At 70.5% G+C, this 56,330-nt stretch carries 57 protein-coding genes and 3 pseudogenes (1 of these 60 running past the window's edge); 31 read left to right on the top strand and 29 right to left on the bottom strand.

The window, feature by feature from the left end; genetic code table 11:
* Positions 1-114 (top strand): annotated as a pseudogene (locus ABZ809_RS08540) (YdeI/OmpD-associated family protein); the annotation flags it as partial.
* A 29-nt stretch (positions 115-143) separates the two neighbouring features.
* Here the strand turns inward: ABZ809_RS08540 and ABZ809_RS08545 are convergent.
* The 3 genes from ABZ809_RS08545 to ABZ809_RS08555 form a co-directional block, all read right to left on the bottom strand.
* On the bottom strand, positions 144-1,049 hold the full coding sequence (locus tag ABZ809_RS08545) for a DUF1152 domain-containing protein (RefSeq protein ID WP_357561830.1): 906 nt from the start codon (positions 1,047-1,049) through the stop codon (positions 144-146).
* Between the two features lie 307 nt (positions 1,050-1,356).
* The gene (locus ABZ809_RS08550) at positions 1,357-1,803 is read right to left on the bottom strand and encodes a hypothetical protein (RefSeq protein WP_357561831.1); all 447 of its coding nucleotides are present in this window, start codon (positions 1,801-1,803) and stop codon (positions 1,357-1,359) included.
* A gap of 293 nt (positions 1,804-2,096) precedes the next feature.
* A complete protein-coding gene (locus ABZ809_RS08555; RefSeq protein WP_121686689.1) occupies positions 2,097-3,074 on the bottom strand; it encodes a YafY family protein in 978 nt (325 codons plus the stop codon).
* Between the two features lie 63 nt (positions 3,075-3,137).
* Between ABZ809_RS08555 and ABZ809_RS08560 the strand changes: the two genes are divergently transcribed.
* From ABZ809_RS08560 to ABZ809_RS08570, 3 genes are all read left to right on the top strand, one after another.
* On the top strand, positions 3,138-4,340 hold the full coding sequence (locus ABZ809_RS08560) for an epoxide hydrolase family protein (protein WP_357561832.1): 1,203 nt from the start codon (positions 3,138-3,140) through the stop codon (positions 4,338-4,340).
* Between the two features lie 63 nt (positions 4,341-4,403).
* Entirely contained in the window at positions 4,404-5,246 is an 843-nt protein-coding gene (locus tag ABZ809_RS08565) for an NAD(P)H-binding protein (RefSeq protein WP_357561833.1), read from the top strand.
* A gap of 57 nt (positions 5,247-5,303) precedes the next feature.
* The gene (locus tag ABZ809_RS08570; RefSeq protein WP_357561834.1) at positions 5,304-6,449 is read left to right on the top strand and encodes a winged helix DNA-binding domain-containing protein; all 1,146 of its coding nucleotides are present in this window, start codon (positions 5,304-5,306) and stop codon (positions 6,447-6,449) included.
* Positions 6,450-6,758: 309 nt separating this feature from the next.
* Here the strand turns inward: ABZ809_RS08570 and ABZ809_RS08575 are convergent, their stop codons facing one another.
* A complete protein-coding gene (locus tag ABZ809_RS08575; protein ID WP_357561835.1) occupies positions 6,759-7,265 on the bottom strand; it encodes a hypothetical protein in 507 nt (168 codons plus the stop codon).
* 76 nt (positions 7,266-7,341) lie between these two features.
* On the opposite strand from ABZ809_RS08575, the gene ABZ809_RS08580 reads away from it, so the two are divergent.
* The 4 genes from ABZ809_RS08580 (at position 7,342) to ABZ809_RS08595 (ending at position 9,758) form a co-directional block, all read left to right on the top strand.
* Positions 7,342-7,872 (top strand): hypothetical protein, encoded by a 531-nt coding sequence (locus ABZ809_RS08580; protein WP_357561836.1) that lies wholly within the window; start codon positions 7,342-7,344, stop codon positions 7,870-7,872.
* 77 nt (positions 7,873-7,949) lie between these two features.
* Positions 7,950-8,537, top strand: a complete 588-nt coding sequence (locus ABZ809_RS08585) for a hypothetical protein (protein WP_357561837.1) — start codon at positions 7,950-7,952, stop codon at positions 8,535-8,537.
* 145 nt (positions 8,538-8,682) lie between these two features.
* Positions 8,683-9,177 (top strand): hypothetical protein, encoded by a 495-nt coding sequence (locus ABZ809_RS08590; RefSeq protein WP_357561838.1) that lies wholly within the window; start codon positions 8,683-8,685, stop codon positions 9,175-9,177.
* Positions 9,150-9,758, top strand: a complete 609-nt coding sequence (locus tag ABZ809_RS08595; protein WP_357561839.1) for a polymorphic toxin-type HINT domain-containing protein — start codon at positions 9,150-9,152, stop codon at positions 9,756-9,758. Before ABZ809_RS08590 ends, ABZ809_RS08595 begins: the two co-directional genes overlap by 28 nt.
* A gap of 279 nt (positions 9,759-10,037) precedes the next feature.
* Here ABZ809_RS08595 and ABZ809_RS08600 read toward each other — a convergent pair whose 3' ends face one another.
* The 8 genes from ABZ809_RS08600 to ABZ809_RS08635 form a co-directional block, all read right to left on the bottom strand.
* Positions 10,038-10,244: a hypothetical protein gene (locus ABZ809_RS08600; RefSeq protein WP_357561840.1), complete on the bottom strand. Its 207-nt coding sequence runs from the start codon at positions 10,242-10,244 to the stop codon at positions 10,038-10,040.
* Positions 10,245-10,690: 446 nt separating this feature from the next.
* Entirely contained in the window at positions 10,691-11,428 is a 738-nt protein-coding gene (locus tag ABZ809_RS08605) for a hypothetical protein (RefSeq protein WP_357561841.1), read from the bottom strand.
* Between the two features lie 270 nt (positions 11,429-11,698).
* Positions 11,699-12,079 (bottom strand): Mth938-like domain-containing protein, encoded by a 381-nt coding sequence (locus ABZ809_RS08610; RefSeq protein ID WP_357561842.1) that lies wholly within the window; start codon positions 12,077-12,079, stop codon positions 11,699-11,701.
* Positions 12,080-12,648: 569 nt separating this feature from the next.
* Complete coding sequence (locus ABZ809_RS08615; RefSeq protein WP_357561843.1) at positions 12,649-13,452, bottom strand: metallophosphoesterase; 804 nt, start codon at positions 13,450-13,452, stop codon at positions 12,649-12,651.
* Positions 13,410-13,748 (bottom strand): hypothetical protein, encoded by a 339-nt coding sequence (locus tag ABZ809_RS08620; protein ID WP_357561844.1) that lies wholly within the window; start codon positions 13,746-13,748, stop codon positions 13,410-13,412. The genes ABZ809_RS08615 and ABZ809_RS08620 overlap by 43 nt, the downstream gene beginning before the upstream one ends.
* A 171-nt stretch (positions 13,749-13,919) precedes the next feature.
* Complete coding sequence (locus tag ABZ809_RS08625; protein WP_357561845.1) at positions 13,920-15,368, bottom strand: hypothetical protein; 1,449 nt, start codon at positions 15,366-15,368, stop codon at positions 13,920-13,922.
* Positions 15,369-15,654: 286 nt separating this feature from the next.
* Complete coding sequence (locus ABZ809_RS08630) at positions 15,655-16,182, bottom strand: hypothetical protein (protein ID WP_357561846.1); 528 nt, start codon at positions 16,180-16,182, stop codon at positions 15,655-15,657.
* 105 nt (positions 16,183-16,287) lie between these two features.
* Complete coding sequence (locus tag ABZ809_RS08635; RefSeq protein ID WP_357561847.1) at positions 16,288-16,716, bottom strand: GyrI-like domain-containing protein; 429 nt, start codon at positions 16,714-16,716, stop codon at positions 16,288-16,290.
* A gap of 110 nt (positions 16,717-16,826) precedes the next feature.
* On the opposite strand from ABZ809_RS08635, the gene ABZ809_RS08640 reads away from it, so the two are divergent.
* Entirely contained in the window at positions 16,827-17,660 is an 834-nt protein-coding gene (locus ABZ809_RS08640; RefSeq protein WP_357561848.1) for a phytanoyl-CoA dioxygenase family protein, read from the top strand.
* A gap of 339 nt (positions 17,661-17,999) precedes the next feature.
* On the opposite strand, the gene ABZ809_RS08645 is transcribed toward ABZ809_RS08640, so the two are convergent.
* Positions 18,000-18,314 (bottom strand): hypothetical protein, encoded by a 315-nt coding sequence (locus tag ABZ809_RS08645; protein WP_357561849.1) that lies wholly within the window; start codon positions 18,312-18,314, stop codon positions 18,000-18,002.
* A gap of 186 nt (positions 18,315-18,500) precedes the next feature.
* Here ABZ809_RS08645 and ABZ809_RS08650 point away from each other — a divergent pair, with 186 nt between their 5' ends.
* Together ABZ809_RS08650 and ABZ809_RS08655 are read left to right on the top strand one after the other, a co-directional pair.
* A complete protein-coding gene (locus ABZ809_RS08650; protein WP_357561850.1) occupies positions 18,501-19,481 on the top strand; it encodes a DUF817 domain-containing protein in 981 nt (326 codons plus the stop codon).
* 374 nt (positions 19,482-19,855) lie between these two features.
* Entirely contained in the window at positions 19,856-20,209 is a 354-nt protein-coding gene (locus tag ABZ809_RS08655) for a nuclear transport factor 2 family protein (RefSeq protein WP_357561851.1), read from the top strand.
* A 34-nt stretch (positions 20,210-20,243) separates the two neighbouring features.
* Here the strand turns inward: ABZ809_RS08655 and ABZ809_RS08660 are convergent.
* Both ABZ809_RS08660 and ABZ809_RS08665 read right to left on the bottom strand, forming a co-directional pair.
* A pseudogene (locus tag ABZ809_RS08660) lies at positions 20,244-20,645 on the bottom strand (transposase family protein); the annotation flags it as partial.
* 69 nt (positions 20,646-20,714) lie between these two features.
* A complete protein-coding gene (locus tag ABZ809_RS08665; RefSeq protein ID WP_357561852.1) occupies positions 20,715-21,143 on the bottom strand; it encodes a hypothetical protein in 429 nt (142 codons plus the stop codon).
* Positions 21,144-21,698: 555 nt separating this feature from the next.
* Here ABZ809_RS08665 and ABZ809_RS08670 point away from each other — a divergent pair.
* Positions 21,699-23,189, top strand: coding sequence for a PQQ-dependent sugar dehydrogenase (locus ABZ809_RS08670; protein ID WP_357561853.1), 1,491 nt, complete (start codon positions 21,699-21,701; stop codon positions 23,187-23,189).
* Between the two features lie 399 nt (positions 23,190-23,588).
* On the opposite strand, the gene ABZ809_RS08675 is transcribed toward ABZ809_RS08670, so the two are convergent.
* From ABZ809_RS08675 to ABZ809_RS08690, 4 genes are all read right to left on the bottom strand, one after another.
* Positions 23,589-24,248 carry a response regulator transcription factor gene (locus ABZ809_RS08675; protein WP_357561854.1) on the bottom strand — a complete coding sequence of 220 codons (660 nt, stop codon included), beginning with the start codon at positions 24,246-24,248 and terminating at the stop codon, positions 23,589-23,591.
* A complete protein-coding gene (locus ABZ809_RS08680) occupies positions 24,245-25,399 on the bottom strand; it encodes a histidine kinase (RefSeq protein ID WP_357561855.1) in 1,155 nt (384 codons plus the stop codon). The genes ABZ809_RS08675 and ABZ809_RS08680 overlap by 4 nt, the downstream gene beginning before the upstream one ends.
* The gene (locus ABZ809_RS08685) at positions 25,399-26,232 is read right to left on the bottom strand and encodes a CPBP family intramembrane glutamic endopeptidase (protein ID WP_357561856.1); all 834 of its coding nucleotides are present in this window, start codon (positions 26,230-26,232) and stop codon (positions 25,399-25,401) included. The genes ABZ809_RS08680 and ABZ809_RS08685 overlap by 1 nt, the downstream gene beginning before the upstream one ends.
* A gap of 405 nt (positions 26,233-26,637) precedes the next feature.
* On the bottom strand, positions 26,638-26,982 hold the full coding sequence (locus tag ABZ809_RS08690) for a helix-turn-helix domain-containing protein (RefSeq protein ID WP_357561857.1): 345 nt from the start codon (positions 26,980-26,982) through the stop codon (positions 26,638-26,640).
* Positions 26,983-27,040: 58 nt separating this feature from the next.
* Here ABZ809_RS08690 and ABZ809_RS08695 point away from each other — a divergent pair, with 58 nt between their 5' ends.
* A complete protein-coding gene (locus ABZ809_RS08695; protein ID WP_357561858.1) occupies positions 27,041-27,709 on the top strand; it encodes a class I SAM-dependent methyltransferase in 669 nt (222 codons plus the stop codon).
* A 178-nt stretch (positions 27,710-27,887) separates the two neighbouring features.
* On the opposite strand, the gene ABZ809_RS08700 is transcribed toward ABZ809_RS08695, so the two are convergent.
* Positions 27,888-28,151, bottom strand: coding sequence for a hypothetical protein (locus tag ABZ809_RS08700; RefSeq protein WP_357561859.1), 264 nt, complete (start codon positions 28,149-28,151; stop codon positions 27,888-27,890).
* Between the two features lie 454 nt (positions 28,152-28,605).
* Between ABZ809_RS08700 and ABZ809_RS08705 the strand changes: the two genes are divergently transcribed.
* Positions 28,606-29,691 carry a serine hydrolase domain-containing protein gene (locus tag ABZ809_RS08705; protein WP_357562086.1) on the top strand — a complete coding sequence of 362 codons (1,086 nt, stop codon included), beginning with the start codon at positions 28,606-28,608 and terminating at the stop codon, positions 29,689-29,691.
* 230 nt (positions 29,692-29,921) lie between these two features.
* Here the strand turns inward: ABZ809_RS08705 and ABZ809_RS08710 are convergent, their stop codons facing one another.
* The gene (locus tag ABZ809_RS08710) at positions 29,922-31,046 is read right to left on the bottom strand and encodes a hypothetical protein (protein ID WP_357561860.1); all 1,125 of its coding nucleotides are present in this window, start codon (positions 31,044-31,046) and stop codon (positions 29,922-29,924) included.
* A 149-nt stretch (positions 31,047-31,195) separates the two neighbouring features.
* Here ABZ809_RS08710 and ABZ809_RS08715 point away from each other — a divergent pair, with 149 nt between their 5' ends.
* The 12 genes from ABZ809_RS08715 (at position 31,196) to ABZ809_RS08770 (ending at position 44,890) form a co-directional block, all read left to right on the top strand.
* A complete protein-coding gene (locus ABZ809_RS08715) occupies positions 31,196-31,765 on the top strand; it encodes a hypothetical protein (RefSeq protein WP_357561861.1) in 570 nt (189 codons plus the stop codon).
* 99 nt (positions 31,766-31,864) lie between these two features.
* Positions 31,865-32,620, top strand: a complete 756-nt coding sequence (locus tag ABZ809_RS08720) for a class I SAM-dependent methyltransferase (protein ID WP_357561862.1) — start codon at positions 31,865-31,867, stop codon at positions 32,618-32,620.
* 742 nt (positions 32,621-33,362) lie between these two features.
* The gene (locus ABZ809_RS08725; RefSeq protein WP_357561863.1) at positions 33,363-34,661 is read left to right on the top strand and encodes an ATP-grasp domain-containing protein; all 1,299 of its coding nucleotides are present in this window, start codon (positions 33,363-33,365) and stop codon (positions 34,659-34,661) included.
* Positions 34,658-35,545, top strand: coding sequence for a DUF364 domain-containing protein (locus ABZ809_RS08730; protein ID WP_357561864.1), 888 nt, complete (start codon positions 34,658-34,660; stop codon positions 35,543-35,545). The genes ABZ809_RS08725 and ABZ809_RS08730 overlap by 4 nt, the downstream gene beginning before the upstream one ends.
* Positions 35,542-36,639, top strand: a complete 1,098-nt coding sequence (locus ABZ809_RS08735; protein WP_357561865.1) for a cysteine synthase family protein — start codon at positions 35,542-35,544, stop codon at positions 36,637-36,639. Before ABZ809_RS08730 ends, ABZ809_RS08735 begins: the two co-directional genes overlap by 4 nt.
* Entirely contained in the window at positions 36,636-37,733 is a 1,098-nt protein-coding gene (locus ABZ809_RS08740; RefSeq protein ID WP_357561866.1) for a dipeptide epimerase, read from the top strand. Before ABZ809_RS08735 ends, ABZ809_RS08740 begins: the two co-directional genes overlap by 4 nt.
* Positions 37,730-38,995, top strand: coding sequence for an MFS transporter (locus ABZ809_RS08745; RefSeq protein WP_357561867.1), 1,266 nt, complete (start codon positions 37,730-37,732; stop codon positions 38,993-38,995). Before ABZ809_RS08740 ends, ABZ809_RS08745 begins: the two co-directional genes overlap by 4 nt.
* Complete coding sequence (locus ABZ809_RS08750; RefSeq protein WP_357561868.1) at positions 38,992-39,825, top strand: class I SAM-dependent methyltransferase; 834 nt, start codon at positions 38,992-38,994, stop codon at positions 39,823-39,825. Before ABZ809_RS08745 ends, ABZ809_RS08750 begins: the two co-directional genes overlap by 4 nt.
* A 40-nt stretch (positions 39,826-39,865) precedes the next feature.
* Positions 39,866-41,425 carry an ABC transporter substrate-binding protein gene (locus ABZ809_RS08755; RefSeq protein WP_357561869.1) on the top strand — a complete coding sequence of 520 codons (1,560 nt, stop codon included), beginning with the start codon at positions 39,866-39,868 and terminating at the stop codon, positions 41,423-41,425.
* Positions 41,422-42,372, top strand: a complete 951-nt coding sequence (locus tag ABZ809_RS08760; RefSeq protein ID WP_357561870.1) for an ABC transporter permease — start codon at positions 41,422-41,424, stop codon at positions 42,370-42,372. Before ABZ809_RS08755 ends, ABZ809_RS08760 begins: the two co-directional genes overlap by 4 nt.
* Positions 42,369-43,274, top strand: coding sequence for an ABC transporter permease subunit (locus tag ABZ809_RS08765; protein WP_357561871.1), 906 nt, complete (start codon positions 42,369-42,371; stop codon positions 43,272-43,274). Before ABZ809_RS08760 ends, ABZ809_RS08765 begins: the two co-directional genes overlap by 4 nt.
* On the top strand, positions 43,271-44,890 hold the full coding sequence (locus ABZ809_RS08770) for an ATP-binding cassette domain-containing protein (protein ID WP_357561872.1): 1,620 nt from the start codon (positions 43,271-43,273) through the stop codon (positions 44,888-44,890). Before ABZ809_RS08765 ends, ABZ809_RS08770 begins: the two co-directional genes overlap by 4 nt.
* 401 nt (positions 44,891-45,291) lie before the next feature.
* On the opposite strand, the gene ABZ809_RS08775 is transcribed toward ABZ809_RS08770, so the two are convergent.
* Positions 45,292-46,023: a hypothetical protein gene (locus tag ABZ809_RS08775; RefSeq protein WP_357561873.1), complete on the bottom strand. Its 732-nt coding sequence runs from the start codon at positions 46,021-46,023 to the stop codon at positions 45,292-45,294.
* Between the two features lie 535 nt (positions 46,024-46,558).
* Positions 46,559-47,488: a LysR family transcriptional regulator gene (locus ABZ809_RS08780; RefSeq protein WP_357561874.1), complete on the bottom strand. Its 930-nt coding sequence runs from the start codon at positions 47,486-47,488 to the stop codon at positions 46,559-46,561.
* Between the two features lie 89 nt (positions 47,489-47,577).
* Between ABZ809_RS08780 and ABZ809_RS08785 the strand changes: the two genes are divergently transcribed.
* Together ABZ809_RS08785 and ABZ809_RS08790 are read left to right on the top strand one after the other, a co-directional pair.
* Entirely contained in the window at positions 47,578-48,129 is a 552-nt protein-coding gene (locus ABZ809_RS08785) for a DapH/DapD/GlmU-related protein (protein ID WP_357561875.1), read from the top strand.
* Between the two features lie 133 nt (positions 48,130-48,262).
* Positions 48,263-48,406 (top strand): hypothetical protein, encoded by a 144-nt coding sequence (locus ABZ809_RS08790; RefSeq protein ID WP_357561876.1) that lies wholly within the window; start codon positions 48,263-48,265, stop codon positions 48,404-48,406.
* A gap of 33 nt (positions 48,407-48,439) precedes the next feature.
* Here ABZ809_RS08790 and ABZ809_RS08795 read toward each other — a convergent pair whose 3' ends face one another.
* Both ABZ809_RS08795 and ABZ809_RS08800 read right to left on the bottom strand, forming a co-directional pair.
* Positions 48,440-48,802 carry a hypothetical protein gene (locus ABZ809_RS08795; RefSeq protein ID WP_357561877.1) on the bottom strand — a complete coding sequence of 121 codons (363 nt, stop codon included), beginning with the start codon at positions 48,800-48,802 and terminating at the stop codon, positions 48,440-48,442.
* A gap of 371 nt (positions 48,803-49,173) precedes the next feature.
* The gene (locus ABZ809_RS08800) at positions 49,174-50,034 is read right to left on the bottom strand and encodes a hypothetical protein (protein ID WP_357561878.1); all 861 of its coding nucleotides are present in this window, start codon (positions 50,032-50,034) and stop codon (positions 49,174-49,176) included.
* 469 nt (positions 50,035-50,503) lie between these two features.
* Between ABZ809_RS08800 and ABZ809_RS08805 the strand changes: the two genes are divergently transcribed.
* The gene (locus ABZ809_RS08805) at positions 50,504-51,172 is read left to right on the top strand and encodes an NUDIX domain-containing protein (protein WP_357561879.1); all 669 of its coding nucleotides are present in this window, start codon (positions 50,504-50,506) and stop codon (positions 51,170-51,172) included.
* Positions 51,173-51,325: 153 nt separating this feature from the next.
* Here the strand turns inward: ABZ809_RS08805 and ABZ809_RS08810 are convergent, their stop codons facing one another.
* A complete protein-coding gene (locus tag ABZ809_RS08810; RefSeq protein WP_357561880.1) occupies positions 51,326-52,363 on the bottom strand; it encodes a methyltransferase domain-containing protein in 1,038 nt (345 codons plus the stop codon).
* A 662-nt stretch (positions 52,364-53,025) separates the two neighbouring features.
* Here ABZ809_RS08810 and ABZ809_RS08815 point away from each other — a divergent pair.
* Positions 53,026-53,322 carry a hypothetical protein gene (locus ABZ809_RS08815; RefSeq protein WP_357561881.1) on the top strand — a complete coding sequence of 99 codons (297 nt, stop codon included), beginning with the start codon at positions 53,026-53,028 and terminating at the stop codon, positions 53,320-53,322.
* Positions 53,323-53,385: 63 nt separating this feature from the next.
* Here the strand turns inward: ABZ809_RS08815 and ABZ809_RS08820 are convergent, their stop codons facing one another.
* Together ABZ809_RS08820 and ABZ809_RS08825 are read right to left on the bottom strand one after the other, a co-directional pair.
* Positions 53,386-53,688 carry a hypothetical protein gene (locus ABZ809_RS08820; RefSeq protein WP_357561882.1) on the bottom strand — a complete coding sequence of 101 codons (303 nt, stop codon included), beginning with the start codon at positions 53,686-53,688 and terminating at the stop codon, positions 53,386-53,388.
* A gap of 88 nt (positions 53,689-53,776) precedes the next feature.
* Complete coding sequence (locus ABZ809_RS08825) at positions 53,777-54,409, bottom strand: 3'-5' exonuclease (protein WP_357561883.1); 633 nt, start codon at positions 54,407-54,409, stop codon at positions 53,777-53,779.
* Between the two features lie 704 nt (positions 54,410-55,113).
* Here ABZ809_RS08825 and ABZ809_RS08830 point away from each other — a divergent pair.
* Positions 55,114-55,493 (top strand): annotated as a pseudogene (locus tag ABZ809_RS08830) (hypothetical protein).
* Positions 55,494-55,591: 98 nt separating this feature from the next.
* Here the strand turns inward: ABZ809_RS08830 and ABZ809_RS08835 are convergent.
* On the bottom strand, positions 55,592-56,330 hold the 3' portion of the coding sequence (locus ABZ809_RS08835; protein ID WP_357561884.1) for a hypothetical protein. It continues 686 nt past the right edge of the window; the window shows 739 of its 1,425 coding nt (coding positions 687-1,425); its start codon lies beyond the right edge, outside the window; it ends in the stop codon at positions 55,592-55,594.

Here is a 56,330-nt window from a genome sequence, read left to right on the forward strand (position 1 = left end):
CTCATCCACCGCGTCAACGCCGTCAAACGGGCACAGACCCGCGAGCGGAAGATCGGCGAGTTCGTCGCCATGCTGGCCCGCCACGAGACGATCTACCCGCAGAAGGCCAAGCCCCGAACTCGCCGTAATCGACATCTTCATGATCATGTGCACTCATCTCTGCCGCCGTCCGGGCGTTCAGTGGGGAACGCGCGGGGGATGCGTGCGCCGAGGAGTTCGTCGCGGAACGTCTGGATGCGCGTGATGACCTGTCGTCTGCCGATGGTGTTCTCGATGCGGTCGAGGTACAGGCATCGGGCGGCGAGTTTGTCGAGGTCGACGGTGAAGTAGATCGCCATGAGCGGGTTGACGAACAGGTCGCCGCCGCCGGTGCGCCGGGTGAACCGGATGTCTCCGAACGCGCCGCTGGTGGCGGCGGCGATCTGTCCTTGGACGATGCTCGGCCGGTCCGGGGTGGCGGCCTGGGCGTCGGCGACAGCGTCGCGGTACAGCGTCGCTTCCCGGCTGGAACCGGGGATGGACAGGGGACCGAGGTAGCCGCCGTCGCGGTCGAGTGCGGCGAGGTTCTCCAGCACCTGGACGTGGTTGACGCCGTCGTAGGCGTCGATGCCGAAACCGAGACTGGTCACCAGCTTGACCGGCACGTCCAGCGCGGCCGCGGCGGCCAGGCTGGTGATGTCCTCCACCGGCGTGCCGAGATCGCTTTCGTCGCCGCGCAGCAGGATGTCGGTGCCGCCATCGACAAGCACCACCGCATCGATGTCGAGCTGTTCGATCAGGTGCTGGTACGCCGCCCGTAGCGGCTGGACCCCGAGCGGCGGGAAGGCGTACACGGTCGACGGCAGTTCCTGGGTTGCCAGCCACCGGGCGAGCGTCCGTTCGGGGAAGTACCAGTCCGGGCTGGTGGTGTCGGGTCGCACCGCCGCGACGTGCTCCGTCACCCACGCGTCCCGGTCGATCAACTCGAGTTCGGAGAAGGACAGGCTGGCCAGGTGCACCTGTGCGCCGCCGCGCCACAGGGCGAACGCCAAGGGCAGGCCGGCGTACACGTCGAACCCCCCGCCCGCTCCGGCGATGAGGATACTTCGCTGGCCCCGGCCCTGGGTGTCGCGCCCGGCGTCTATCCGTTTCCCTGGGTCGACCAGGTGGAGGACTTCCTGGCCGAGTTGGAGCGAGGCTGGTCTGCTGGCTGCTGCCTCCGGCGTAGCGGCATTCGGCGGCGTGCCGGCCGGGGCGTTCGCGATGGTCACTGACGGCGGGGCGCCAGAGTTCGGGATGGGACGACGGTTCGACCTGCTGCTGTCCTGACCTGACCTGACCGTGAGTCGCATGGTCGGTCGCAGTGGGCCGTCAGGCTCAGTCGAGCAACCAGACGTGTAGCTGCGTGCCGTACGGAGTCGGGGCGAGCGCCGCCAGGGCGGACCACACTCCCGTGCTGACAACGAGCCAGCCAAATGCTTTCCGGTCGCCGACCCGCCAGGCTCGGATAAGGGTTGCCACCCCGAGGACCATGGTCACGAAAGCGAGCGGGTAGACGAACATCGCCAGCACCCGGCCAAGCTCGAACACCCAGAGCAGCGGGTTCCACGCCGAGTCCGGGCCGACCGGCGGAAGTGAATCCTTCGGATCGCCCAACCGATCCACCCTCGGGTCCAGCACAGCCGGGAGATCCCTGACGCGCAGTGCGGCTACGAGCAGCACACCGAAGCTGCCGATCAGATACATCACCAGCAACAGCAAGTGCGCCGACACCACTACGCGACCGCCGAATGAGGCGGTCGAAACTCGGTCCTGTCGACTCATCGGCGCAACGTACACGCTCGACATCAACCTCGAAAGCCCGCGCCCGGCAGGCTCAGTGCGCCTGTGAGAGCGCGCCCGGCATCGGCGGTCACCCGCTCATGCCGCCGTCCGTGCGCGGCAGCCAGCCTGGAGCCGTCATACTCCGTGACGAGCAGCACCCGAGCCGACCAACACCGGAACTGCCGAGAAGAGTGCATGCCTCGGGTGTGCGGATCGTCCTGTCGGTCTGCGGTAATCCGTGCGACCTTGATGGTGAAGATGGGTCGTGCCGGGCGGTCCGAGGCGGCCCTGGCCTAGGTGTCCTGCGGACGCGGTTCGGTGGTGGCGCGGTGGTAGCGGCCGGCGAGCGTACGCACGAGTTCGACGAGTTCCGCGGGTTCCGTCACGGTGAAGTCGACGCCGAGCAGGCCGAGGTGGACGGCGAGCGCCTCGATGCTGTCCGCGCCGGTGTCCAGCAGACAGTGGGTGTCGTCGACCGGGGTGATGGTGCCGATGGCGGCGTTGATTTGCTCGATGAGCTGTTCGGCCGGTGCGTGTACGACGACCTGGGCCCGGTACCGCCATGCGGCCGACGACACGCCCCGGCGTACCTGGTCGACGGCTTCCTCGGGGAGATCGCGGGGGATGAATCGGGGGCCCGTCGGGGTACGTGGGTGGAGCCGGTCCACCCGGAACGTTCGCCAGTCGGCCCGCTCGACGTCGAACCCGACGAGATACCACCGTCGTCCCCAGTTGACCAGCCGGTACGGTTCCACCTCGCGCCGGCTCTCGGAGCCGTCGTGGCTTCGGTAGCCGAATCGCAGGCGCTCGTGGTCCCGGCAGGCTGCGGCGAGGACACTCAGCCTGTCCGCGTCCACCCGCGGGCCCAGGTCGTCCCGCGGCACCACGACGGCGTACCGCTTGAGGGCGTCAACGCGACGCTGGAGTCGCGCCGGTAGCACCTGCTCCAGCTTGGCCAGCGCGCGCAATGAGGTCTCCTCGACCCCGGTGATCGTGCCCCCGGCGGCAGTGCGCAGCCCGATCGCCACCGCGACCGCTTCCTCGTCGTCGAGCAGCAGCGGCGGCAGCGTGGCCCCGGCGCCGAGTCGGTAGCCGCCCACCGCGCCCCGGCTGCCGTGCACCGGATAGCCGAGGTTCCGCAGGCGGTCCACGTCGTTGCGAACGGTCCGGGTGCTGACCGACAGCCGTTCGGCCAGTTCGGCGCCGGTCCACTCGCGGGGTGTCTGGAGTAGCGAGAGCAGGCGCAGCAGCCGCGCCGCGGTTTCCAACATTCTTCGCAGTATGCCAGGTTATTAGGAACGGTTCTTGCCTAATTCTTTCCTACGCTGATGACCATGACGAACGACAGCACGATCGCACCGTTCCGGATCGACATCCCCCAGGCCGAGCTCGACGATCTCCAGCAGCGGCTGGCCCGCACTCGGTGGGCGGAGGAACTGCCCGCGGACGAGTCGGCGCCGGCTGGTCCGGTGCCGCCCGGTTGGGAGTACGGCGTCCCGGTGGGCTACGTGAGGCAGCTGGTCGAGCGGTGGCGCACCGGGTACGACTGGCGGGCCTGGGAGGCGAGGCTGAACGCGTACCCGCAGTTCACCACCGAGATCGACGGCCAGAACATCCACTTCCTGCACGTGCGGTCGCCGGAGCCGGACGCGACGCCGCTGATACTGACCCACGGTTGGCCGACCTCGGTGGTCGAGTGGCTGGATGTGATCGGCCCGCTCACCGAGCCACGAACGCACGGCGGCGACCCGGCGGACGCGTTCCACCTGGTCATTCCGTCGGTGCCGGGTTTCGGCTTCTCCGGGTGGACCCGGGAGCGCGGCTGGGACCGGTACCGGGTGGCCCGGGCCTGGGCCGAGCTGATGCAGCGGCTCGGCTACGACCGGTACGGCGCGGCCGGCAACGACGGCGGATCGCTGATCTCGCCCGAGGTGGGCCGGGTCGATCCTGAGCACGTCTGCGGCGTGCACGTGACACAGGTCTTCTCGTTCCCGTCGGGCGACCCCGCCGAACTGGCCGGCCTCTCCGAGGAGGAGCGCGGCAAGCTCGCGTTCGCCGAGTGGTTCACCCAGAACCGGGGCGCGTACGACAAGCTCCAGTCCACCGAGCCGCAGAATCTGGCGCACGCTCTAGCCGACTCCCCGGCCGGCCTGCTGGGCTGGAACGCGCAGCTGCTCGGCGCTTCGCTCGACCCGGATTACGTGCTCACGAACGTGATGATCTACTGGCTGACCAACACAGCCGCCTCAGCCGCCCGGTTCTACTACGAGGACGCGGCGGCGGCCCCCGTACAGCAGAAGTCGAACGGCCGGGGCACCACCGTGCCGAAACCGACCACCGTGCCGAAACCGACCACCGTGCCCCTCGGCCTGGCCAACTTCGCCTGGGACTACCAGTCGATCCGGACGTTCGCCGACCGCGACCACGAAAACATCGTCTCCTGGAACGTCTACGACCGGGGCAGCCACTTCGCCGCCCACGACGCGCCCGATCTGCTCGTCCACGACATCCAGCAGTTCTTCCGCAAGGTTCGCTGATCCGCCGCCGGTTGTAGGCGGACCCCATCAGACCCCCCAGTCTTCACACGAAGGGAAACCCGCATGTATCTCGTCATTGGTGCCACGGCTCAGTTCGGACGTCAGGCAGTAGAAGAGCTGGTCGCCGCGGGTGCGCCGGTACGGGCGCTGACCCGTACCCCGGAACAGGCCGGGCTCCCGGCGGAAGTCGACGTCGTCCAGGGCGATCTGACCAAGCCCGAGACGCTGCCAGCGGCGCTGGCCGGCGTCGAAGCCGCCTTCCTGGTTCTGCAGCACGGGATGGATGTCGCTCCGCTACTGGCGGCCGCGGGGCGGGCCGGGGTGCGGCGGCTGGTGTTCCTGTCCTCGGGGGCGATCGTCCCGGGCGCCGAGCGGCAGCCCGACGTGATCGCCCAGTACCACCGCGACGTCGAGCAGGCCATCGAGGCGTCTGGGATCGAGTGGACGTTCCTGCGGCTACTCTTCCCCGCCATCAACTCGTTGACGTTCGCGATGCAGCTCCAGGGCGGTGACGTCATTCGCGCGCCGTACGCCGAAGCCGCGTTCAGCGCCGCGCACGAGAGGGACGTCGCCGAGGTGGCCGCGCGGATCCTGACCGGCGGCGGGCAAGCGGGACGGGCCTACGACCTGACCGGCCCCGAGTCGCTGACCCAGGCGCAGCAGGTCCGCATCCTCGGCGAGACGTTGGGGCGCCCGCTCACCGTCGAGGACCTCGACCCGGAGCCCGTGCTGGAGCAGATGAGCCAGTTCATGGACCCCGAGTTCCTGGCGGCGCTGTTCGGTCTCATGGCGCAGGCGGTCGGCAGGCCCGCGCCGGTCAACGACGTCATCGAGCAGATCACCGGGCACCCCGCGCGTACCTACGCTCGGTGGGCCGCGGATCACCGGGCCGACTTCGGCGGCTGATCGACGAGGCAGGGGCGGCATCCGCCGCCCCTGCCATACGATGGAAAGGACGGCACGGTGGCACAGGTGCTGCGGCGACGGGAGCTGGGGCGAGCCCTGCTGGCCCGTCAGATGCTGCTGGAACGGGCCGACGCGACCGCCGAGGAGGCGGTCACCCGGCTGGTCGGCATGCAGGCGCAGGCGCCCTACGCGCCCTACTTCGGGCTCTGGAGCAGATTGCGGAAGTTCGGCACTGCCGACCTGACGGACGCGCTGACCAAGCGCCGCCTGGCGCGGGTCGCGCTGATGCGCAGCACCGTCCACCTGGTCACCACGGCGGACTACCGCTCGTTGCGACCATGGGCGCAGCCCGCGCTCGACCGTGAGCTGGACACCGCGTTCAAGACGATCCTGACCGGTCTGGACCGTGCGGCCGTGGCGGAGTCGGGCCGGGCACTGCTCGGCGCACGACACCTCACCCCCAAGGAACTCGGCGCGGCGCTGCACGAGCGGTGGCCCGATCGCGAGCCCCGCGCACTCGCCACCGTGGTGCGGAACCTGGTACCGCTGGTGCAGGTGCCGCCACGCGCCGTCTGGGGCGTCGGCGGCACCACCCGGTACGCGACGGCGGCCTGCTGGACCGGAGCCGAGCCCGCCTCCGCCGCCGACTCCGAACACATCGTGCTGCGCTACCTCGCCGCGTTCGGCCCGGCGTCGGTCGCCGACGTGCAGACGTGGGCCGGCCGAACCCGGCTGCGGCCCGTCCTGGAGAGGCTGCGGCCACGGCTGGCGGTCTTCCGCGACGAGCACGGGGTGGAGCTGTTCGACCTCCCGGATGCGCCACGCCCCGACGCCGACGCCCGCGCGCCGGTTCGCTTCCTGCCCGAATACGACAACCTCCTGGCCTCCCATACCGACCGCACCCGCGTGATCTCAGAGGAGGCCCGCAAACGGGTCATGACGCGCAACGGGATGCGCGCCACCTTCCTCGTGGACGGGCAGGTGACGGGCGCCTGGAAGCTCCATCCAGGCAAGGCGTCAGCGACTCTGGAGATCGACCCGTTCCGGCCGCTGACCGCCATCGAGCGCGCCGAGATCGAGGCCGAAGGCGCCCGGCTGCTGGAGTTCGCCGTGCCCGGCGCCGCCCACGACCTCCGCGACGGCACGGCCCCGTCCGTCGGCTCCGAGGACAAGGTGACCGGCGAGGAAACCGGTCAGCAGTGATAGAACCGTGCTCATGCGCGCCTTCCACCGACGCCCGCTCACAGCCGAGCGGGCTGCGCCGCTGGCACCTTCCTCACCGTCCGTACGTCCGTCGGAGTCTCCCGCTGGTGCGTATGGACACACGCCCTGCCGACGCGGCGATGCCTCGGGTCGCCAAAGGTCACTGCTCCCGCGCAAGTCGAAGCGGACCGCACCGCTCCAGCCCCTGAACGCGCCGGTCAGCCAAGATCACGTGCGCACATCTGCCGCTGTCCGCGCGTTGGCCGCGCCCGGCGCAGTGCGCTGTCGTAGCCGATGAGATGACGCTGGTCACTGCCTGGCTGCGGGCGCATGCGGTAGACCGGCCCAGACTCGCCAGGCGCACGGGTCGAATGGGCCCGAGTTTAGGACGTCCGTCAACATCGCGGTGCTGGCAGTAAACGCATCGGCTAGGTCGTGACGGCCCGCAACCTGCCAGTGCGCCTCACGGACCTGGTGCATGTTGTGGTTCTGCGGGCACCAGCAGGCTACTTCGACCGCCGCGTTCACGGTGAGCTTCGGCCGCCACGCGATGTCGAGCGTCAGTTCGAGCCAATCGTCGCCCGTGTTGATCAACGTGATCGTCGTGTCGACGAGGAGCAGATAGTTGCGTTCGGAGGACACCGGCGGACAGTCGGCGTGCTCTGGATACCAGTGCCATGCGGTGCGGTTGGCGGCCGAGTGGTGGGTGTCCAACTTGTGTGCCAGTCTTCGCAGGTCGTCCTCCGCCGCCACGTAGTGCCTGGGGAGCACGTCATGCAACGGAACGTTGGCGATCGACGTTGCTGGTCCTGGCATGCACCAATGCTCGCACTGATCTGCCGCCGAGCGGGTCCGCGAGGCGTATTCGTACGCGTCCGGGTACCGTCACGCCGTGCACGCAGCTACCGATCCTGATCTCCGATCGCTGAGCATCCGGCAACTGCTCGGGCTCTACTCTCGGATCCTCACTGAGCTGATCCAACGTGGCGTTGTCAGGTCGCGCAACGCCCCTGCTGGTGACCTGGCCGAGTCCGTCGTCGCAAAGGCCTATCGAGGCCAACTCGCGCCGCAATCGGAGAAGAGCTGGGACGTTCGTGCGGAAGACGGCACCTTGCTGCAGGTCAAGTGCCGCGTCATCGAGCCCGGCGGCGGACGTACCCATGTTTACTCGCCGTTTCGGAGCTGGAGCTTCGATGCCTGCGTTTTCGTCATTCTGAACAGCGTCACCTACAACATCGATCAAGCTGTCGAGGTTCCGGCCGACCAAGTCAAGGGAGCCGCCCGAGCGAGCTCGTGGGTCGCCGGTCACCGAATCACCGTGGGGCAGATCCGTGCAGGCCTCGAAGGCGCAGTCGACGTGACTGACCGGCTTCGAGAAGCCTATGTGGCACTGGACCGATTGGAGCAGACGCCGGTTGTCTGACCTCTCCCAGCGCGCGTACTTGATCTGCCGCTACGGGTGGGCTGGTGTTAATCGCCGGTGGTGACGCACGGTGATGTATGGCTGTCTCTCCTGCTTCGGCTTTCAAGGTCGTACCTGCCGACCAACTCGTTGTGCGCGCTCCAGTGTCGGCCTTCCTGGGCCGCTACCGCGGGCAGACTCGCGTCCATACCGAGTTCGACCTGCGAGTCTTCCTGCACTGGTGCACCGACCACCGTCTTGACCCTTTGGCTGCGGCGCGGGTGGACATCGAGCGGTACGTGCGCTGGCTGCAAGACGTCCGCCGGTACCAGCCCTCACCGGTTTCGCGGCGCCTGTCGGTCGTGGTGGGGTCGAAGCACTCGCCAGCCGATCACGTCCGTCGACCCACGGTGCCGTCCGAGTCGTCGACCCTCGGACTCGGGCACCTGCAGTTCGAAGCTCTGATCACTACCGCCCGGCTGTCGGTCAACCCGACCGACTTCGCCCCGGTCGCGCTCTTGGGCCTGCTCGGCTTGTGGATCTTCGAAGCCTGCGGTTCGAACACCGCCGACCTGGGCGAGGAACACGGGCACCGGGTCCGGCGCGTGCGCGGCAAGGGTGGCAGGGTCGTTCTTGTCCCGCTGCCACCCGCGGTCGCCCGAGCCATTGACCGGGGCCGTCGATGAGCGCACCGGCGGGCCGATCCCTGCGCAACACCCACGGCCGGCAGATAGATCGGCACGCCGCCGAGAACCACCATGCGCTACGACCGAGCCCGCAAGAGCCTCGACCGCCACCCCAACTACATCCTCGCCTCGGCAAGATGAGCGCATGGTCGAGAGCGAAGCGGTTCTGCTGGCGTTGCTGCGCGAGCTTGATGATCCGGAATGGCTGGAGTGGCCGCAGCACTACGACCGTGGCCAGACCGCAGCCCGCTTCGGTGGTCTGCTGACCCGACTTGAAGGCGACTTCGCAGCTCGCTGCACGGATGAGCAGGACACTCAGGACTCCAGCGAGTACGGACGCGTCGTCGTGCCGGCTGACGCGACCGTATGCGGAACCCGGATCGTCGTCTGCGTGAGCAAATTCGGCTCACTGGCGCTGGTCTGCGCGGACAACCCCGGTGCCTTCCTCGGAACGGAGGAAGCTCAGGCCGAGGGCGAGTTGGACGGCGCTGACCTTGCCAAGGTCAACCGGGCGTTGGTTGGGCTCGGCTATGTAGTGGTTGCCGAGGAACTGTTGGAGAGCGACTACGACGGGCCGAGCCGACTGCCCTCGCATGTTCAGCGGCCCACCTGGTGGGCTCGCTTCTTCGGCTTCTTCTGACGATCACGCCGACAGGGTCAGGCCCGTGCCGCCAGGCAGCCGTCGATGACCTCCGGCCGGTGCTGGAGCATCTTGAGCTTGCGCTGCACGGCGCGGGTGACCTGGCCGAGGTCGGCGGCGGCCAGGTTGCCGATATCGCGCTTGACGAGCGACCAATGCCCTCCTGCGGGTTGAGGTCCGGGGCGTACGTCGGCAACTGGAACACGGTGAGCCAGTCGGCGTTGGCCCCGGAGATCGGGAAGACCGAATCCCGTAAGGTCGTCGCACTGATCGTCGGCGACGGCTACAAGAACCTCGTCGAGGTCACCGTCGACACCGATGGCACCACCGGCGACGACTCCGGCTCCGTCATCGCCACCGACGGTCACCCCTTCTGGGTCTCCGACCTCGGCGAGTGGATCGACGCCAAGGACCTCAAGCCCGGACAGTGGCTACGCACCTCAGCCGGCACCTACGTCCAGGTCGAGGCCGTACGACCCTCGTCCACAACTGCAAAACTGGCAAGAATGCCGCCGGTCAGCCGTGCGACTGCAAGCACCCTCGGAAGGTTGGCGGCGCGCCAGGCACTCGACCCGGCATGAAATTCACGCCTGCTGGTCGCCGGATCGTGGTTGCTCAAAATCAGGCAAGAAATGGCGGTCAGGCTACGTGCTATTGGTGCGGCGAAGCGCACATGGTCGAGGTCAACGGGCAGATGTTCCCGCCGAAACAGGTCCTCGGGAATGTCACTGGATGGGAGCGCGCAACGTTCACAACCATGGAGGCGCAACGCGTACTGACCCGGATCGGGTTCGTGTACGGAGGCGCGTGCGGGGCGTATCCGGAAAGCAGGACAGTTTATTATGGACTCCGTCCGCGACTCAGTTCAAGAGACGATGAGCTACCACGGTGACGAACAATTCCGGCGCGGGTTCAGTGCGGCCGCCGGCATCGCTTTGTGGCAAATCCAGGAGAGGCTCGATGACTTGAGGGAGCAGATGAAGGGCAAAGGCCTCAGCCAAGCTGAGCAAGCCTTCTACGCCCATCTTGACGAGCTCAAGTCCGAGACCGAAGCCGATTGCGACCACTTCTGGCGAGGTAGCCGTGTGAACTGGCGACCACCCAAGCCCGTGGCCAAGGCTGTCATCCGGTGCACCGACGAGACAGGGTCATAGGTATGAGGCGCCAGACTCGTGAGCGATAAGGCACGCCGGGAACAACCGAACGTGACTTCCCGTGCCTGCGAACGCGGCGGCCCTAATCAATCTCTCCCCGCGCCTCTACGCCGCCAAGAAACGTACGCCGTGGCACCCGGATCTGCCGCCGTTCGTGCGCGCCAGCCAGCCTGGAGTCGTCAAACTCCGTGGCGGGCGGCACCCCGAGCCGGCCACGCCCGGAACTGTCGATGCCAGTGCATCGGCTGTGGCCGTTCAGAGTGATCCTGTTTCCGTGACCATGCCGGTGCATCCTGACCGTTGGGCATCTGGTCTAGTTCCGGGCTGATCGAACGGCGGTGGGATCGTTGCGGACTTAGCTACCGCTGACGGCAGGCGACGTCGAGCACCTCAGACAGTTGCTCGCTGGTCAACCGCCGGGCCTCCCAGGCCAACCGGGCAAGTTCAACGCGGTCGCGGTGCAGACGTGGATCGGTGGCCGCAGCAACTCCGGCGACGGCAGCCAAGTCGTCGTCAGGAATACCCAGGACGGTGGCGAACGCCGTCACGTATTGCGGCGTCAGCCGCGTGCGGCCGGGTCCCAACATCGCCATCGTGGCGTAGGGCACCATCGGCCCGTCGCCGATCCGGTACAACACCTTTGGGCTGTAGGGCCCGATGTTGCGGTTCCGCAGTAGCCGCAACATCATTTCGCCAGGCCCGAGCGGGTAGCTGTGGCGCGGCGGTACAGGCGGCCAGGCCGGCGGATGCTCGGGTAGCGACCGGACGAACTCGCGCAACCGGCGTAGCGACTGCGGCGCCAGCTTGGCCGCGTCTTCCAGTACCGTCCCGACATGCCAAGGCTCGGTACCGCTGGCAGGCACCAGATCTTGCGGCAGATCGAGCCCGGCGACCACGAAGAGATCGGCCGTGTGCCACCCGAGCATCGGCGCCAGCCGCCGCACCAACGAAGGACTGGCCGCGCCACCGGTCAGCAGAGTGTCGAGTTCCGGCCGCAGGGCGCCCGCTGTCGCGGCGACCTCGGGCCACCGATGCGCCAACAGCCGCCCCAGCGCGGCTCCGCTCGCAGCCTCCACCATCGCGGTCAGCATAGCCACCCGTCGACGGGTACTGCCTCGTCCTGCGTCGTGGTTTCGGGCACCGGCGCGTGCTCGTGCGGCCTGTCGGACAGGGCCACCATTGGCTCCGTGACCAGTTTTCCTGCGCAGGCGCGCCGCGTCCGTGACAGCACCCTTTCGCCGCAGCGTCGGCTCTACGCGTTGCGGGAGTGGGCTCACCGACGATCTCGGCGCGCTCGTCCGCGCCGCCGGCGAACTGCAGCGGGCTCGCACTGATCTGCCGCTGCCAGCGTGTGTCTGTGGTGGCGTTCAGCAGGTCGAGTGGAACAGGCCTGCGACGGCGCTGCCACTGGTGGCGAGGTTGTTGTAGATCTGGACCGCCTCGGTGGTCTCGGCCATGTGGACGGTGACCCCGCGCTCGTTGAGCAGGCTGAGGGTGCGTGGGTCGACCTGGAGTTGCAGTTGCATGCCACGCGACAGTACGACGGTCGTGGCGCCGTGAGCTAGAAGCTCGTGGACATCGTCGGGCTGAATACCGGGGCGGTGGCGAGTACCGGTTTCGGACCAGTCCCACGGGCGGCCACCCCCGGGGTGGAGCTTGAAGTCCTTACCAAATCCCAAGTTTTCGACGTCCATGCGACCCCACGAGATCGACAGGACGAGTGGCGACCGAGTTGTCTCGTTGGACACGGCGTCCCCTCGCTCAGCGGAGCCGCGTCGGCCGCGGCCATGTTCTGTACAGGCTGTCAGAACTCACTCCCATGCCGCGAGGTGCTCTTAGGTGCTTGTCATCGACAGTGACGTCTGGTGCCGGTCGCCAACGTCCGGACGTGCCGCGATCCGCGCGCTACGCAGTGCCACGAGGACCGGATCAAATTTGGCTTCCGGTCGTGCCGATGAGCGGATGCCCCAGGATCCCATGGGGTGTGATGATCGGTAGGCATGAACAGCAGCGACGATTCCCCGTCGAGGACCGTGGCACTGGGTCGGATAGTGGTGCCGTCGCGGACTGTCGTGCTGGCCTGCGGCGGGTCTCTCGATCAGTGGACCGACCTTGGCAGCCACCAGTATCTCGGATGGCGAGCCGGCTGGCAGGATCCCTTGGCATCGGAGTGGTCGAGGTAGCCAACTTCCTGATCCTCTGTGTCGGCTGGGCACCGAGCGAGCTTCAGCGATTCAAAGCAGGCAGGCCGTTTGGACAGATGTACCCGGTTAGTTGGCGAACGGTCGGTGGTAGCCGTGTCACCTGCGACTGGTCGTCAGTCAGGTTGATGCGTCAACAGGATGGCCCGGCCGTCGACGTTGAGCACGTGCCCGGCGCCGAGGCGGGCCAGGGGCGTTTCCCAGTGCACGTGCCCGCACACGGTCAGGGCCGGCGCCTGGGTGCGCAGATGGGCGCCGATCGCGGGATGGCCGGGCTGGTCGTTGCCCTCACCCTGGGGGCCTTCGTGCAGGACGAGCACGGCTGGATCGGCGGCGAGCGCGGCGCCGATGCGGGCCAGCTGGGTGGGTTCGCTGCGGCGGCCAGACCGGAGCGGGTCGCCGATGATGCTCCCGACGCCGGCGAAGCGCATCCCGCCGTGGTCGATCCAGCCTCCGTCCAGCAGCGCCGCGGCTGGGCCGAGTTCGGCCAGCTGGTCGCTGGCGATGACGTCGTGGTTGCCGGCCACCCCGACGACCAGCCGGCAGCCGACCGCGACCAACGCCCACCACACGTCGGCGACCTCGCCGGAGGCGCCGCGCCGGTCGGCGTGGGCGGTGGAGTACAGGTCCCCGACGAGGACCACGGCGAGGCGCTCCGACGGTGGGATGAGCCCCTGCTCGGCCCACACCGGCAGATAGTCAGCCAGCGCGACACCCAGCAGCACGGGCGGGCCGCCCCACGGCGACGGCGCCACGCCCTGCAGATCCCCCGTGACCAGCACCGCGTCGCAGCCGGCGGGTAATGCCTCGACGCCCAGGCGCCCGACCGTCAGCCGGGCCGTCTCGGTGCCGCCGCCCGACCGCGCCCGCTGGTAGGTCACCTCGGTGACCGGTTCGACGCCACGGCCGGTGATGCGCACGTCGACACCGTAGCCGCACCCCACCACCACAGCGCGGAGTTTTTCTGGCGTCCAGCGGGGCAGGCTGCCGCTGCCCGATGCGACCTCAGACGTTGCGCGATGTGCCGGCCGATCCCGTTACAGCCCTCCACCGTCCAGATCCGGTCCTTGTGCTGCCGGCCGAGCTTGAGCATGGCCTGGTAGCCGTCGCGGTCGGTGATTAACCGACCCTGACCAAGGATCATCTCGCGGTCGTTGCTGATCTCGATGGTCGTGGACCGCCTGTGCGGATCCATGCCGATGACGACGCGTCCCACCGTCGTCCTCCTCGAACAAACCGGGCTGAATCCGGCGAGGAGGGCAGTGCTACTTCGAGCTGGGCAACCCCTCTTGAGCGTCTCTGCGCCACGGTGACCGGCAGGAGACATGCCATGAGTGAGCCACACCAAACCACGGCGGGCAGCCGATGAGAGAGCCACCCCCGCCGGTCACCCCGACCAAGCCTGGCCGGGCTGCGGTTGTAGCACCAGTAGGTACGTAGCCGTTGAGCGGATGCTGGCGATGAGCTGCCGAGCGAGTCTGGGCGGGAGACGGGGGTTGCGGGCGGCGGCTTCGGCCAGCTGCGAGTCGGCATCGTGGAGCAGCCTGATGATCTCTGGCAGCGGCAGTGCCGGGTTGGCTGCCACGAGGCGGCGGGTGGTGTGGTCATCGTGGGATGCCAGCGCGGTGGCAACGGCGGCTGGCAGGTTCGGGCCGGTCGCGGCGACACGGCGATGGTCGTCGCTGCCGGAGGCTGCGAACCCGGCGAGAGCATGTGAGGGCATGTTGGGATGCTTGACGAGGTTCCAGCGTGCATGGCCGGCACGGCGGATGAGGTCGGGGAGGATGTCTGCGGGAGCCTCGGGATGGTTCTCGGCTAGCAGGAGCCGCACGCTGTGGTCCTCGTCGGCGGCCAGCCTCGCGACGGCCCAGGTGGGTAGGTCTGACGAAAACGCCACCGCTCGGCGGCAGAAGACGAACCGGGAGTCGACGTACCCCAGGCGCTCGGCGAGCGTCGAACGGTGTGGGCGAAGCCAGTCGGCGACGTGGTAATCGCGGATGTCCACGCTGGCCGCGATCTGCTCGCGTGCCTCGTCAGGCAGGTCCGGGTGCAGCATCGCTGCCGCGCGGACGTCCTCGTCTGGGTCCCGGCCCAACCGCAGTACCATCGCGAGCGGTGTGTGTCGATTGCGTGCCACCGCCTCGCGGACAGCCGGATCCGGATCGGTGACGAGGGTGGCGGCATCCTCGGGATTCAGCGGCGCTTCCTCGGCTGCCTGCTGGCGGGTCTCGGGATCGGCGAGCAACTGGGCCACGAGGTCGGGTGGTGGCGTCGTGGTGAGCAGGGCGCTGCGGCGTACCTCAGCGTCCGAGTCGGCCAACAGTGCTCGTGCAACCGACTCCGGCAGCGGCCGCCAGGACTGGGCAACAGCCCGCCTGACAAGGACAGCGGGATGCGCTGCCAGGTGCAGGCCCACCCGCATCGCTGGATTGGGCCGGTACGCGAGTGCGCGACGCACCTCGACGTCGGGGTCGTGGGCAAGCGCCCATTGGGCCGCCTCCGGCAATGGCAGGTCCACCGTGGGCCGGAAGTCGCGGCTGTGGCCCTGTGCCAGCGCGTGACGTACCTGCCGATCCGGATCGGCGACCAGCACGGACCACACATGCATGGCGGCGACTGGGTTGCGCGCCAGTGACCGTCGCAGCGTCGGATCTGCCCGCCGAGCCAGTGCCATGGCCGCTGCGCGGGTCAGGTCGTCTCGTTCGGCTAGCGCCACCAGAGTCAGCAGGTCGACGCTGTCCAGCAACGGCCGGAGCAATGCCAGGTCCAACGCGGCGTTTGCCGCCAGACCACGTAACACCGCAACCATGGCGGGTGGCGTGACTTCCGAGGTCACCACGGCTCCCCACGAAACGGTCGGTCTCGTACTTGGCCAGCGGTACGACCTCGCACCGGGGGCATCCTACTGAGCTTCCCCGTCGCGCCCGGCGGCAAGAAGTCCATGCCGTTGACGAACCGATCACAGCCATCGTCCTTCCTGCCGCCGACCGTGCGTCACGGAGCGGAGCCGGTGTCCATGGACGGCGGTGCACGGTCGTAGCCGAGTCGAGTGCGTCAGCCAGCCCGCCGGAGCTCGGAGGCGCTCGGCCCGACGGATCTTGTTTTGCCCAGCTACTCGATCGCTACTTCGCTGGCGCTAGCAAGATTCGGTGGGTCCACTCCAGCAGACGGGTCACACGGAATGAGCCGGTCCAGCCGACCGGCGGGGCATTGTCCTCATACTCGACCGCCGACCAGCAGTCGTCGAACTTGACTGTGTACTCGCGGTTGCCTGGGAAAACGTCGGTGACGGTTCCCACCACAACTTCACCCTCGGGGTACCGTCTGGTGATCGCGGCCCATTCCTCACCGGACCAGCGCAAGAAGCGGGCCCCACGACCTCGCATCCCGGCATCCAACGGAAACAGCCGCACCTGGCCGGGCCGGTGTTGCCCCACCTCGAAGAGCCCAGCCTTGCCGACCGGAGGCCAGTCGGCCGGGTCATCCGGCAGGTGTAGGACGTCGACCCATCCTTGCGGCGGCTGGTCAAGGTCTACCAGAACCCCTGCCCGTCCCGCGCCCATGGGGACGGCACTCACTGTGCCTCGCACCCGGTCGCCCACCGGGAAGGCGAGACGTGCCGCGAACAGTTCGTCAGCGCTCGTCGACAACCGGCAGTCCTCCCTTCACGGCGCGTGCATCCACCACCTGCATTATGAGTCCCCTGCCGGTCGGTGCGGATGCACTCATCGGCCGCGACCGTGCGCTACGCAGCGTCACGCGGGGGAGTGCAGGCGACGTCCGGACTGGCCGATGAGCAAGGGTCTGCGGATGCGGGCCGGTGGTCCGGATGCCCACCCACCTGCCGGCCGGAACGTCGATGAGTCGAGACCGGTGGGGACCGGCGTACCCGGGGACACGGCGACCCCGTGAAGGTAGGTCAGCTCGCTGCCCTCGGCGTAGTCGGGGTCAAGGTCGTCGCTGACCGCGAGCAGGCCGCTCGGCTCAGTATTGCCGAGAGCCTTCAAGCGCAGGTGCTCCTCCGCCGGCAGTGCGGGGCTGTGCCGCTGGATGTGTGGGGTTGATGCCTTGATACACCAGCCGGACGCGGCCGCGTGCCCCACGAGTCGGACCTCGGGATGGTCGACGATGCGGGCGTCCACGTGTTCGCTCCCTCTGACGGTCAGCCGGAGTGCCAAGATCATCAAGCCTCCATCCGAAATCAACCTTGGTCGCAGCGCACCGGGCAGCACCCGACAAAAGCCGCGCGGAAAGTGTCGGGCGATCGAGACCGGCGCCGCCGCACGATGGGGGCATGGATGACACGACCTTGGTGGCCCGCTTTCTTCGCGACGGCTTCGTGAAGCTGAAGGGCGCCGTCGCGCCGCGCGTGGCATCGGACTGCGCGCGGCTGCTGTGGCGGGCGACGGGCTGCGACCCGGACGATCCAGCGACGTGGACGCAGCCCGTGCACTGGGTGCCCGGCATGGCGCAGGGACCGTTCGCCGCCGCCCCCAACTCCCCGTTCCTCCATCGCGCGTACGACCTGCTCGTCGGAGCGGGACGCTGGGAGCCGCGCTACTCGCTGGGCACGTTCCCGCTGCGCTTCCCGCACGAAGAGGAGCCGGACGACGCGGGCTGGCACATCGAGGGCAGCTATCTGCCGGAGGGCGAGAGCTGGTACTTCACCAACGTGCGCTCCCGCGGCCGGGCGCTGCTGATGCTGTTCCTGTTCAGTGAGGTCGGGGAGAAGGACGCCCCGACCCGGATCCGGGTCGGCTCGCACCTCGACGTGCCGAAGGTGCTGGAAAAGTACGGGGAGAACGGAGCGAGCGGACTAGCCATTGCGCCCGACCTGGTGGCGGCGTCCGAGCACCGGCCGCTCGCCCTCGCCACCGGATCTCCGGGCGACGTCTTCCTGTGCCACCCGTTCCTGGTGCACGCGGCGCAACCGCACCACGGAGCGCGACCTCGCCTCATGGCCCAACCGCCGCTGATGCCGGCCGCACCGTACGAACTGGAGCGGGCCGACGGCGCGTACTCACCCGTGGAGATCGCGATCCGTCGGGGTCTCGGACAGGACGCCCTCGGTCCGGACGGGGACGGCACCGACCGCGGCGCCGGGGCGACTTGCCCCGTCCGTTCCTGAGTGCCTGGCCACGGTCTTGTTGGAAACCTCGGGCAGTCAGGGTGAGGTCCAAGGCGGGGCGCCGATGAGGGTGCGGTGCCGGAAGAAGGCGTGCCCGGGGTCAAGCCCGGTGGCGGATCCTGGCCGGCATCCAGCGTGGGATCAGCGAGTCGGTGCTGTCCGACCGGCTGGGCGAGCTCGTCCGGGTCGGGCTGGTCCGGCCGGGCTGGGGTTACTTCAGTGATGCATGCCGGCGGTGGTTGCCGGGACTGTCATGCAGGGCGCAGACCCGCATGGGGATTGCCCGGCTCGCGAGCGAGCCTTCTGCTTGCCTGTGTTGACCGGTTCGCCGGTTCCGCTTCAGGCGCAGCCGCGGTACTGCAACGCGGCGTCCTTCATATAGGCCCAGAGTGCCAGGCCGTTCCAGTAGTCGTAGGTGAGTGTCCAGCCGTTGGCGGTGTTGCCGGTGGGGCCGGTGACGACCTGTCCGTAGCGGCGGGTGCCGTACAGGGTCGACTCGTTGGGGGCGGTATAGATGCCCGCGTAGTCCCAGACGACGGTGAAGCTGCTCGTCGTGCAGGCCGCCTGCGCCGTCCCGGCCGGTACGAGAGCCGTCAGTGCGGTCGCCGCGAGGCAGGCCGCCGTCGTGTGTAGTAGCAGTCGTCGAACGGTCATTGCGTCATCCTATCGATGGTCGTGAACGAATGCAGCTGGCGCCATCGCCCAACGCAGCTCCGGAGGTCCGCCACCGCGCATATCCGGTCCGGCGCTACCCGTAGCACGGATCTGTTCCGCCGTGCCCGTACCAACAACGGTTCGCCCGCACCGGTCGAATTGTCAGACGCGGCCTAACCTCGGGCGATGCGACACGACACCGCCGCAACAGCCACGCTCACCACGGCCGAACGCGCGATCGATGCCCGCCTCCGCGCCGCGCTGGCCCGGCTGCCACGTCACGGGCCGGCCGGGTGGCTGACCGAGTTCGTGGCCTTCGGACTCAAACAGGCATGGGCGTGTGTGTTCGGTGCCGCCATGCTCGCGGTCATCTGCGCGGCGCACCTGTGGTATCCGGACGATGCCGCGCTCGCCCGCAACGATGCCCTCACTGTCGCCGCCGTCGTCATCCAGTTCGCGATGCTCGCGGGGCGCCTGGAGACCCTGCGCGAGCTACGAGTGATCGTCGTTTTCCACCTCGTCGGCACCCTCATGGAACTGTTCAAGACCCACATCGGCTCATGGGCCTACGAGCCCGACGGTGTGCTCCGGATCGGAGGCGTGCCCCTGTTCAGCGGCTTCATGTACGCCGCGGTCGGCTCCTACATGGTGCGCGTGAACCGGCTGTTCGACCTGCGCTTCACGCGCTACCCGAAACGCTGGTCGACGGCCGCGGTTGCTACCGCGATCTATCTGAACTTCTTCGCCAACCACTACGTACACGACGTGCGGTGGCTGCTCATCGCGGCCGTCGCACTCGTGTTCGGACGCTGTGTCATGCACTTCCGCATATTCCGGGCACGGTGGCGCATGCCTCTGCTGCTGGCTTTCGTCCTCGTCGCCTTCTTCATCTGGCTCGCGGAGAACATCGCCACCTGGTCCAATGCCTGGCTCTACCCGAGCCAGGCGGACGGATGGCATCCGGTGTCGTTGACAAAGCTGGCCTCCTGGTTCCTCCTGATGATCATTTCTGTCGTGCTGGTCACCTGGATCTCACCGCCGCAACCGCCCGACGACGAGCAGCCACCCCGACCGACCGAGGGAGAAGCGCCCGACCCGATACCGGCGCCGGCAAGACCGGCGGAACGTCCCGCGCCGGTTGACGGTGGACACTGCGGCCCCGACTGATCTTCAATCACCGTGGGTCTCCCCGTGACAACGGGCCCTTTCCATCCTGGTGGTGCTGGTCAGGAGAGACATACGAGCGAGGCAGGACAGGGGTCGACATGAGGGGAGGCTCCGGTAGGACCCTGGCGGTTCCAACTGCCGCGGACATCGCGCGCAGGCTCGCGCTGGAACCGCCCGTGGCACCGACACATGTCCAGGTGCGACAGGACCGACGATTCCGTGCCGCGGAGCAAGGCAGAAGACCCTCTCAGTTGGGCCGACCACGGTCGTGCCGAGCTTCGGTTGTGCCGTGAACGCCTTACCGGGCTGACGTCGCCGTTCTGCCGCGAGCGAACCCGCTTGTCTTGTTGCGGCGTGCTGCGGAGGATCGGTGGATGGATCTCCTCACCGCGGAACGGCAACTCCAAGCCGCCCAGCGCGCCGCCGACGTCGAGTCCCTCGACGCGCTACTGCACCCGCAGGTCGTGGGCGCCGGACCGGACGGCACGGTCTTTGCGAAGGAAGACGACCTGGAGAGCTACCGCTCCGGTGCACTGCGAGTCACCAGCCTGGTGGAGGAGTCGCTCGATGTCCAGGAAGACGGTCAGACTGGGGTGACTCGCCTGGTCGCCGCGGTGGAAGCCGTTCAGGGCGGTGCCGCTATGTCCGCGCGGTTGCGCTACACCCGACTTTGGGTGCGTGAGGACGGCAACTGGCGGGTGTTGGCCGCCACCTTCGTCCCGGTCTAGTCGGCCATTCCAACTGCCGTGTACCGGGTTCTCGAGGTAATGAAGGACGAGGATGGAGTGCACGATCTGCCGGGTCTGCGATGACTTGGGCGTTCACGCCGCGACGGTGGTGTCTTCCCGAATAGTAGGGCCTCTGGTCGGCGACCCGGTCGATCGGGATCAGGGTGCCGTCGAGGATGGCGTAGGCCAGCAGCCGGATCCGGTCGATCGCGGTGTGAAGGTCGTCCGCGGTGGTGGTGAGCAGGTCGACAGCCTCCCGGACGTAACGCCAGGCCGTGGTGACATCGATCTCGAAGCCGCAGGCCAGCCGGGTCAGAGTGTCGCCGTCACACAGGTGGGCCAGGGCGAGTAGCGCCTGCCGGCCGTGATTGAGGCGCCGCCATCGTGACCTGTGCTGGTCACGGTGGCAGCGGATGAGGCCCGCGAGGTGGTTCAGGCTACGGGTGGGAGGCCGCGACTGGCCTCCGGTTCCTGCCGGTGGGCCGGTTCCGTCCTCCTGGCCCGATCAGAGCCCGGCCGCGGCGTCGTACCGGCGACGCAGGTCTGCCATCTCCGGCCCGGCCAGCGACTCCTCGCGCGCCTGCTCCACGTACTCCTGCGGGAACATCTCGCGCAGCCGGTCGACGAACGCGACGTCGGCAGTCCCCTCGACCACCCGGATGCCGGCAGGCTCGGTGGTCATGTCCATGATCACCGGACCGACGAGCTTGACGGCCCAGTCCCACGGACGCTTCTGCTCGGCGATTCCGCAGAGGTGGAAGCCGTACACCGTCCGCACGCCGGCGAGGGTGGTGGCTTCCGCCGGCTCGTGACCGTAGACGCGGACTCCGCAGACCACCGCCGGCCTCGTCCCGCCCTCGGTGGTGGCGTGCTGTGCGTGATCTCCAGCGTGGTGGTGCTGCTCCGGGGCCACCTGTTCGAGCGTGCTCCGCATGCGGGCCATGATCCGCGTCCGCAGATCCGCCGGCTCGGCCTCCGATCCAACCGAGTTGGTCAGTACGACCGCGCTGGCCGTCAAGGCCAGGATCGCCGCCACCCACACGAATCGATTTCGGTACCATCCCGCGAAGCTCTGTCGGGAGAGCATGCTCACCTCTTGTCTGGTCGCCGTTTCCGGTGCGTTGGCAGACGGCCCGGATGCCTCTGGCGGGTCGGATCTCGGGCGGTCGGCCGTGGTGGGACACGTACAGCGGGGACGGTTGCCCAAGGCGTACCCGTCGTCGTGGTGGCCCGGCGAGGCGGCGCGCGAGGGCGGTGAGACCGGCGCGCTGCCGGTACTGCTGCTCCCGTGCTGCCGTTCCCAGCGCGGTTGCCCCCGCGCTGCGGCGATGTTTGCCATTGCAACACGACCGGATCCGCTCCGGCAACATCGACGGTGCTCGTCGTGGCACCGGTCCGGTCAGCCCGCGTCCGCGCCCGATCCCTGGCACCTCAGGGCGCAATGCATTCACGCATGTGTATATTGGTCGGGGGCGATGGGAGGATCGCGATGCGAGTCCGATCGATGATCTCGACCGCTGTGGCGGCGGGCATCGCGGTGGCCGTGCTCGGTGCGGGCGCGGTTGCTGCCGAGCGACACGACGCCCCCGTCTCCGGTGGGTCACCCGGTGCGTGGGCTGTCGGTGACTTCGACTTCACCCGCCCGCAGGTCGTCGGGAGCAGCCTGACGGTGCCGTGGGGGATGGACTTCCTGCCCGACGGCAGTGCCCTCGTGGCGTTGCGGAACTCGGGCCAGGTGCAGCGGATCCGCCCCGGACAGCCGTCCGAGCAGGTGGCCCAGATCGCCGGGGTGGCGGCCGGGGGAGAGGGCGGGCTGCTCGGTCTCGCCGTCTCGCCGGCCTACCCCCAGGACGGTTGGGTCTATGTCTACCTGACCACCGCCACCGACAACCGGATCGTACGGTTCCGGTTGAGCGCCCCACAGACGCAGCAGCCGATCCTGACCGGCCTCAGCCGGGCGAGCATCCACAACGGTGGCCGAATTGCCTTCGGCCCCGACGGCATGCTGTACGCGGGGGTCGGCGACGCCGGTCAGACGTCCAGTGCGCAGGATCCGCAGAGCCGTAACGGCAAGATCCTGCGGATGCGACCGGACGGCACCGCTCCGCCCGACAACCCGTCCCCCGGCTCCCTGGTCTACAGCCTGGGCCACCGCAACGTGCAGGGGCTGGCCTGGGACGCGCAGGGCCGGCTGCACGCCACCGAGTTCGGGCAGAACAGCTGGGACGAGGTCAACCTGATCGTGCCCGGCGGCAACTACGGTTGGCCGATCGTCGAGGGGGACGGCAACGATCCCCGCTTCCGGGACCCGCTGCTGGTCTGGCCGACGGCGCAGGCGTCGCCGAGTGGGGCGGCGGTCGCCGGGAACCGGCTCTTTGTCGCCGCGTTGCGCGGCACCCGGCTGTGGAACGTCCCGCTGGACGGTGCCGGCGGTGTCGGTACCCCCGCCGCCGAGCTCCTCGGCACGTACGGGCGGCTGCGGACGGTCGAGTACGGGCCGGACGGCTGGCTGTGGGTGACGACCAGCAACCGTGACGGGCGGGGCACCCCAGCGTCCGCCGACGACCGGGTCCTGCGGTTCCCGCCGCTCGGCGGCACGCCGACCACGCCACCGCCGACCACGCCACCGCCGACCACGCCACCGCCGACCACGCCGCCGCCGACCACCGACTGCCTCGTTTCCTGGATCCCGAACCAGTGGGCGGGCGGGTTCACCGCCGAGGTGCGCGTCACCAACCGGGGGCCCGCGCTCAGCGGATGGGCGCTGACCTGGTCCTTCACCGCCGACCAACGGATCACCAACGCCTGGAACGCCCAGGTCAGCCAGGCCGGGACCGCCGTAACCGCCCGCAACGTCAGCTGGAACGGCGCGATCGCGCGGGGCGGCACCGTGAGCTTCGGAATCCAGGGCACCCACGGCACTGCCAATCCGCTTCCCACCGGCTTCCAGCTCAACGGCGTCACCTGCCAACTCGGCTGACCGGGCGAGCACGGGTCGGCCGGCGGCCTGACGCCGGGCCGGGCCTGGTTGGCAGCATGGTGGCATGGGCTTCGAGGTCGCCGTCATGATCAGGACCACCGGATATCGGCACGACTCCGTCCTGGCTGGCATCCGCGCCGTACGGGCAGCCGTTCGGGCCTGGCCGTAGCTGCCCACCCGCTCTGACCGTTTCGAGAGCCGCCCACCGCGGGGGCGCGCGAAGCCCGACCCCATGAGTGGCTGCCTGCCCAAGAGCGCCGTCATACGAGTGCGGGCGGGCGTGGGGGCCCACAAGTTCCGGTAGGAGGCTCACAAGCTGGGTGTCGAACCCCCTGAAGTGGGCCGTGGATACGCCGCGCCCGTTCGCCGTGTTTGTGGTGATGGCGGTGACACCTAGGCTCAGGTCACCAGGCCGGTGCGATACGCGTACACCACCGCCTGCACGCGGTCGCGGAGGTCGAGCTTGGTGAGGATGCGCGACACGTACGTCTTGACGGTCTCCTGACTGATCACCAGCCGGGCCGCGATCTCGCCGTTGGACAGGCCGTCGGCGATCAGGCGCAGCACGTCCAACTCGCGCGGGGTCAGTCCCACCCGGTCCGGCGTGCCCTCGGCGGGGCGGATGCGCGCCGCGTACCTGCCCACGAGCTGCCGGGTCACCTCGGGTGCCAGCAGCGCGGCGCCGCTGGCGACGGTGCGGATGCCGTGCAGCAGCTGCGCTGGCGGGGCGTCCTTGAGCAGGAACCCGCTCGCCCCGGCACGCAGCGCCTCGTAGACGTACTCGTCGAGGTTGAACGTCGTCACCACGAGCACCTTGACCGGCTGGGCCACCCCGACGCCGGCCAGCAGGCGGGTCGCCTTGATGCCGTCGAGCGCAGGCATCCGTACGTCCATCACCACCACGTCCGGGCGTAGCCGGCCGGCGAGGTCGACCGCCGCGCGCCCGTCCCCGCACTCGCCCACCACCTCCAGGTCGGGCTGCGCGTTGATGATCGTCGCGAAGCCGGTACGGATCAGCGCCTGGTCGTCGCAGACCAGCACCCGGATCGGCGCGGTCACGACGCGCTTCCGGTGGGGATGCGGGCCCGGACGAGGAAGCCGGCACCCTCCCGGCGTTCCGCGCTGAACTCGCCGCCGAGCACGGTGACCCGTTCGTGCAGCCCGGCCAGGCCGCGTCCGCTCCCGCCCAGGCTTCCGGCGGGTGAGCCCGAACCGTCGGTGCTGACCTCCACTGTGATCTCCCCTTCCCCGTGCCGCAGGTGCACGGCGGTGCGGCTGCCCTGGGCGTACTTCAGAGCATTCGTCAGCGCCTCCTGCACGACCCGGTAGGCGGCGACTTCCGCGCCGCCGGTCGTCTCCGCCGGGCTGCCCTCCTGCGTGAACTCCACCGGCTGCCCGGCCCGCCGGGTCTGCTCGATGAGAGCGTGCAATTCGCCGACGGACGGCACGCGCGGGTCGGCGCCGTGGTCGGGGTTGAGCAGGTCGAGCAGGATCCGCAGGTCGGCGATGGCCCGACGGCCGGTGTCGGTGATGGCGGTGAGGGTGGTGTCGAGGCTGTCCGGGGCAGCGGTCAGGTAGCGCGCTGCCTCGGCCTGCACGACCATCGCCGTCACATGGTGGGTCACGACGTCGTGCAGCTCGCTGGCGATGCGGGCGCGTTCGGCGGCGCGGGCGGTCGTGGCGACGTGGTGGCGACGCTCGGCCTCGGCGGCCCGGCTCTGCCGCAGCCAGGCCCCGATGCCCCAGGCGAGGGCCAACATCAGGTAGAACGTGAGGAAACCGCTCACGCCCTCGGTCGACCCGTACCGGTCGAGGGTGACGGCCAGCGCGACGTATACGGCGGAGCCCAGGACCAGGGTGGGGCGCCGACGACGTTCCAGGTGGGCCCCCGCGCTCACCAACGCGATGGCCAGCGCGGCGCCCGCGACTGTGTGGTAGGCGCGCAACTGATCGATGGCGAAGCCGAGCGACACCAGGACGAGGGAGATCGCCGGCCAGCGCCGGCGGATGGCGAGCGGGAGGCACTCCAGGGCGATCGCCACCACGGCCAGCGCGTCGAAGGGACGGCCGGGCAGGTTGCCGAGCTGCGTACCGTGGTCCTGTAGCGCCGGCACCGCGGAGGCGAGGGCGATCAGCAGCGCCAGCGGGAGATCCCGGACCGTGACGGGCCAGCGCCGCCACAGGTCCGGAAGCATCCGCAGGTCGACCATCAGGAAACCGTAACGGGCGCCGCCGGGGCGTCGACCGCGCGGCGCCGCGGGACGATGCGGCCGCGACGGTGGGCCTGCCACAGGAACACGACGGTCAGCACCAGCCCCGCCGCCACCGCGTACAGGCTGCCCTCCGGCCCGAAGTCGCCGCCGCTGAGCAGCGTCGGGCCCGAGGTCGTGGCGTCCAGCAGCCCCGTTGACCCGCCGTTGCCGGAGACCACGACGCTGAAGATGCCCGCGGCGGCGAAGTTCCAGGCGAAGTGCAGGCCGATCGGCACCCACAGGTTGCGGGTGGCGGCGTAGCAGGCGGCGAGCATGAAGCCCGCCTGGATCGCGATGGCGGTCGCGCCCCACAGGCTGGCGTCCTTGTTGAGCAGGTGCATCAGACCGAACAGCACGCCGCTCAGCAGCAGCGAGAGCCAGGTGCCGAGGCGTTCCTCGACGAGGCGGAACAGCAGGCCCCGGTAGAGCAACTCCTCGGTCACGGCCGCAGCGGCCATGAATCCGAACAGCCCCACCGCGCCGGTCACCGAGCCCATGCCGTGCACGTGGTAGCCGCCCATGAACGCGATGTTGACGATGACGGCGGCGAACATGCCGAAGCCGATCAGCGCCCCCCGGACGATCCGGGCGGCGGCCCCGTCCCGGGCCAGCTCCGTGACCTCGCGCCGTTCGGTACGGCGCACCACCCAGCCGTACACGAGGACTGCGGCCACGGCGGTCGCCATTCCGATGCCCAGGCAGAGCCAGGGGTTGCCCTGCACCGCCATGACGGCCTGGCCGCCGACGAGACTGACCGCCCCGACGGCCAGGAACTGCTCCAACACGCGCATGATGATTCCTTCGAGAGGTCCGCGGCCGGAGTGCTGCGGTCACCTGGAACGCTATGGATACGCGGGCCGGGAATCGTCACCACGCGGTGGACACCTGCGGGTAGCTCTCACGGGGGACAAGCGTGGTTCCATGGGCGGGTCGCCGAACCGGTGCAACTGCCCGCACCGTAGCGGTGCTCGCTGAACCACCTACCGGAGACCTCGTCACATCTCGACCACCGACCCGCGAAGATCCTCAAGCCAGCAGCTCAATCCCTGGCACCGACTTCGACACAGGCCCTAGCCGAGGTGCGTCGGGCTTGCCAGCCAGGGCTTCGGCCGCTGCGTACTGCACGGTGTAACGCGGGTCGGGGCCGTCCGGCCACTGTGCGGCGATCTCAGGGTCGGTGGTCGCGGCAGCCGCGATCAGCGGCATGATCGGGGAGACCCGGCCCAGGACCGCGGGTGCCGTGGACGTGCGGACGCGATTGCCCGGCTGCGGTGGGCTCGGCGCACGCGGCACCTCACGATCCATGGTGGCGACCGGCTCGGGGTCCCGGCGATGGACGTGTCGACGACGTCCCTGAACAGGGTGCGCTTGTTGCGGAAGACGAAGTAGACCGTCTGGACGGCCACGCCCGCCCGGTCCGCGACCTCCTGCAGGCTCGTCGCCCGTAACCCTGCGCGACGCACAGTTCGCGAGCCGCCTCGACTCAAGGGTGCGGCGTGAGCGCTCGGCTCGCTTGTCCGGCCGCTTGACCTTGTCCACATTGCGAGTCTATCTTTAGAGTGCGTTACTAAAGTTCACCTCTAATACTTGGAGGACGCAATGGCCCAGCCCAACGCCACCCAGAAGCCGGAACCGGATCTGGCCTCGACGCAGCGAGACCCGGAGGAGGAGTCCGTCCACCGTGCACTGGAGGGCTACTACCGCACCGGCAAGCCGCCGTGGGACACCGGCGTGACGCCGCCCGAGCTGGTCGACCTGGTAGAGGGGCACAGGGCGCTGCCGCCCGGCCGCGCCCTCGAACTCGGCTGCGGCACGGGGACCAACGCCACCTACCTCGCACGGCACGGCTGGGAGGTGGCGGCCGTCGACCTGATCGACCGCGCCGTCGACCAGGCCAGGGAGAAAGCTGCGGCGGCGGGAGTGGCGGTACGGCTGTTGCACGGAGACGCCACCCGCCTCGATGAGCTGGACGTGCCGGGCCCCTTCGACCTGTTCTTCGATCTGAGCTGCTACTGCGGGGTCCCGCTGCACCGCCGCGACGCCTACGCCGCCGGGCTCACCCACCGCGCCGCTCCTGGAGCACGGTTGCTGATGTTCGGGTACGGCCCCGAGCCGCTCGGCAATCCGATCCCCGAGGTCACGTCGTGGGCGGCAGGTGTCACAGCCGACGAGCTCCGTGCCAGGTTCGTCGGCTGGGAACTAATCGACGTCACACCGGGCACCAACTCGGTGCCGACCTTCTGGTTCACGCTGCGCCGCGACGCCTAGTTGACGGCGAACCGCCATGTTCAACGCGGTCCGGAGCCGGCTGAGCGTCAGGCGAACCGATCGGATACCAAGCCCCGTTCCCGGCTTGCGCCGGAACCGGCCGTCGACCGGGTCGGAGAGGGCCAGGCCGCGCCGGTCGTAGAAGGGCGCCAGGCAGTCGTAGAAGGCCTGCTCGTCGTTACGGAAGGTCTCGGTCCAGTGCAGGCCCGTCGTCGGTGCGGTAGACCCGGGGCTCACCACCGGCGCCGATGGAGAGGATCACCGCCCGGTACGCGTCGAAGGCCGCGATGTCCTGGAGCTGGAGCGTCGGTTCGACGCGGGTCGGGCCGACCCGCCGCCAGTTCCGTCCACCGTCGACGGTGCGCAGCGCGGTGTTGTCGCTGCCGCTGGCCCAGGCGACCCGGCTGTCGACCGGGGCGAGCCCGCGCAGCCGGGAGGTCACCCCGGTCTCGGTGAGCTGCCAGCTCGGGTCGGGCCGTCAGGCGGCACCGGTGCCGGTGGTCAGCACGACGACGGCGAGGACGAGGACGGACAGCCTCGGCGGTCGTACGAACCGGCACCGTACCGGGCATCGGCGTCGGTGCGTTCCGTCGCTGGTCGGACGGATTCTCCCGCGGGGGTCGGAGCCGGGGTCATCCCCGGTGGGGAGGCCGAGATGGGTCCGCAGACCGACGTTTCCGGTTGGCGGCCTGGGGCACCATGAGCAGCAGTTACGTCACACGGGAGGCGACATGCACCTGTCACGCCGCAGTTTCCTGCTGGCCACCACCGGTACGGCACTCGCGACGCCCCTGCTGGCCGGTGCCGACCCGGCAGTCGCGGCCGGCCGTCCGTCCGCCGGGTCGCTGCCGGACGCGGCGCTCACCGCCGACCTGCGCGCGATACCCGAGGCCGGCATGCCCGGTGTGTTCGCCGAGGCGCGGGACGGACGGGACCGGTGGCGGGGCGCCAGCGGGGTGGCCGACGTGACGACCGGTCGACCGGTGTTGCCCGGGTTCCAGCACCGGGTCGGCAGCATCACCAAGACCTTCGTGGCGGCCACGCTGCTGCAACTCGTCGGTGAGCGCCGGATCGCGCTGGACGCCCCGATCGGCCGGTATCTTCCGGAGTTCGCGGTCGCCGGGGTGACCGTCCGGATGCTGCTCGACCACACCAGCGGGATCAGCGACTACGACCACGTCATCTTCGCCACCCCGGAGGACATCGAGCGGCACCGGTCCACCACGTTCACGCCGCGCCAACTCGTCCGGGCCGGCCTCGGCCAGCCGCCGACCGGGGCACCGGGCGCGGCCTTCTCCTACTCGAACACCAACTACATCCTGGCCGGGCTGATCATCGAGCGGGTCACCCGCCGGTCCGCCACCGACGAGGTGCACCGGCGGATCCTCCGGCCGCTCGGGCTGCGGCAGACGTACTTCCCCGGCCCGCGTCCCCGGATCGCCGGCCCGCACAGCAAGGGCTACGTCCCGTGGTACGAGGGCGAGCTGCGCGATTTCAGCGTCAGCAACATGTCCTGGGCCTGGACGGCCGGGGCGCTCGTCTCGACCATGGCCGACCTGAACACCTTCTTCCGGGCGCTGCTCGGTGGCCGGCTGCTCCGGCCGGCCCAACTGGCCGCGATGAAGACCACCGTGCCGTTCGACCCGGCCCAGCCGGAGGCCGCCGGCTACGGGCTCGGCCTCTACCGGATGACCTGGCCGACCGGCGACGTCTGGGGGCACGACGGCCTGGTCTTCGGGCACAGCGCCATCTCGCTGCACACTCCGGACGGTCGGCGGCAGGTGAGCCTCGCCCAGAACGTGACGCACTACGCGCTGCCCGGCACGCCGGACCCGATCGGCGAGGCGGTCGGCAGGTTCCTGAACACGGCACTGGTCGGTGAGAGTGCCGTCGCGGCGCGGACCGCCAACGCCGCCCGGGTGCCGGCGGTCGTCCCGGCGCCGGGCGCACCGACCCTGGTCAGGCCACTGCCGCAGCGCTGAGCTGTCGCCCGGCAGCCGCGACCGGACACCGTACTCCGGTCGCGGCTGCCGCACGGCCGTGCCGTGGCGTTCCGGCGCCGCGTTCCGATCGCGGCAGATCGCGCCGCTTGGGCGCCGCGTTCGATCGGTGTCGATCGCGTCGGTCGGGGACGGTCGGAAGCCCATCCCGCCGGTCACCTTGGCCCGTGGCAGGTCCAGCAGCCGTCCTTCGGCTCGCCCGCGTGACCGGTTCAGCAGGTCATGTCGATCTCCAGGACCGCGACCTCGTGCCGGTCGACCAGCAGCACGGTGGTCTGTGGTTCCTCCTCGAAGTCCTCGTCGTCGGGTGGCCAGGTCGTCGGCAGCAGGCCGGCGTACCCGATGTGCGCGTCGGGACCCGTCCGAGCCAGGACGAGGTCGATCAGGTCGTCGCCCAGGAACGTCGCGAGGTGATCGGCCGGAAGCTCCGGGAACTCGTCGATGCCGTCCCAGTTCCCGTCGAACAGCTCGCTCAGGTGCAGGCGTACCAGATTGCGGAGACCGGCACGCAGGTCGGCGGCCGGTACGGGCCGGAACGCCTCCTCGTCGTGTTCGTCCGCGTCCTCGCGGTTCTCGACCCACCAGCGGGCCGCGGCGGCCACCGGATCGCCGTCCCCGGGGTCGAGCCGGCCGATCCGGAACCGGAAGGTGACCGGGCTGTTGTTGTTGACCCAGAGCAGGTCGCTCAGCAACGTCATGATGCAGGCCAGCCGGGTCCGCAGGGCGGCGTCGGCGCCATCGGAGTCGGTGACCGGCGGCTGTCGAATCTCCGGAGCCGGATGCAGCGAGACCCGCAGGGTGCTGCCGTCGAAGTCGCGGTGCAGCAGGTGCAGCGGCGCCGGGCGGCCCGGCTCGTCCGGCCGCTCGTCGTCGGTGGTCAGCCGGAGCAGATCGGCGTACGGGCCGGCCAGCTCGTCGGCGAGGAACCGCACCAGCACTGCCGCGCGCCGGTCGGGTGTCCCCACCACGGCCGAGATCAGGCTGACGAGTTCGGTCGCCACCTCCTCGTCGGTGCGCACCGGCTCGTACGACCGTCCCGGCCCGACCGACACCCGACTGGTCAGCACCGTCGCGCCGGTGACCTCCGGAAGGCCGGCGGCGTCCGCGATCTCCGTCAACGGCGGCGGCTCCGGCCACTGCTGATCCCGCCGGGACCTGGTCCGCCCGGACACCACCGTCGACGACCAGCCGGCAGCCTGCTGCGACGACCACGTCGCCAGCAGCCACACCGCCGCCACGCGTACCCAGTGCTGGTTTGTGAGCCGGCGGCCATCCTCCCGCTCGACCGGGTCGGGCTGTCGGTACCAGGAGTCGGTGTAGGCCGTGGTGCGTTCCACTGCGGCAACCCTTTCCGCGTCGGGGAGGTGCGAAGGTAACAGGCGACGGTGACATCTCTGTCCACGGTGCAGGGGCGGGTGCCGAGGTCCGCTTGCGGCCGATGGCGTCATGGCCGGAACTGTCGGTCGGGGCTCTTACGATCACGGCCATGTCGGCTGCCTTCACCGCGCTGTGGACCCAGGACGTCTGTCGGGAGCTGCGCAGGCACCGGGCCGGCGAGCGGCCTCCGGTGGCGTTCAGCGGGGTGCACCAGTCCCTGCCCAGTTGGACCAGCGTCGGGGTCGGCGACTCCGTCTTCGCGCTGCACGTCAACCGTTGCGTGCTGCACGTGGTGAGCCGGCTCCGCGTCGTCGACAAGCAGCGGCGCGACTGCTGCGGCAGCGCCCCGGTGACCTGGCGGGATCCGGCCCATCCGGGCCACGACGCCTGGGCGATGCTCGGTGCCGACGGGTGCGGAGCGGTCCCGGTGCATGTCGAGGCCACCCCGATCCGCTTCGACATCACCGTTCCCGGTGACCTGCTCGGCACGCTGACCTGGCGCAACCGGCGGGGTGACCAGCGCACCCTGAAGTACGTCGTCGACGGCCGTCTCGAACGCTCCGTCAGCCTCCAGGGCGTCTACCGCCTGACCGACGAGTCCGCCGCCGCACTGGGCGCCCTGCTCGACAACTCACCAATCCCGAGCCGATCGGCACAGCCGCTCCACACGTCCCGCTAGGCCAGTGACGGCCCCCAGCCGCGCCGAGATGGAACGCAGCGGTCCGCGCCGTCCATATTGCGGTTGACGGACGCGCAACAGCGGATCAGTGTCCGAAGCATGGACGCGACGACGCGGGCGAACAGGCGTGCCTGGGAGGCGGCATCTCAGAAGCACGTCCGGGAGTACCAGGCCCTGCTGGCGGAGGCCGCAGCCGGCTCATCGCTTGTCGAGGCTGAGCGCGACTTGTTGCGTGACGTGTTGCGCCGATCGCCTGATGTTGTGCACTGGCAGAGCGGGAACGGCACCGACGACGTCGCTCTCGTGCAGGCTGGCGCGAAGTCGGTGGTGGGAGTCGACTACAGCGAGGTTGCGGTCCGCGCGGCGCAGCGACGTGCGAACGAGCTCGGTGTCGCTTGCCGGTACATCGTCGCGGCGCTCCCCGGCGCTCCTCTGGCCGATGCCTGCGCCGACCTTGTCTACACCGGCAAGGGCGCGTTGATCTGGATGCCCGACCTGGCCCGGTGGGCTCAAGACATCGTCCGTCTGCTCCGCCCGTCGGGACATCTGTTCATCTACGAGGAGCACCCTGCGGCACCGATCTGGACGTGGGACGCGGACGAACCTCGAATCCGACCGGATCGTAGCTATTTCGCCAGGAGTCACATCAATGACACCTTCCCTGCCGGCGGAGCGGTCCAGTGGCAGCGAACTCTCGGCGAAGTCGTGACGACGGTGGCCGCAGCCGGCTTGCACATCCTTCACCTCGGCGAGTATGCCGACCCGTTTTGGCGCATGGGTGGCGTTGACGCTGCGGCATGGGCCGGCCGTCTGCCCAACTCGTTCGCGCTTCTCGCTCGCCGGGCAGTCGACTAGATCCCGGCCGACATCTCGCCGGGCAGGAGCAGCCGCATTGATCTGCCGCCACGGGTGGGCTGGTGTTCATCGCCGATGGTTACACACGGTGATGTATGGCTATCTTTCCTGCTTCGGCTTCCAATGTCGTACCTGCCGACCAACTCGTGGTGCGCGCCGCAGGTACCAGCCCTCGACAGTTTCGCGGCGCCTGTCGGTCGTAGTCGGGTTCTATCGGGTCTGCGTCATCGACGCCATCTGAGGCACTCGCCAGCCGAGTACGTTCGTCGGCCCACGGTGCCCTCCGAGTCGCCGACCCTCGGACTCGGGCACCTGCAGTTCGAAGCTCTGATCACTACCGCCGGCTGTCGGTCAATGCGAACGACTTCGCCCCGGTCGCGCTCTTGGGCCTGCTCGGCTTGCGGATCTTTGAAGCCTGCTGATCGAACATCGTCGATCTAAGTCGCCATAGGCCGGGATGGCAGATCAAGGCTCCTTCCAACCTGACGGTCAGCGACCCGGACGTCGCGGCCGTCAGCGGAAAGCCCTCCCGTGACGTCCGCGTCGCCATTGCCGTCACCAGCGCCGAGTCGAGCAACGGCAGCCGGATGACCCCGCGTCACGACGCGCGGACCAGGCGTCGATCCTCGGCGTGATCCCTGGCCGGCGCCGACCCGGTGACGGAAAACCAGGCGATGCTCTTTACAACGAAAACCATTTCCAACAAGATGGGGGTTCCTGGGGAGCACGGACGGGAGTCGTCATGGGTCATCTGCTGGTCGTCGAGAGTTGGGTGGGCGCGATGAGCGCCCTGTTGCCGAGAGCCGTCCGGGAAGGAGGCCATCGGTTCACGTTCGTCACCCGGGACCTGCACCACTACCTGCGCGCCACCCCTGGCGGCACCATCCATCCGCTGCTGGCGGCGGAGAACGTCCTGACCACCGAGACCAACGACGTGGCGGCACTGTCGGCACACGTGGCCCGGCTGCACGACGCCCTGCACTTCGACGGAGTGATCACCTCCTGCGACTACTACCTCGGCACCGTCGCCCGGCTCGCCGCCGACCTCGGGCTGCCCGGCCCCGCCCCCGAGGCGGTCGAGCGGGCGTACCGCAAGGACCTGGCCCGCGACGCGCTGCGCCGCGCCGGGGTCCCCGGTCCCGAGTTCGTCGTCGCGCAGGGCTGGGCCGAGACCGTCGCCGCCGCCGAGCGGATCGGGTACCCGCTCGTGGTCAAGCCGGTCGACCTGTGCGCCGGGATGCACGTGCGGCGGGTCGACGACTTGACCGGCCTGCGTGCGGCGTTCGACGCCCTCGCCGGGTTCCCGGTCAACGCCCGCCGGCAGCACCGGCTGCCCCTGGTCCTGATCGAGGAACTGCTCACCGGCCCCGAAGTGAGCGTCGAGACGGTCACCGTGCCCGCCGCCGTGGCCGGCGGGTCGGCACCGGTGACCACGGTCGTCGGGGTGACCGGCAAGAGCCTCGCCGGCGAGCCCTGGTTCGTGGAGAGCGGTCATCTCTTCCCCGCCGACCTGGGCCGCGATCTGGTCCGCGCCGCCGCGGACACCGCCGTCGCGGCCCTCGCGGCCGTCGGGCTCGACCACGGGGTGGTCCACACCGAGCTGCGGCTGACCCCGGCCGGCCCCCGGGTGATCGAGATCAACCCCCGACCCGCCGGCAACCAGATCACCGAACTGGTCCGCCGGGTCACCGGCATCGACCTGCCGATGGCGTACGCGCAGCTCGCGCTGGGCGAGCGGCCCGACCTGACTCCCACCGACACCGGGGTACGCAGCGCCGCCATCGCCTTCCTGCTGCCACCGCGTGCCGGCACCGTCACCGAGATCACGGGCACCGACCGGCTCGCCGGCGACCCGCGGGTGGTGGACCACGCGGTCCGGCCCGCCGGGTACCGCAGCGGCGACGCCACCGACAACAACAGCTACCTCGGGCACGTGGCCACGGTCGACACCACCGGTGCCGGGGCGCTCGCCGCCGCTGAGGAACTGGTCGCCGGCCTCACCGTCCGGTACGCCGACGACCTGGCCGGAGCCGTCGCGTGACCGCCCCGAGCACGCCGACCGCCCCGACCGCCCCGACCGCCCCGACCGGGCCGAGCGCGCCGACCGCGCCCGGGGTGGGGGCGTACCGGACGGTGGACGAGCTGGTGTCGGCGGTGCTGGCCGGACGTCTCGGACCCGACCCGGCCCGGTCGACGGTCAGCGTCGGATTCGTCACCCGGCAGGGCACTCGGCACTGCGGCCGGGGCCGGGCGTACCGCAACGAGGTGCTGAGCCTGCGTGTCGGGGCGGCGGTCGGCTCCTGCGCCGTGGAGCCCGGCGAGCTGCCCGACGAGGTGGCGTACGACTGTGTCGGCGTCCCCGTCGCCGACCTGCTCGCCCACCCGCTCGCCCCGGTGCGGGTGGCGGTGCTGGACGCGTACCTGATGGGGATCCGGCCGCACGCCGGGGCCGGCGCGGAAGCGGCCCCGCTGCCCGGCGGGTCGTCGCTGGCCAAGTCGACGGCGCGGGCGGCGGCCGTGGTGGATCTCCTCCCGACCGGTCCGGGCGCGACGGTGCTGGTCGTCGGGGTGGTCAACTCGCTGCTCGCCGCGCTACGCGAACGAGGGCTGCGCTACCTGCCCTGCGACCGGGCCGGCGGGAGCACCGAGTGGGGCGAGCCGTGCCGGCCCGACGCGAGCACGCTCCTCGACGACTGCGACGCGCTGCTGGTGTCAGGGATGACCGTGGGCAACGGGACCTTCGAGCCGCTGCTGGAGCACGCCCGGATTACCGGGAAGCCGCTGGTCGCGTTCGCGCAGACCGGCAGCGCGGTGCTGCCCCGGTTCCTCGGGGCCGGGCTGACCGCCGTGTCGGCGGAGCCCTACCCGTTCTTCTGGCTCGACGGCGGGCCGACCACCATCTACCGCTACCGGGTGTCGGCATGAGCGCCCCGCACCTGCTCGCCCTGGTCGGTCGGACCCCGGTGACGTACGTGCAGGCGGCGCTGCCGGGCCGGCACGGCGGGTTCTGGGCCAAGGTGGAGTGTGCCAGTCCCGGGGGGATGAAGGCGCGGGCGGCCGTGGCCATGCTGACCGCCGCCCGTGCCCGGGGCGAGCTGCGCCCGGGTGCCCCGGTGGTCGAGTCGACCAGCGGCACCCTCGGCGTGGGGCTGGCCTTCGCCGGGCAGGCCCTCGGCCACCCGGTGCACCTGGTGGTGGACCGGGAACTGGAGCCGTCGATGCGTGCCCTTTTGCGCGCGTACGGGGCCCGGCTGGAGGTCGTCGACACTCCCGACGCGGTCGGTGGCTGGCAGCGGGCCCGGCTCGACCGGCTGGCGGTCGTCCGGGCCGGGCTGCCCGGGTCGTGGTGGCCGGACCAGTACCGCAACCCGGACAACGCGGCCGGGTACGTCAGCCTCGCCGACGAGATCGCCGGTCAGGTCGACGCGGTGGACGTGCTGGTGTGCAGCGTCGGCACCGGCGGGCACAGCGCCGGGGTGGCCCGCGCGCTGCGCCGGCACTGGCCCCGGCTGCGGCTGGTCGGGGTGGACACCGTCGGGTCGACCGTCTTCGGCCAGCCCGCCCGGCCCCGGCTGATGCGCGGGCTGGGCAGCAGCATCCACCCGGGCAACGTCGACCACGCCGCCTTCGACGAGGTGCACTGGGTGGGGCCGGGCGAGGCGGTGGAGAGCTGCCGCCTGCTCGCCCGGCACGCCTTCGTCACCGGCGGGTGGAGCACCGGGGCAGCGGCCCGGGTGGCCGCCTGGGTGGCGCGTACCGAGCCGGGGGCCCGGGTGCTCGCGGTCTTTCCCGACGGCCCGCACCGGTACCTCGACTCGATCTACGACGACGGGTGGTGCGCCCGGCACGGGCTGCCCGGCCCGACCCGGGGGCATCCGGTGGAGATCCCGCACCCGTGGGCGGCCGAGGTGACCCGGTGGAGCCGCTGCCGCACCGTCGTCGATCCGGCCCGCGTCGATCCGGCCCGCGTCGATCCGGCGCGTGTCGGCCCGGCCCGTGACGAGCGGGTGCCGGCATGAGGCTGAGTTGGCGGGCGTATCCGCTGGTGCTGTGCGAGCCGCTGCGGATCTCCCGGTCCACGATGGACCGCCGGGACGCCGTCCTCGTGCGTCTCGACCACGCCGGGGCCATCGGGCACGGCGAGGCGGTGACCAGCCGCTTCCTCGACCTGGACCTCGACCGGATCCACGCCCAACTGACCGGGCTGCGGGACCGGGTCGCCGGGTACGACGCCCCCGAGGCACTCCGTGCCGACCTGCCGCGGCTGGTCGCCGGGCTCCACCCCGGGACCGCCGCCGCGTTCGACGCCGCGCTGCACGACCTGCTCGGCCGGGAGGCCGGCGTGCCGGTGCACCGCCTGGTCGGGGCGCCGGAACCGGGGGCGGTGGCCACCGCCCACACCATCGGACTGGTGCCGCCGGCCGAGGCGGGAGCGACCGCATGCCGGTTGGCCGAGGCCGGCTTCCGGGTGCTGAAGGTCAAGGCCGGTGACGACCACGACCTGGCCCGGGTCGCGGCGGTACGCGCCGCCGCACCGCGGGCCGAGCTGCTGCTCGACCCGAACGGCGGGTGGACACCGGAGCAGGCGCTCCGGCGGCTCGACGCGCTGGCCCGCCACCGGGTGGCCGCCGTCGAGCAGCCGATCCCCGCCGGCCGGGTGGACCGGCTGGCGTGGGTGGCCGCCCGGACCCCGGTGCCGGTGGTCGCCGACGAGGACGCCGCCACCGAGGCCGACGTGTCCCGGCTCGCCGGCGCGGTGGCCGGGGTGAACGTGAAGCTCGCCAGGTGCGGCGGGATCCGGGCCGCCCTCGGGATCGTCGCCGCCGCCCGCGAGCACGGGCTGGCCGTCATGCTCGGCTGCCTGGTAGCCAGCTCGCTCGGCATCGCCCCGGCGCTGCACCTCGCTCGGTACGCCCGCTGGGTCGACCTCGACGGGCACCTGCTGCTGGCCGACGACCCGTGGACCGGCCTCGGCGGCCACGACGGGACGTTGCGCCCGACCGGCGCGCCCGGCCTGGGCGTGACGCTGCGATCCACCGGCGCCCCGCCCCGGCCGCCCGCCGCCGGCTCCGGCGTCCGGTCCCGACCGTCCGCCACGGAGGTGACCCGATGACCGCCACCTGGCGTACGCTGCGCGGCTTCCCGGCGGCGATCCAACTGCTGGTGGTCAACCAGTTCGGGGTGAACGTCGGCTTCTACCTGCTGCTGCCCTTCCTGGCCGGGTACCTCGCCGACGACATCGGGCTCTCCGCCGCGCTGATCGGCCTGATCCTCGGCGTGCGCAACCTCAGTCAGCAGGGGCTCTTCCTGCTCGGCGGCACCGCCTCGGACCGGCTCGGCGCGCGCGGGGTCATCATCGCCGGCTGCGCGCTGCGTACCGTCGGTTTCGGGTTGTTCGCGGTCGGGGTGTCGCTGCCGGTGCTGGTCGCCGCGTCGGTCCTGTCCGGGCTGGCCGGGGCGCTGTTCAACCCGGCGGTCCGGGCGTACCTGGCCCAGGCCGCCCCGGACCGGCGGGCCGAGGCGTTCGCCCTGTTCAACGTCTTCGCCAGCGCCGGGTCCCTGGTGGGGCCGCTGCTCGGCGGGGCACTGCTGCTGATCGACTTCCGGGTCGCCGCGCTCGGTGCGGCCGGGGTGTTCGCGGTGCTGACCGTGGCCCAGGTGCTGGTGCTGCCGGCACAGCCGAGGGTGCCCAGCGGGCAGAGCGTGCTCGGCGACTGGCGGGAGTGCGCCACCGACCGCCGGTTCCTCGCCTTCACCCTCGCGCTGAGCGCCCTGTACGCCTCGCAGAACCAGCTCTACCTGGTGCTGCCGGTGCAGGCCGAGCGGGCCACCGGGCAGCCGGCGGCGGTCGCCGCGCTCTTCGTGGTCTCCACCGTGGCCACCCTGGCCTGGCAGGTGCCGGTCACCGCCTGGTTGCAGCGGCACGTGGCCCGGGGGCCGGCGATCACCCTCGGCCTGGCCGTGCTCGGCGGCGGCTTCCTGCTGCCGCTGGTGTCGCTGCCCGGCCCGGCGCCGGTCCGGCTGCTGCCGGTGCTCGGCGCGGCGCTGCTGCTCGCCGTCGGGGTGCTGATCGCGCAGCCGTTCGTGCTGGAACTCATCCCGGCGTTCGCCCGCGACGGGCTGACCGGCACCTACTTCGGCCTGTTCTACCTGGTGTCCGGGGTGGTGGCGGCGGCCGGGACGGCCGTCGTCGGCGGGGCCATGGACGCCGGTGACCCGGCGCGGCCCGTGCCGTCGGCGGCCTGGCTGCTCTGCGCCGGGCTGGGGCTGGCCTCGGCCTCGGCGGTGTGGCTGCTGCACCGCGCCGGCTGGCTGACCCCACGGCCGGCTCCGGCCGCCCCGGCCGTGGCCACCGCCGGCGAGGCCCGCACGTGACGGGCCGTCCCGGCGACCCGGCGGTCGTCTCGGCCAACCTGCTCACCGACAACCCCGAGTTGTACGAGGCACAGTTTCCCGACCCCGAGCACCTCGCCGCCCGGTTCGTCGCCGACCTGGTCGACCGGTACGCCACCACCGACGGTCGGCGGCTGCTGGACGTGGGGTGCGGCACCGGACGGGACGCCGGACACCTGGCCGGGCTGGGCTGGTCGGTCACCGGCATCGACGTCTCCGACCGGATGCTGGCGTACGCCCGCGAGCGGCACCCGGCCGTGCGCTTCGTCGCCGCCGACATGCGCCGGTACGACCTCCCCGGCCGTTTCGACGTCGTCACCTGCCTGGACAGCGCCCTGCTGTACTGCCACGACAACGCCGACCTGACCGCCTTCCTCGACCGCTGCCACGCCCACCTGCTCCCCGGCGGGCTGCTGGTCGCCGAGATGCGCAACGGCGCCTACTTCCTCGGCGGCGGCGGTGATCTGCTCGACCGGGAGCACGTCCGGACGGTGCGCTGGTGCGGGACCCCGTACACGTCGCACACGCTGCTGTGGATCGACCACGAAGCGCAGTTGCTGCGCCGGAGACGGACGTGGACCTGGCCGGGATGCCTCCAGCCGCTCGTGCAGACCTCGGCGTGGCGGCTGCTCTTCCCGATGGAGCTGCGACACCTGCTGGACGGCGCCGGATTCGACGTGCTGGCCCTCTTCGACCGCCCCGGCCCGCGTACCGACCCGCCGTGGCGGGCGCGGGCCGTCCCGGGTGCCGGGCTGGCCGGCGACCGGCTGCACCTGGTCGCACTCCGCCGCGACGACGCCCACCCGTGCTGACGGCACGGCTGAACCATCCGTGCCAAGAGAGGAAACAACCATGCACCACCGCACACGTACCGCCGGGCTGAGCCGGCGCGCCCTGCTCGGCGGGGCGGTCGCGCTGTCGACGGCCGCGCTGACCGGCTGCGGCGCCGACGCCACCGACCGGAGGGGCCCCGGCTCGCCGCGCCGGGGCGGCCGGCTGCGGGTCGCGTTCGCCGGAGGCGGCGCCACCGAGACGCTCGACCCGCACCTGGCCAACCTGTTCAACGAGGCGTCCCGGGCCAAGGCGCTCTTCGACAAGCTCGCCGACTACGGCGCGGACGTGTCGATCGAGCCCCGGCTGGCCCGCGGCTGGGAGCCCAACGGGGACCTCACCCGGTGGCGGGTCGTCCTGCGGGAGGCCACCTTCCACGACGGCCGCCCGGTCCGCGCCGCCGACGTGCTCTACAGCTATGGCCGGATCACCGACGCGAAGCGGGCCTTCCGTGCCCGCGCCAGCCTGGGCCTGCTCGACCTGCGCAACAGCCGGGCGGTCGACGACCGGACCGTCGAGTTCGGGTTGACCCGGCCGTTCGCCGAGTTCCCGAACGTGCTCGCCGCCTTCGGCGCGTACGTGGTGCCGGAGGGCGCGGACAACTTCGACCGGCCGATCGGCTCCGGTCCGTTCCGGTTCGACTCGTTCCGGCCCGGCCGGAGCCTGCTGCTCAAGCGGTACGACGACTACTGGGAGGGCGCACCCCACCTGGACGAGCTGGAGTACCTGATCAGCAACGAGGAGTCGGCGCGGATCAACGCGCTGCTCGGCGGGCAGGTCGAGTACGCACACGACCTCACCCCGACCACCGCCCGTACCCACGCCGGCGACGCCCGGGTGTCGATGGTCCGGATGCCGAACAGCACCATGCAGGGCTTCACCATGAAGGTGGACCGGCCCCCGTTCGACAACCGGGACCTGCGCGAGGCGATGTTCCTGCTGACCGACCGGCAACAGCTCGTCGACACGGTGCTCGCCGGCTCCGGCCAGGTCGGCAACGACCTGTTCGGCAAGGGCTACCAGTACTACGTCGACGACATCCCCCAGCGCACCCCCGACCTGGACCGGGCCCGCGCCCTGATCAGGAGGGCGGGCGCCGAGGGGCTCACCGTCAGGCTGGACACCGCCGCCGTGGCCAGCGGTTTCGTCGAGGCCGCCAGCACCTTCGCCGCGCAGGCGAAGCAGGTCGGGCTGACCGTGCTGCCCACCACCGGGAACAAGGACACGTACTGGCGCGACATCCTCACCAACGGGTCGCTGGCCTCCTACCGTTCGGGGGCGATGCCGATCGAGACGCACATCTCGCAGCGGCTGCTGAGCGACAGCACCACCAACGCCACCCGGTGGGCCCGCCCCGACTTCGACGCCCTCTACGCCCGCGCCGTCTCGAGCGCCGACGAGGGTACGCGGGCCCAGGCGTACGGCGACATGCAGCGGATGCTGCACGCCGAAGGTGGCTTCCTCGTCTGGGGATTCGCCGACTTCCTGGTCGGCACCGCGCCGCACGTGGGCGGGGTGGCCGGCAACGCGCCCGCCAACACGCTGGACTGGGCGCGCTTCGACAAGGTGTGGCTGGGTTGAGCCTGCCCCGGTACGCCGGCCACCGGCTGCTGCTCGGCCTCGCGCAGGTCGTCGGCGTCGCCACCGTCGTCTTCGTCTTGACCGAGGCGCTGCCCGGGGACGCCGCCGTGGTGATCGCCGGTGATCAGCCCGACCCGGACCGGATCGCCGCCATCCGGTCCCGGCTGGAGCTGGACCGCCCGGTCGGGGACCGGTACCTGGACTGGGTGGCCGACCTGCTGCGCGGTGACCTCGGGGTGTCCCTGGTGTCCGGGCGGCCGGTCGCCGACGTGGTCGTCGGCAACGCCGGCCCCACGGTGCTGCTGGCCGGGGCGACCCTGCTGCTGCTCGTACCGCTGGCGCTCGGGGTCGGGATGCTCGCGGCCCGGCGCGAGGGCGGCCGACTGGACCGGGGGCTGTCGGCTGTGGTCGTCGGCCTGTACGCGGTACCGGAGTTCGCCCTGGCCATCCTGCTCGTCGCCCTCTTCGGCGCGCACCTTGGCTGGTTCCCGCCGACCGCCGTCGGCACCGGTGGGAACCTGCTGGCCCAGCCGGCCGTGCTGGTGCTGCCGCTGGTGGTGCTGCTGGCCCGGCCGGTCTGCTCGCTCAGCCGGCTCATCCGGGCCGGGCTGATCGAGGCGGCCGGCTCGGCGTACGTGGCGCACGCCCGCCGGCTCGGCCTGCCGGGGCCCCGGCTCTGGCTGGGGCACGCGCTGCCCAACGCGCTCGCCCCCGTGGTGCAGCAGCTCGCCCGCACGACGGACTGGCTGCTCGGCGGGGTGATCGTGGTGGAGGCGGTGTTCGTCGTTCCCGGGCTGGGCACCGCCCTGGTGGACGCGGTCACCGCCCGGGACGTGCCGACGATCCAGGGGCTCTGCGTCCTGATCGCCGTGGTCACCGTCGTGGTGAACCTCGCCGCCGATCTGGTGGCGTTCCGGCTGGCCCCGCGTACCCAGGTGGCCCGGTGAGCGCGGCGGACGGCGCCGGCGGTCGCGGCGCGCGCCGGAGCCGGTCCCGGGCCGTCGCGGCCACGGCGCTGCTCGCCGTCCCGCTGCTGGTCGCCCTGGCCGGGCCGATGCTGGCCGGCGAGCCGGCCGGGCGGGGGAGGCCCTTCACCGTCGACGGTCCGCTCGGCACCGACTTCGTCGGGCGGGACGTGCTCGGCCAGGTGCTGCTCGGCGGGCGCTCGGTGGTCGGGGTGGCCGTGGCGGCCACCGCCCTGGCGTACCTGGTCGGAGTGCCTGTGGGGCTCTGGGCCGCGACCACCCGCAGGCGCTGGCTGGATGAGCTGCTGATGCGTCCCCTGGACCTGCTGCTGGCGGTACCGGCGCTGCTGCTGTTGATCCTGCTCTCCGCGACCGCCCCGCGCGGGCCGGTGACCCTGGTGGCGATCGTCGCCCTGATCGGTCTGCCCGAGGTGGCCCGGATCAGCCGGGCCGCCGCGCTGCCGCTGGCGCACGGGCCGGCCATGGAGGCGATGCGCCTGTACCGGGAGAGCTGGTGGCACCGCGCCGTCAACCACGTCGGCCGGGGTGTGCGGCGGGTGCTGCTGGCCGACGCGGGAGTCCGGTTCATCGGCGCCCTGTACCTGGTCGCCACGGCCAGCTTCCTCGGTATCGGCGTCGCGCCGGACGCCGCCGACTGGGCGGTGATGGTGGACCGCAACCGGTCCGGCCTGGCCCTGCAACCGTGGGCGGTGGTGGCGCCGGCGGCGCTGGTCGTCGCCCTCGCCGTCGGTGTCAACCTGGTCGCCGACCGGCTGCTCGCCGGAACGGCCGACACCGAGACGGCCGACACCGGGGCTGCCGACACCGGGGCGGCCGACACCGGGGCGAAGGTGTTCGGGGCGCACGGGGAGGAGGGCCGGTGACCGCGACGGTGGTGCGGGTGGCCGGGTTGCGGGCCGAGGCGGGCAGCCGGCCGCTGCTCGACGGCGTGTCGTTCACGCTGGCGGCCGGGCAGGTGCTCGCCGTCCTCGGGGCGTCCGGCAGCGGCAAGACGACGCTCGGTCGGGCGCTGCTCGGTGAGGCCGGTCCCGGGGTCCGCCTCACCGGCCAGGTCGAGGTCGCCGGCCGCGACGTCACCCCGACGCGACCGCCCCGGCCGGGCACCGTCGGCTACGTGCCGCAGCAGCCGTCGGCGGCGCTCAACCCGGTCCGCCGAGTCGGCCCGGTGCTGCACGAGATCGCCCGCCGGCACCTCCCGCACTCCTGCTCGCCCCGGTGGCCTGGGACGACGGTCGGCGATCTCCGGGCCCGCCGGGAACGGGCCCGGCAGGCGGTCCGGGCCGCCCTGCACCGGGTCTCCCTGCCCGCCGACCGGGACCTGCTGCGCCGCTTCCCGGACCAGCTCTCCGGCGGGCAGCAGCAGCGGCTGGTCGTCGCCCACTCGCTGCTGACCGGGGCCCACCTGCTCGTCGCCGACGAGCCCACCACCGGGCAGGACAACCTGACCCGGCGGGACGTGGCCACCGAGCTGACGGCCCTGGCCCGTGGCGGAATGGCCGTCGTGCTGCTCAGCCACGACCTGCGCCTGGTCCGCGAGGTCGCCGACGAGCTGCTCGTCCTGCACCAGGGCAGACCGGTCGAGGCGGGCACCGCCGCCGAGGTGTTCGACGCGCCCCGCCACGACTGGACCCGCCGGCTGCTCGCCGCGCGCCCCGCCGGCACCCGCGTCGGCGCGGGAGCCCGCCCGCCCGTGCTCGGCGTCGGCGGCCTGGCCGCCGAACACTCCGGCGGGGGCCGCCGCCGCCGGCCCGTCCTGGAGGGCGTGGACCTCACCCTCGCCGCCGGGGAATGCCTGGCCCTGGTGGGCCGCTCCGGCAGCGGGAAGACCACCCTGGCCCGGTGCGTCGCCGGCCTGCACCGGCCGCGTGCCGGCACCGTCGAGCTGGCCGGCCGGCCGCTCGCCGCCACCGTGGACCGGCGCGACCGTGCCGACCTGGCCGCGGTGCAGTACGTCTTCCAGGACGCCCGGGCCAGCTTCGACCCCTGGCGACCGGTCCTCGACCAGGTGGCCCGTCCGGCGGTACGGCTGCACGGCCGACCGGCGCACGTGGCCCGGTCAGCGGCCCGCGCCGCCCTGGACCGGGTGGGGCTGGCCGGGCATCTCGTCACCCGGAACGCCGGCGAACTCTCCGGCGGGGAACTGCACCGGGCGGCCCTGGCCCGCGCCCTGCTCGCCGAGCCGCGGGTGCTGATCTGCGACGAGATCACCGCCGGGCTGGACGCGGTCACCCGGGACCGGATCCTGGCTCTCGTCGACGAGCTGCGCCGGGCGGACGACCTCGCCCTGCTGGTGATCAGTCACGACCGGGACGTCGTGGCGCGGCTCGCGGACCGGGTGGCCGTTCTGCACGACGGCCGGGTCATCGAGGACGGCCCGGCGGCCACGCTGCTCACCTCGGCCCGTCAGTCGTTGAGCCGGTCGTTGTTGCACGAGGACGTTGTCGTACCCGACCGCGCAGGAAAGAGTCAGCTCGAATGACCGCCCGCACCGCCGAAGAGCCCGCCGCATCCGGAGTTCCTCGCCCAGCGGTACCCGGACACCACCACCGCCCAGCTCTTCCGGGTGTACGTGAGCCCGGTGCACCGCCGCCACGGGCCCGCCCGCGCGCTGGTCGCACCGGCGGTCGCGTTCGTCGCCGCGCAGCCCGGCTACCGGTACCTCTGTCCGCAGACCGACGCCAGAGTGCCGGGTGCGGAGGCGATCGGTGGCAGACCCGGTCCACGACGCCCGCGACGGCAGCTGCCGGACGTGCACTTCGCGATCCTCCTGCCGGGCCGAGTGCCGGCCCTGGTGGTTCCCGTTCCCGCACCGGCCTGAACGTGTGACGGGGCGGCCCGGTGTGGGCGGCCCCTGGCGCTCGTCGATCAGCTCCGGCACCGTCAGAACAGGGCGGGCGGCTCGTCGGCGTCCTGGTGGTGTTCGCATGGTCCGCCGCCGGTGGCCACCGTGCATCGCCGGCCTTTGGCCGTGAGAGCGCCGCACTGCACAGCCGGATCATGGACGTGGCACAGGCCCGATGGCCGGGGCTCGATCAGGCACGGTTGACCGGTGCGGGTCGTCGCCGTGCAGCCGCCCGCCGGCGGCGGAACGACCGGGGCCGGGGCGACGAGGGCGGGGGCGGTCGGTGGGGGAAGCGCCGGGCTGTGGTCGGGAGCGGGCAGATTCGACGGCGGTGTCCGGGTGTAGAGCGCCCTGCCCTGGGCAGCGTCGTGGCGTCGGCGCACATCCAGCCGGACCAGATGGACACCGGTCGGTGCGGGCCTCCACCTGGCCACACCCCACTGCAACCACAGCCCGATCGCCCCGGCCCGTGCCTCGTGCTGGAGTTTGCTCTGGGACCGCACCTTGTCGGTCCGGTCGATCTCGATCGCGATCCGGACCCCGTCCGGTCGGCGGCACAGCAGGTCCAGGTATCCGACACCCTGCCGGGCGGCCAGGTCCACCCGCGAGAGGGCTTCCCGGCGGACCTGCCACCGCTGCTCACGAGCCCACCGGCTCACCTGATCGGTCAACAGTTCGGTCACCTGGGTGGCCCGCCAGGCGTCGAAGGCGAGCGGTTCCAACCATGCGGCCAGGGACAGGGACAGAAGTCGACCATCATCCGTGAGCATCCGTTCCACAGTAGACGCGACAGCCCCGGGGCGGGGGCGTCCTCCCACCGGCGATCGTGTCCGGACAGCTGTCGGGGTTGCGTGACCTCGTCCAGCCAGGCGCCGACCATCCGTCGGCCCCAGTCACTGCGGGAAGCGGAATCGGCCCACACCGTGGCGAAGGGCGGCATCGGCATGCCCAGCTCCGACCACGCCCAGCAGACAAAGATCGTCGCCGACGGTCCTTCGAACCAGCGGCAGCGCAACCCGTCAGCCGTCAGGGACAGGATGGACATCGTGGCAGATCCGATCTGCCAACCCCGAGAGTGCCCGTGCCACACCGGGCGGTCCAGGTGGAACTGCTGCTCACCGGTAACCGGTTCGCCGCGTCGAACATCGCGTCACACTCGATGAGCCCGTCCAGGTCCGGGAACTCCATTGAACCTGCGCCCGCGATACGGCTTGGGAGCAGGTTGGAACCGCCGCGCGGCGAGACGCTGCGTCGACACGGTGCTCGCACCGGCGACCAGGACGTGTCTGCCGATCGGGTGGACGGTCAGTGGGCCGCCCAGTCCGGGGTCCACACGTCATCGGTGGTCCGCGGTCCTGAGACTCGCAGGTGGTCCCGCAACGCGGTCAGCACGGGGTGCTTGTCCCCGGTGCGTGTGAGCAGCATGTGCGGGTAGAGCGGGGTCGGTTTGCGCAGCGGGATGCGGCGCAGGTGGTAGTTCTGGGGCCATAGGTAGCGGTCCCCGCTGCCGACCAGGGTTGCCAGCGAGGCCGAGTCCGCCAGGGCGTCCATCAGGGCTTCGTCGCCGAAGTTGGGGCCGAGCGCGTCGATACTCAGGCCGAAGGCCTGCGACAGCGACCGGTAGAACTGCGCCCACTCGGTGCCCGGCCTGATCCCGGGGATCCAGATACGGTGTCCGGCCAGGTCGGCGGGCCTGACCCAGGCAGCGCTGGCCAGCGGGTGACCGGGCCCGACCAGGAGCTCCAGGGGCGAGTCCAGGAGCCGTTCGGCGGTGATCCCCGCCGGGACCTGGTCCGCCGCCAAGGCGCGGAACGAGGCGTCGATGGTTCCTTCGAGTACGGCCCGGGCGGCCTGGACGGCATTCTCCTCGTTGAGCGTGACCGCGTCCAGGCTGGTCTCCGGGCGGGATTGGTAGAAGCGGTAGACGGCCTGGGCCGGAGCGATGCGCCGGTTGAGGACGTCCACGCGCAGCGGGCGTACGCCGGGGCGCGCGGCCTGCTCGGCCTGCTCGACGGCGGTCAGGACCTGCTTGGCGTGCGGCAGGAAGACCTGCCCGTCCAGGCTCAGCCGGGAGCCGCGGGAGGTGCGTACCAGCAGCGCGACCCCCAGATGCTTCTCCAGGGCCGCAATTCGCTTGGAGACCGCCTGCTGGCTGATCTTGAGTTCGTCGGCCGCGGCCTGGAACTGGCCGGCCCCGGCCACGGCCACGAAGGTGCGCAGCGCTTCGACATCCACACCCCACTCTATGGCCACAACCATTGGTTGTGTCTGGGTCCGTGTGGGGTTGTTTGATCGCGCCTTCGCCGAGGTGCTGTGATCGGCGCATGCCCGCCATCACAGACCAGGTCATGTATGTCCAGACGCCCGATTTCGCGCGCTATGCGGAGCGGATCGCACAGGTGACCGACGCGACCTCGCGGCTGAACGTGCTGCCGTTCAGCGACGCCGAGGGCCGCGCGGAACTACTGGCGGTTGTCTTCGGCGCTCCGCTGCCGGAGTCGGTGACGATCTATCCGCCCTTCTTCACCGAGTACGGCCTGGGCACGACGTTCGGGAAGAACGTCTTCGTCAACCAGGGCTGCACGTTCATGGACCACGGCGGCATCCGCATCGGCCACAACGTCATGATCGCCCCGAAGGTCAGCCTCATCACCGGGGGCCACCCTCTGCCCTTAGCCGAGCGGCGCGAGTACGTCACCAGCGCGCCGATCGTGATCGAGGATGACGTCTGGATCGGCACGGCCGCCGTGGTCACTCAGGGCGTGACCATCGGTGCCGGAGCGGTCGTGGCCGCCGGCGCTGTCGTCACTCGTGACGTGCCTGCCCGCACGCTGGTCGCGGGAGTGCCCGCGCGGGTGGTCAAGGCGATCGACTGACCCGTCCGGGCGAGCGCGCCGGCAGCCAGCTTCCTGACGGCGCGCTCGCCCGGAGGGCCCAAGGCGGCCCCGCCGCCGGGCACCGGCAGACGACGCATCAACCCCCAACCGGCTTCTGAAAGGCCGTGAACTCGTGCTTCAGGAGACGAATCACCGCTTTGCCGTCACTTCGTGGATCTGGCTGACCGGCGACGGCCGCTACCTCGCCGAAGGGCACCATGGTATTGATCACCACACCCGCACCACCCGCCCCGAGACCGAACTGGCAGCCGCATGACCACCATCGCCTGGCCCGACCGCAGAGCCGACATCACCAACGCCCTGTCCATCCTTGCGACCCTGCGCCCACACCAGACCACGTGCTGGCCGGGGCGGTAGGTCCGAGTTCGTCGAGGATGGCGATCAGGGGTTCGAGTGTTGCGGCGATCGCGTCAGCCTCGCTGGTGCTGGCGAGGATGGTGCCGATGTCGTGGCGGGGATGGCGCTGGTCCCAGAAGGTGTCGTCGATGAGCCAGTGGACCGCTTCGGTCAGGCCGGCGACAACGACTACCTCACCCATCCCGAATGGCGTGAAGTCACTGACGCCGCAGCCCAGGCTCACCAACTCGTGACCGATGGAACCCCAAGCCAACACCCGCACTGAACGGACGAGCAGAGGCTCATGGCTCTGCACCGCGCCTGGGTCTGCTGGACGCAGCCGAACGCGTCTGTCCCGTGGAGACACCGACCGCCTCGACAAGCCGCAGAGCAGGCCCGGCGACCACCCCCGGGGTAGAGCTTGAAGTCCTTGCCAACTTCCAAGTTTTCGATGTCCAGCGACCCCACGAGATCGACAGGACGAGTGGCGACCGAGTTGTTCGCTGGACACGGCGTCTTCGCTCGGCGGAGCCACGTCGGCCGCGGCCAGACGGTCTGTGCAGGCTGTCAGAACTTGCTCTCGTGCCGCGAGGCGCGCGGTCGCGCATCTGCCAGGAAGCGCTTGTCGCCGAGGGTGACCGTAGGTGTCAGGTCGAGCGGCCGAGGGCCGCAGTCTGGTCGAGACTGTCAGGGCCGGTTGTGCACGAACCAGGCGTCACCGGCGGGCAAGGCAACGGCAACCTCCCACCGGCTCAGGTCGAGGTTCGGGGCGAGCGCCTTGAGCTGGCCGGCCGCGGTCCACGCCTCGTCACCAGGTGCAGGGCGACGACCCACCTGGAACTGCAGCATGGTGCCCCACGACGCGACCAGGCGGGCGTCCCACCGGTGACGCCACTGCGCCAGCACCTCGGCGAGCGTTCGCTGGTATCCCCGAGTGGGCGCACCGAAGAAGTCCACCCAGTACCCCGAGCTGCGGACGCCGCTGGTGGGCAGCAACATGAGCAGGACGCTGTCAGGCGTGTACCAGTAGTCGGTCTGTGTCACGAACTGCACGCTGCCACGCACCTTGGCGTGCAGGTCGGCGTCGGCGAGCAGCCGATCGTAGAGCGCCCTCTCCAGCGCCTGGCGTGGAGTCGGCAGCGCCACGTCCGACACCAGGGCCGTCAGGTCCAGGTCGGCGCTGGCTATGCCACGCGTGTAGTACTCGACCTCACCCTCGTCGACCTCGTCGTCCTCGCTGTGGTGGCGGTAGGTCAGCCAGGGGTCGGAAGACTCGGCCACCTCGACGAACGCGCGCAGTTCCGACTCTGACGGACCTGGCTCGGGCTTCGGCCGGATCCTCAGTGTGTCGTCGAAGTCGTCGGTGACCATGACGGGCCGACGTCCGAGGATCGGCACCAGTGCGTCGGCCGCCTGCCAGGACTCGTGCAGGCGGTTGGGGTCGACGTCGGCGACGAGGACAGTGCCCGACGGGCCGTGCCCGATCGGCAGGCCGGCCAGTGGCGTGCCGACGAACGCCGCTTCGATCTGGTCGAGGTCGCTTCGCACGGTGGGAGTATCTCCGATCATCGTAGGCGCCCGTATCCTGCCGCGGAGATGGCGTCGTGATGCAACCGTCGACGGGTCCTGCCTCGTCCTGTCTCGTGGTTTCGTCCGGGCACCGAAACGTGCTCGTGCGGCCTGCCGGACAGGCCACCATTGGCTCCGTGACCAGTTTTCCTGCGCAGGCGCCGCGTCCGTGACAGCACTCTTTCGCCGCAGCGTCGGCTCTACGCGTTGCGGGAGTGCACGCTGCACTGCGCTCCGTACGGATTCCGCGCCACCTGGCACCACCTGATCGTCTTCGCGCGTATCCCACGCAGGCTCACCGACGATCTCGGCGCGTTCGTCCGCGCCGCCGACGAACTGCAGCGGGCTCGCGACGTGGTCCTGCCACATGCCCAGGAGTACGCCGCCCGCCGGCGTCGAGGGAAGCGACTGGTAGGCGGACCCCACGGACGCCACCGCCCTGGAACTCGTGGGGCTGGTGCCGAACCGCCTACTGCCTGACCCTGAACACCACCCGACGGCACCTCTCGCCACGGTCGTCCAAGCGGTCTTCGATCGCTACGCTGCCGGGATCAGCTCCGATACACACTGCCTCGCATGCGGCGACGAACGGCGTCTTCTGACGGCCTACCTCGGGTCCTACCCGCACGAAGCCACGTCGCTGTCGGTGCCGCTGCAGATGCTGAATGAAGGGGCGGAGGTCACCTCGCGGTCCCATCTTCCGTTGCACGTCACCGTAGGCGCCCTCCTGGTGCGCGGCGGAGCCGAGGTGCTGCTTGTCGATCACCTTGCCTATGGAATCCTGCTGCAGCCTGGAGGGCACCTGGAGCCGACCGACGCCTCGCTGATCGATGCGGCGACGCGGGAACTGGCGGAGGAGACCGGTGTTGATCTCACCGATGTCGCCTCGACCTCACATTTGCCCGTCTACGTCGAGTACGGGAAAGTGCCGGCCCGGCCCGACAAGGGCGAACCGGAACACTTCCATCTCGACTTCGGGTACTGCTTCGCTACAGCTTGCGCTCAAGTGGGATCGATCCAGGAGTCGGAGGTGGCAGGTGCCGCTTGGTATCCACTGGGCGAGGCCGAGCGGCTCGTAGGCCACCGCATCGCGCGGTCGTTGAGAACATCGGCGTGATCTCTCGGGCCGGTCCCGGGCGCTCTCTTATCGGGCCGAGGCGCCGGTGGACTACTGCATGCTGCCGCACATACCGGTACGACATTGGGCTGGCATCCTTTCGCTCGTGGCGCCAGCGGGGGCGAGTCAAACGAGACGTGGTGACCGCGAGCGTCACAGGGCGACGCCGGCGGTGACTCGTAGGTCCCAGCCAGGCAGGTCCTTTCCGTCGTTGGGCACGAGGCGGGGGCGGAACCAGCCGGCGTCGGGTCGGCCTGCTCGTTCCCATCGGTGCAGCCACGACCGGAGCGCGGTCAGGGATGGCGAGCGTGTGCTGTCGGCGAGGATGGTGCCGTCGGTCAGGATGACGGCTGCGGTGGTCGGGGTGGTGTGCCCGATGCCGCGTTTGCCGTCGTCCAGGGCGGCGATGCTGCGTTGTGGTCCGCCGGCGATGACGGAGTAGGCCGTCCATGACGGCCAGTTCAGGGGCGCGCGGTGGTAGGTCTCGGTGTGGCCGGGGTTGCGCAGGAGGTTGAGCGCGGTGCGGGCGCCGGTGTGTTGCGGGTCGTCCTGGTCGCGCCAGCCGATGGATATCCATGCCGGGTCGGGTTGGTCGGTGTGGTGGTCCACCCAGCGTCCGGGCAGGGTCAGGGCGTCGACGACAGGGGTGGCGGTGCTTTGGGCGTAGCCGCCGAAGGTGACTGCCTCGACGTGCGGTTGTCCTGCGGTCAGGGTGATGGTGGTGACCAGGGTGGTGGACGGCTGCGCGGCGATGGGCAGGCAGGCCACGATCCGTCCGTTCGGGGCGAGTTGGTTCACCCACGCCCGGGGTAGCCGTGGAGGCGTGCACCAGGCGGCGATGCGCTGGTAGGGGGCGTGAGGCGGGTAGCCGGTCACGCCGTCGGCGGTGTGGCAGGTAATGGTGGTGACGCCGCGTTGGCGGTGCAGGCGGTCCGCCCAGTCGACGAGGTCGTCGCTGATGTCGATGCTCGTCACGCGCCCGGTCGCGCCAACTCGGGAGGCGAGTAGCGCCCCGGAGTAACCGGTGCCGGTGCCGATTTCCAGTACGTGGTTGCCTTCGTGCACATTGAGGGCGGTCACGTCGCGGTGGATGGCCTCGGCTGCGGAGCGGTGCAGGGTTTCTCCGCGATCCGGGTTGTGGACGTAGAACTGCTCGGGGACGTTGGCGTGCAGCGGGTCGGCAGCGGTCACAGGATTCCTTCCGCGGGTGACCGGTGAAGCGTGGACGGTCCCGTGAGGGATGAGGACTCTTCCGACCGGGCTCGGCGCCGGCATGCCCCCTGCGCCTCCGAACCGGTCACCGCACCGTAGCGGTGGGTCAGGGCGGGAAGGAGGTCCGCAGGTCGTTGAGGTTCCGCGCGGTAGGGGAGCGGGCGCTGGCGGGGGCGAGGTCGTCGTGGAGGCGACGCAGGAGTGCGACGCTGCGTGCGGAGCTGACGGTGGGTAGGCGGCGTAGGGCGATTCGGGCGGTGTCGGCGGCGAGGTCGAGGTCGCCAGCGGCAATGAGGCCGGCGGCATCGATCGTAGCCTCTGTCGAGGTCGTAGTTTGCCGACTGGCACATCTACAAACATCAATGTCGCGAGTGACGGTCCGGCGGCCCGCCGCAGCGACCATCGACGCCGCAGCGTCGAACAGTAGGCTCGCCATGCCACAGGGCGCGAGTAGCCGGATCATGGTGTCGCCGGATCACTCCTGCCTGAACCGTGTTCACGATCCCGCAAACGACTGTCCTGGTGAGGCGGCGGCCTGCGCCGAGTGTGGGGCAGTGAACGCAGATCGGTGTACCTATACTTTGGCGGTTTGCAGAGTCCATCCACTGGAAGAGGACCGCATGAGGCGCAGACTGGTCAGCTTGTTCACCGCTCTGGTGGTCGCGGTCGGCGGCGGCACGCTCGCCACGGCAACCCCCGCACACGCCACCGGCACCTTCGGCGTCCTGTGCACGGTGAGCTCAAACGGCTGGCTGTTCGCCTCCTACGACGGTAACGGCGGGACTGGCTACCTCCGCACGCTGCATGCCGGCCGCGGCTTTCGCTTCCACCTGTCGTATGTCACGGACAGCTCGTACCGCCTCTGGTATTTCGGCCACGGCGCCGAGGCACCCGAGGAGGACGGTTGGATCCTCGCAAGCCACCTGAGCTGCTACTGACCACCGTCAGTGGGCGGAAGTCCTACGCGGACGTGGCCTGACGCCTACCACCGTGGTCGACCGTCAGGCTCGCCCGGCGGCCAGGTGGGGGGGACGAAGCTCGGCCAGCTCCAGCATCACGGCCTGGATGTAGGCCGCGGACACCGAGGACATCGCCTGGCCGTGCTGGTTGCACTTGGTCACCACCGTCTGGTCGTAGGCGTACGCCACGGCGAGTTCGGTGCCGGCAGGCATGAACCGCTCGCGAGGCACGCGACGAACCGCCGCCTTCACCACCTCGGACGCGATCTTTCCCTGGGCGCGCAGTTCCGCGACCAGCGCGTCCCGAATCTCGCCAGCGCGATCGGTATCGACCAATTGGGCCATCAAGCACTCCTTCGCTCGGATCGGTCGGGCACCGCCTGGTGCTCAGCACAGCTGTGAGCAGGCGGGACACGGGTGGTTCGGGCGTGGGTCAGCCGAACAAGTCAGGTTGGTCGACCGGCCCTGTTGGGAGTGCCACGCCGGCCGCAAGCCGAAGGCTCTCGAAAGTCGGCGGCTTGACCGGCCACCGTCGGGAGATCAGCCGCGACAGCAGGTGGGCGGTCGCGACCGTGTCCCAATAGGCGCGGTGTGGCTGGCTGCCTCCGGCCGCCGCCTGCATCGTCTCGTGCAGCCGTAGGTTGTCCACCAGCGCCGACAGGGAGCACTTGGGGAAGTTCAGCGCCCGCGCCAGCAGCAGCGTGTCGAGCAGGCCCGCCGGACGAAGCGAGGGCAGGTGCCTGCTCAGCAGCCGCCAGTCCACGTTGATGTTGTGCCCCACCACCCACCGGCCCTCGACCAGCTCGACCAGTCTCGGGGCGATCTGTTCCAGCGGCGGTGCGTCGGCGAGCACGGCGTTGGACAGTCCCGGTGAGAGCCAGGGCCGCTGAGGTATCGGCCGTCCCGGGTTGACCAGCGACGTGAACGCCTGACCGAGGTCGGGTCGCCCGTGTGCGAGGGGAACGATGGCCACTTCCAGGATCGCCTCGGTGCCACGGTCCTGGGCGCCGCTGCCTTCCACGTCGAGTGCGACGATCTCGGTGCCGTGCCACAGCCGGAAACCCATCGGCGCCAGTCTCCCGTAGTCATGAATCGTCTTCGCCGGCTGGAAGTCCTGCGGCAGGTACTCCCAGCGCGATCCCCGTCCTTGCCATCTACAGGGTCGCGTTGACGATCTCCCGTAGGTCATGCGCCGGCCGATTGGTCCCCAACCCCACCCCGGGCTGCCCGCCCCGCGGTCGGCACCGGCTCGATCAACGCCCAGCGCTCGTCCGACACGTCCGACCGATACCCACGTCGCCTCACGCCCACGACGAGATCAACGAACCAAGAACCACTGTCGCGACGACTGAACGTGTATCGACCGCTACACGGATCAGATGCCCTCTCAGGCCACCGCTGATTGCGGCTTCCTGGGTCCCGAAGGCGGTGGTGGCCTCGATGCCAGCGACGGTGGACATGGTGTTGCGGCCGCCGGTGATGGCGCGTTCGGGTAGCCGGCCGGTGGGTCCGGTCAGCCAGCGCAGTGGTGGATTGGTCAGTGCCGCCGGTAGTGGGAGCGATGGCGTCGGACAGGAGCGAGCGCCTGGCCAGCATGTCGCTCCCTGGGCCATCGGAGGCGTCAGGTCCTCAGCCACATGGCGCAGGGGACGTCGATGCCGAACAGAAACTGTTTTCGGTTCGGCTCAGCAAGTTCGCCTGGGCGGATCCGGAACTTCCAGTGCTTGGCCTTCTGAATTCGGCTTCAGCCGCCGACGGCCCAGCCTGATCATGGGCCGTGGCTACTACGCCAAGAGCGCCATTGCCGCGTACGACTTCCGCGAAGGACAGCTCACCCTGCGGTGGAAGTTCGACTCCGCCAACGCCGGTGGTCAGTACACCGGACGCGGCACGCATCCGCTGTCCATCGCCGACGTCGACGGCAACGGCACCGACGACTCATCTACGGCGGCATGACGATCAACGCCAATGGTACGGGCCGGTACACCACCAACTTCTACGCCCACGGCGACGCGCTGCACGTCAGCGACTTTCGTCCCGGGCCGCGCCGGAAAGGAGATCTGGCAGATCCACGAGCAGAGCTCAGGTGCGGCGGCAACCCTGCGCGATGCCAACACCGGCGCGACCATCATGCGGAGGACGAGGCGTGAGTGGGTGCGCGGTCAGGCGGGTGGCACGGTGGGCGCCGCACCCGGTGCGGGCGGGGCGAGTGCCCGCCGGCCCGCACCGGGTCCGGATCAGCGGAGGGTCAGGTGTCGTAGCGGCAGTTGCCGCCGGTGTTCGCCGTGCAGTCATTTAGCTGGAGACTGTCGATGTTGATCGCGTAGTTGCCGGTGGTCGACTGATTGGGCACGGCCAAGGTGACCCGCACGGAGGTCGCGTTCGCCGGAGCGGTGGCGGTCAGCCGGTATTCCAGCCAGTTGCTGGCGAGCGTCGACGCGGTGCCGGAGCTGGTCGACAGCAGGGTGCCGCCGGAGTTGTACCAGGCGAGCTGGAGCTGTGTGGTCACCGCGGCGTTGGCCCGCAGCCTGGCGAAGAACTTGTACGTGTTGCCAGCGGTCACCGCCGGCCGGTTGGTCAGCGAGATCGACGAGCTGTTGGAGGGGCCGGTGTAGGTGTTGAACTGCGCCGACCGACGCCCGTCGAAGTAGGTGCAGGAGATCCCCGAGGTGCCGCAGGAGGGGGTGACCTGGTGCCAGCCGCCGGACGAGGTCAACGTCGACGTGCTGCTGCCTGGCGTGGTCGCCTCGAACGTCCGCTGCTCGGCGGTGAGCGAGTCGTTGTTGGCGCCGACGTCGCAGCAGGTCGGTGCGGTCAGCATCGGGTGGTTGGCGATGTTCCCCTTCGACGTGGAGGGGTGCGGGTCGAGATAGAAGCTGGCCGACAGTTCACTCGGGTCGTAGTAGTTGCGGAAGCCCGGGTCGAGGTTCCAGTTGTCCCACCAGCCGTACATGATCTCGGGGTAGTACGGCGCTCCCGTCTCGGCC

The organism is Micromonospora sp. NPDC047074, from assembly GCF_040643815.1.
GTDB lineage: Bacteria > Actinomycetota > Actinomycetes > Mycobacteriales > Micromonosporaceae > Micromonospora.

Coding starts and splice junctions, on each gene's coding strand:
- ABZ809_RS08715 (WP_357561861.1), top strand. CDS start 31,196: ATGTCGGCTGCCTTCACCGCGCTGTGGACCCAGGACGTCTGTCGGGAG.
- ABZ809_RS08725 (WP_357561863.1), top strand. CDS start 33,363: ATGGGTCATCTGCTGGTCGTCGAGAGTTGGGTGGGCGCGATGAGCGCC.
- ABZ809_RS08720 (WP_357561862.1), top strand. CDS start 31,865: ATGGACGCGACGACGCGGGCGAACAGGCGTGCCTGGGAGGCGGCATCT.
- ABZ809_RS08655 (WP_357561851.1), top strand. CDS start 19,856: ATGGATCTCCTCACCGCGGAACGGCAACTCCAAGCCGCCCAGCGCGCC.
- ABZ809_RS08575 (WP_357561835.1), bottom strand. CDS start 7,265: ATGCCAGGACCAGCAACGTCGATCGCCAACGTTCCGTTGCATGACGTG.
- ABZ809_RS08590 (WP_357561838.1), top strand. CDS start 8,683: ATGGTCGAGAGCGAAGCGGTTCTGCTGGCGTTGCTGCGCGAGCTTGAT.
- ABZ809_RS08745 (WP_357561867.1), top strand. CDS start 37,730: ATGACCGCCACCTGGCGTACGCTGCGCGGCTTCCCGGCGGCGATCCAA.
- ABZ809_RS08560 (WP_357561832.1), top strand. CDS start 3,138: ATGACGAACGACAGCACGATCGCACCGTTCCGGATCGACATCCCCCAG.
- ABZ809_RS08680 (WP_357561855.1), bottom strand. CDS start 25,399: ATGGTCGACCTGCGGATGCTTCCGGACCTGTGGCGGCGCTGGCCCGTC.
- ABZ809_RS08585 (WP_357561837.1), top strand. CDS start 7,950: ATGGCTGTCTCTCCTGCTTCGGCTTTCAAGGTCGTACCTGCCGACCAA.
- ABZ809_RS08550 (WP_357561831.1), bottom strand. CDS start 1,803: ATGAGTCGACAGGACCGAGTTTCGACCGCCTCATTCGGCGGTCGCGTA.
- ABZ809_RS08685 (WP_357561856.1), bottom strand. CDS start 26,232: ATGCGCGTGTTGGAGCAGTTCCTGGCCGTCGGGGCGGTCAGTCTCGTC.
- ABZ809_RS08825 (WP_357561883.1), bottom strand. CDS start 54,409: ATGGGTTTCCGGCTGTGGCACGGCACCGAGATCGTCGCACTCGACGTG.
- ABZ809_RS08735 (WP_357561865.1), top strand. CDS start 35,542: ATGAGCGCCCCGCACCTGCTCGCCCTGGTCGGTCGGACCCCGGTGACG.
- ABZ809_RS08705 (WP_357562086.1), top strand. CDS start 28,606: ATGCCCGGTGTGTTCGCCGAGGCGCGGGACGGACGGGACCGGTGGCGG.
- ABZ809_RS08695 (WP_357561858.1), top strand. CDS start 27,041: ATGGCCCAGCCCAACGCCACCCAGAAGCCGGAACCGGATCTGGCCTCG.
- ABZ809_RS08645 (WP_357561849.1), bottom strand. CDS start 18,314: ATGACCGTTCGACGACTGCTACTACACACGACGGCGGCCTGCCTCGCG.
- ABZ809_RS08785 (WP_357561875.1), top strand. CDS start 47,578: ATGCCCGCCATCACAGACCAGGTCATGTATGTCCAGACGCCCGATTTC.
- ABZ809_RS08640 (WP_357561848.1), top strand. CDS start 16,827: ATGGATGACACGACCTTGGTGGCCCGCTTTCTTCGCGACGGCTTCGTG.
- ABZ809_RS08555 (WP_121686689.1), bottom strand. CDS start 3,074: ATGTTGGAAACCGCGGCGCGGCTGCTGCGCCTGCTCTCGCTACTCCAG.
- ABZ809_RS08690 (WP_357561857.1), bottom strand. CDS start 26,982: ATGTGGACAAGGTCAAGCGGCCGGACAAGCGAGCCGAGCGCTCACGCC.
- ABZ809_RS08740 (WP_357561866.1), top strand. CDS start 36,636: ATGAGGCTGAGTTGGCGGGCGTATCCGCTGGTGCTGTGCGAGCCGCTG.
- ABZ809_RS08565 (WP_357561833.1), top strand. CDS start 4,404: ATGTATCTCGTCATTGGTGCCACGGCTCAGTTCGGACGTCAGGCAGTA.
- ABZ809_RS08635 (WP_357561847.1), bottom strand. CDS start 16,716: ATGATCTTGGCACTCCGGCTGACCGTCAGAGGGAGCGAACACGTGGAC.
- ABZ809_RS08650 (WP_357561850.1), top strand. CDS start 18,501: ATGCGACACGACACCGCCGCAACAGCCACGCTCACCACGGCCGAACGC.
- ABZ809_RS08665 (WP_357561852.1), bottom strand. CDS start 21,143: ATGCGGAGCACGCTCGAACAGGTGGCCCCGGAGCAGCACCACCACGCT.
- ABZ809_RS08755 (WP_357561869.1), top strand. CDS start 39,866: ATGCACCACCGCACACGTACCGCCGGGCTGAGCCGGCGCGCCCTGCTC.
- ABZ809_RS08775 (WP_357561873.1), bottom strand. CDS start 46,023: ATGCTCACGGATGATGGTCGACTTCTGTCCCTGTCCCTGGCCGCATGG.
- ABZ809_RS08820 (WP_357561882.1), bottom strand. CDS start 53,688: ATGGCCCAATTGGTCGATACCGATCGCGCTGGCGAGATTCGGGACGCG.
- ABZ809_RS08670 (WP_357561853.1), top strand. CDS start 21,699: ATGCGAGTCCGATCGATGATCTCGACCGCTGTGGCGGCGGGCATCGCG.